Origin of the sequence: Pontibacter sp. 13R65, assembly GCF_047525655.1 — a bacterium.
In the GTDB taxonomy this organism is placed as follows: Bacteria; Bacteroidota; Bacteroidia; order Cytophagales; family Hymenobacteraceae; genus Pontibacter.
On sequence record NZ_JBLIQL010000031.1, the window covers coordinates 1 to 42,023 of the forward strand.

At 46.9% G+C, this 42,023-nt stretch carries 26 protein-coding genes; 20 read left to right on the plus strand and 6 right to left on the minus strand.

Features of this window, described 5'->3' with window-relative positions; translation table 11 throughout:
- Positions 1-601: 601 nt before the first annotated feature.
- The 3 genes from ACMA1I_RS21590 to ACMA1I_RS21600 form a co-directional block, all read right to left on the minus strand.
- On the minus strand, positions 602-1,930 hold the full coding sequence (locus ACMA1I_RS21590; RefSeq protein WP_337070564.1) for an ectonucleotide pyrophosphatase/phosphodiesterase: 1,329 nt from the start codon (positions 1,928-1,930) through the stop codon (positions 602-604).
- Positions 1,931-1,999: 69 nt separating this feature from the next.
- Positions 2,000-3,433: a hypothetical protein gene (locus ACMA1I_RS21595; protein ID WP_337070565.1), complete on the minus strand. Its 1,434-nt coding sequence runs from the start codon at positions 3,431-3,433 to the stop codon at positions 2,000-2,002.
- A gap of 11 nt (positions 3,434-3,444) precedes the next feature.
- A complete protein-coding gene (locus tag ACMA1I_RS21600) occupies positions 3,445-6,306 on the minus strand; it encodes a TonB-dependent receptor domain-containing protein (protein ID WP_337070566.1) in 2,862 nt (953 codons plus the stop codon).
- Positions 6,307-7,007: 701 nt separating this feature from the next.
- On the opposite strand from ACMA1I_RS21600, the gene ACMA1I_RS21605 reads away from it, so the two are divergent.
- Positions 7,008-7,967 (plus strand): NAD-dependent epimerase/dehydratase family protein, encoded by a 960-nt coding sequence (locus ACMA1I_RS21605; protein ID WP_337070567.1) that lies wholly within the window; start codon positions 7,008-7,010, stop codon positions 7,965-7,967.
- A 21-nt stretch (positions 7,968-7,988) separates the two neighbouring features.
- Here the strand turns inward: ACMA1I_RS21605 and ACMA1I_RS21610 are convergent, their stop codons facing one another.
- A complete protein-coding gene (locus ACMA1I_RS21610; RefSeq protein WP_337070568.1) occupies positions 7,989-8,450 on the minus strand; it encodes an Lrp/AsnC family transcriptional regulator in 462 nt (153 codons plus the stop codon).
- A gap of 495 nt (positions 8,451-8,945) precedes the next feature.
- On the opposite strand from ACMA1I_RS21610, the gene ACMA1I_RS21615 reads away from it, so the two are divergent.
- Complete coding sequence (locus tag ACMA1I_RS21615) at positions 8,946-9,440, plus strand: DinB family protein (RefSeq protein ID WP_337070569.1); 495 nt, start codon at positions 8,946-8,948, stop codon at positions 9,438-9,440.
- Between the two features lie 12 nt (positions 9,441-9,452).
- Positions 9,453-9,677 carry a hypothetical protein gene (locus ACMA1I_RS21620; RefSeq protein ID WP_337070570.1) on the plus strand — a complete coding sequence of 75 codons (225 nt, stop codon included), beginning with the start codon at positions 9,453-9,455 and terminating at the stop codon, positions 9,675-9,677.
- Here ACMA1I_RS21620 and ACMA1I_RS21625 read toward each other — a convergent pair.
- Positions 9,674-10,660 (minus strand): YafY family protein, encoded by a 987-nt coding sequence (locus ACMA1I_RS21625; RefSeq protein ID WP_337070571.1) that lies wholly within the window; start codon positions 10,658-10,660, stop codon positions 9,674-9,676. The genes ACMA1I_RS21620 and ACMA1I_RS21625 overlap by 4 nt on opposite strands.
- A 231-nt stretch (positions 10,661-10,891) precedes the next feature.
- Positions 10,892-11,977, minus strand: coding sequence for an FUSC family protein (locus tag ACMA1I_RS21630; protein ID WP_337070572.1), 1,086 nt, complete (start codon positions 11,975-11,977; stop codon positions 10,892-10,894).
- Positions 11,978-12,436: 459 nt separating this feature from the next.
- Between ACMA1I_RS21630 and ACMA1I_RS21635 the strand changes: the two genes are divergently transcribed.
- The 17 genes from ACMA1I_RS21635 to ACMA1I_RS21715 all read left to right on the plus strand — a co-directional run.
- Positions 12,437-14,104 carry a hypothetical protein gene (locus ACMA1I_RS21635; protein ID WP_337070573.1) on the plus strand — a complete coding sequence of 556 codons (1,668 nt, stop codon included), beginning with the start codon at positions 12,437-12,439 and terminating at the stop codon, positions 14,102-14,104.
- A 559-nt stretch (positions 14,105-14,663) separates the two neighbouring features.
- Positions 14,664-14,975, plus strand: a complete 312-nt coding sequence (locus ACMA1I_RS21640; protein ID WP_337070574.1) for a hypothetical protein — start codon at positions 14,664-14,666, stop codon at positions 14,973-14,975.
- 337 nt (positions 14,976-15,312) lie between these two features.
- Positions 15,313-16,569, plus strand: a complete 1,257-nt coding sequence (locus tag ACMA1I_RS21645; RefSeq protein WP_337070575.1) for a class I SAM-dependent methyltransferase — start codon at positions 15,313-15,315, stop codon at positions 16,567-16,569.
- A gap of 322 nt (positions 16,570-16,891) precedes the next feature.
- Complete coding sequence (locus tag ACMA1I_RS21650) at positions 16,892-17,275, plus strand: hypothetical protein (RefSeq protein WP_337070576.1); 384 nt, start codon at positions 16,892-16,894, stop codon at positions 17,273-17,275.
- Positions 17,276-17,622: 347 nt separating this feature from the next.
- On the plus strand, positions 17,623-17,838 hold the full coding sequence (locus ACMA1I_RS21655; protein WP_337070577.1) for a twin-arginine translocase TatA/TatE family subunit: 216 nt from the start codon (positions 17,623-17,625) through the stop codon (positions 17,836-17,838).
- 434 nt (positions 17,839-18,272) lie between these two features.
- Positions 18,273-19,424, plus strand: coding sequence for a glycoside hydrolase family 172 protein (locus ACMA1I_RS21660; RefSeq protein WP_337070578.1), 1,152 nt, complete (start codon positions 18,273-18,275; stop codon positions 19,422-19,424).
- Between the two features lie 278 nt (positions 19,425-19,702).
- The gene (locus tag ACMA1I_RS21665) at positions 19,703-20,611 is read left to right on the plus strand and encodes an NAD(P)/FAD-dependent oxidoreductase (protein WP_337070579.1); all 909 of its coding nucleotides are present in this window, start codon (positions 19,703-19,705) and stop codon (positions 20,609-20,611) included.
- Between the two features lie 384 nt (positions 20,612-20,995).
- Complete coding sequence (locus ACMA1I_RS21670) at positions 20,996-23,092, plus strand: hypothetical protein (RefSeq protein ID WP_337070580.1); 2,097 nt, start codon at positions 20,996-20,998, stop codon at positions 23,090-23,092.
- 479 nt (positions 23,093-23,571) lie between these two features.
- Positions 23,572-27,591: a two-component regulator propeller domain-containing protein gene (locus tag ACMA1I_RS21675; RefSeq protein WP_337070581.1), complete on the plus strand. Its 4,020-nt coding sequence runs from the start codon at positions 23,572-23,574 to the stop codon at positions 27,589-27,591.
- A 676-nt stretch (positions 27,592-28,267) separates the two neighbouring features.
- Positions 28,268-31,426 (plus strand): glycoside hydrolase family 2 TIM barrel-domain containing protein, encoded by a 3,159-nt coding sequence (locus tag ACMA1I_RS21680; RefSeq protein WP_337070582.1) that lies wholly within the window; start codon positions 28,268-28,270, stop codon positions 31,424-31,426.
- Between the two features lie 216 nt (positions 31,427-31,642).
- A complete protein-coding gene (locus ACMA1I_RS21685) occupies positions 31,643-32,998 on the plus strand; it encodes a BNR repeat-containing protein (RefSeq protein ID WP_337070583.1) in 1,356 nt (451 codons plus the stop codon).
- A gap of 279 nt (positions 32,999-33,277) precedes the next feature.
- On the plus strand, positions 33,278-34,831 hold the full coding sequence (locus ACMA1I_RS21690) for a glycoside hydrolase family 88 protein (protein WP_414703964.1): 1,554 nt from the start codon (positions 33,278-33,280) through the stop codon (positions 34,829-34,831).
- Positions 34,832-35,145: 314 nt separating this feature from the next.
- Complete coding sequence (locus ACMA1I_RS21695) at positions 35,146-37,344, plus strand: family 43 glycosylhydrolase (protein WP_337070586.1); 2,199 nt, start codon at positions 35,146-35,148, stop codon at positions 37,342-37,344.
- A gap of 52 nt (positions 37,345-37,396) precedes the next feature.
- Positions 37,397-38,665 (plus strand): DUF2264 domain-containing protein, encoded by a 1,269-nt coding sequence (locus ACMA1I_RS21700; protein WP_337070587.1) that lies wholly within the window; start codon positions 37,397-37,399, stop codon positions 38,663-38,665.
- Between the two features lie 153 nt (positions 38,666-38,818).
- On the plus strand, positions 38,819-39,697 hold the full coding sequence (locus tag ACMA1I_RS21705; protein WP_337070588.1) for a glycoside hydrolase family 16 protein: 879 nt from the start codon (positions 38,819-38,821) through the stop codon (positions 39,695-39,697).
- Positions 39,698-39,715: 18 nt separating this feature from the next.
- Positions 39,716-40,930: a DUF4861 domain-containing protein gene (locus ACMA1I_RS21710; RefSeq protein ID WP_337070589.1), complete on the plus strand. Its 1,215-nt coding sequence runs from the start codon at positions 39,716-39,718 to the stop codon at positions 40,928-40,930.
- Between the two features lie 431 nt (positions 40,931-41,361).
- A partial coding sequence (locus ACMA1I_RS21715; RefSeq protein WP_337070590.1) for a galactokinase occupies positions 41,362-42,023 on the plus strand: 662 nt, incomplete at its 3' end.

Below are 42,023 nucleotides of genomic sequence, written 5' to 3' on the forward strand. Positions count from 1 at the left end.
CGAACAGAGAAGTTAAGCCCCGCCGCGCCGATGGTACTGCCGTCACAGGTGGGAGAGTAGGTAGCCGCCAACCCCAACAACCAGCGGCCCCCGTTCCAATTGGACGGGGGCCGTCTGCGTTTTATGGGAGCCCTATCACCACAGCCACTGCCCGCTCCTAAGGCCACCCAGCTACAAAGTCGGTACCTTACAGTGGGCGGCACACCCACCAAGACCTGCCTGCCTGCCCTGCCGCCCCCACAGGCCCCGCTAGAAATCCATACCATCTCCTGATGAGCAGCTTCTTGTGCGGGGCCAGTACATATTAATAAATAGGAGACGAAAGGGGGTATAGTTTAGAGCATTTTAGGCATTCGATTGGTTTCTATCAAGTTATAAATGACAAGTAGCATGCGAACATAGGACATTACCACTAGCCTTTGCTAATGGACCTTGATTGCAAAATAAATCATGGTGACTGATTAGGAATTGTTATACAAAAACACTGGGAGTGTTAGCATTCACTTATACAACTTGTACAGACATAAAGAACCTCTTGTTTTAATGGTTATGTCACCACTAAAACAAGAGGTTTTAATCTTGGTCTTTGCTTAGCTATAAATTATCTTTCAACTTTAGGAACATCTGCAGACAATTTAAAATCAATGCCAAGCAATTCAGCTACAAACGGAGCAATATTCTCTAGGCCTGTTGGTGTAGTTTTTCCTTCTTCTATACCAGCCCCAGCAGCAACAAAACCAGTTTGAATTTCAGGGAAGTCGGGGAAAAAGCCATGTGCTCCACCTTTTGCCTGTTTACGCACAGGACCATCCAGGTCCCGCTTTAACGCTATTCCCTTAATAGCAGCCAAAGCAAGTACTGCATCGGGTGCTGCTCCAACTTTTTGGAGCTCTTCCTTTTCAATTATTCTGAAAAGTTTTCTGTCTTCTTCAGGCAGTTTGTTAAGTATTTCTTTTACCTGTTTTAGTGTCTTTTTGTCGTTCTTGTCTTTCAGGTGTAAAAATGCTGACCCAGTTGCTGTATGAAACATGGCCTTCCATTTTACTTCATTACCTACTTTTGTTATGAGGCCTTGTTGAGCTAACCATACGTTTGGCGACAAGCTGGTGTGGATATCTACGAAACCGTGATCACCTACAATCACAAATGCAGTGCTATCTTTTATTCCTGCTTTTTCTACAGCCTCTCTTATAGTACCTACTGCATGGTCGGCATTGGCAACTGCTCTGGGTACGTTCCTTCCTTGTCTTCCTTCGGCATGTTGGGCACCGTCCACACCTACCAGATGCACACTTATAAAGTTTGGCTTATAATTCCGGATCAAATATGCAGCCATTCTTCCTAGGTTTTCGTCCATACTATAGTATCGTAGGTTCAGATCGTTAGCTTCTAACTCTCCTGTTGCTCCTTTCATGGCCTGTTCAAAAAGTCCTTTGGGGGTAGCAGCTTCGCTTATAGGGCCTCTTCGGTCACCTGGAGTATCGAGCGAAAAGTTTTCAGGAATGTTATAATGTATAGGAGCGCCAACAGACACTGGCCAGGAAACAGAAGCAGTTTTCATACCTGCGTTGTTCACTTTATCCCATAGTGTCTCCGTTTGAATAAGTTCTTCTTTAGTAAACCATTGCCCGGTTGGACCCTGAGGTTCAAAAGGCGTATTATAATAAATACCATGCTGGGCAGGGAGAGCTCCTGTAATAATGGTTGTGTGCGAAGGGTAAGTTACAGTAGGAAAAATGCCTTTCACACCCTTCGAATGAATTCCTTCTTCCATTAACTGTTGCAGATTAGGAGCAGGCCAGGATTTATCTAAGTAAAAATCAGGACGCAACCCATCAATGCTAATGAGCACAACATATTTTGCTTTTTGAGCTGTAGCACTTCCAAAGCTAAGTAAAGCAGTTAAGAACAGCAGTATGGTCTTTTTCATAAGATCGGTTAAAGGAGTTACTGTGGCAGGTAATTATAGATTAACTGCCGCAGTATGTTAGTAATAGTGTTAATTTATAAAAGGAAAAATTTCAGGAGATTGCTTGTGCTGCACCAGTACCTGGTTCATATCGTACTTCATGGTAACCACCTTGGTCTGCTGATCATAGGTAAAATCATCCATACCACGGCCTAGAGGAATATAGGATGGAAGTTGAGCTTTTTGATGAGCTGCTGTTACATGAGAATTGTTTAAAGCTTCCGTTTCTGAAATCGGGAACTTTATACCGAGGTCTGTCATCCTTCTTCCTTCTGCAAAGAAGATTTCCTGACGCAAACGGTATAACAGGTATAGCGCTTCATCCTGATTGCTAATTCCGTCGATATCCTCAGTTGTTACCTTTGTGCCGGAAACAGGATAAGCTTTGATGTCGCCCAGGCTGCGATCCAGCACATAACCTTCTTTAGGTTCATTAGCAGGGTCGAACTTTACCAATACCTCAGTTAAAGGATAGTCCGTTCTGTTGCCTCCATTACGGGTTTCTTTGCTGTCGTTCAGCATAACCACAGGGCGTTGGCTTACCACTTCAGTTAATAAGCTATGGAGGCTTTGTTTTGCACCTGCCAAGTCACCGGATGCTATTGCCGCCTCTGCCAGAATCAGATAGGCTTCTTCCGCCTTTACTATAGCAATTGGTTTTTGATCGGCAGTAATGGTAGTTTGATGGAAGTACTTAGGATCCAGAAAATCTAAGCGGGGTAAAGGAGCAAACTCATTATAAGTAGAGGAAAAAAGGAATGTCTGCATGCTGTTTTGCATACCGTTTACACCGTCGTACTTTACCTGGTAGAGCAGGCGCTTATTTGCTAAAACCTCTTCAATATATTTTACTGCATTGGCTTTGTCTCCAAGGCTGTAGTATGCTCTGGCTTTAAGGAGGGTGTAGCTCTGCTTCATTTCCTGATCTGGATGATGTGCAATAGCTGCATTTAGTCCGGTAATAGCTTCATTTAAATGCTGCGTGGGAGTTAGTACAGGGCCTCCGGCAGTGCCAGGAAGTGCTACAAACAGCTCACCACTTAGTAGGTGCGCATATGCCTTTAAAAACAGCATTTCTGCCATGTCAGCATCTGTAGCGGATTTATCTGCAGGAATTACTCTATCCAGGCCATACTCCGCCATCTCGCGCAGTCGGTGAATTTCTTTTTGCAGGTTGTTTACATCTAAGTCGTAGCTTTCTATCTGAGGTATGTCAAATACCTTACTGCTAAGTGTCCGGTTATTAAAATAATTGTCTGATACGAGTTCTGTGCTAACTACTACCTGGTTCATGGTAGAAGCTAACTGCCGGCGAAGGCCGTTTAACCAGGTTTTGGAACTGTTAGATGTTTCTAAAAAGACTTCATCCGTCACATTTGGGTTGGTTACCTCTACCAGCTCACATCCGGCTAAAGCGATTCCTGCAAATAGGGCAATAGATACTATGGTTGTTGAAAATTTCATGAATAATCGGATTAGAAGTTAAGCCTTAAAGAAGTTAGGAACTGGCGTGGTGCAGAATAGGTAGCATAAGAGATGCCTCCTGTAGTAGCACCTCCCTGGCCTTGAGCACTACCACTAATAGTAGTCTCTGGATCGAAGCTGGAGGCTGCAAAATTGAGTGGGTTTACTACAGTGAAACCGATTGCCAGATTCTTCACGGCACCATGCCACAGCTGTGGCTTCAGGGTATAATTTAAACCAATTGTTCGCACTTTCAGGAAATCGGTCTTCTCTACAAACATGTTGGTAAAGTTCAACCAGTTTGTGCGCTTGTTTGCGTCTATTTCTGCCTGCGGAATGCCTTCGTTGCTGGCACCGTAGTTAAACCTGAACTGCCTGTCGAATGAGCTGGCGTAGGCGCCCTTCTGATAATCTGCGTTTGCGAAAAATGCGAGCTTTTTGTAACGGAGGTTAACACCCAAAATACCGAACAGATTCGGAATAGTAGTGCCTAAGTATTGCTGTGCCTCGGTTTCTTCCAATACTCCCTCCGCATTAAAGTAGCCGTAGTTTCCTCTCAGGAACCCAATTGGATAGCCTTCCTGCACTACTGTCTGGATCGTTCTGGCGCTGAAGCCGTTGATGTTAAACGGAGCCGCACCTCCCGAGCTCACTACCTTATTGTCTAATGTATTAAGCGAGGCTGTAGCGCTTAAAGTAAAATCACTCGTTTCAATTGGGATTACGGTAGCTTTAAACTCAAAGCCTTTGTTTCTGATTTCGCCTATGTTTCTAAGCTGATTAGACTCACCGGTAGAAGGGGCAGGTGGAACCATGAATAAAGCATCGCTGGTGGTAGAGTAGTAGTAGCCGCCTGATAAAATGATGCGGTTTCCTACAAAGCCCAAGTCTATTCCGGTCTCGAAGGTGGCTACTCTCTCTGGTTTTAAGTCTTTGTTACCTGGCTGACCAAAGCTTGCGGACTGCTCTCCTAGGAAACCTGTAAACGCTATGGTTCTGTCGTTAGCGAAGGGAGTAGGGAAATTGCCGGCAATGCCATAGTTACCACGCACTTTTGCAGAAGAAACTATGGAGGCAATATTGTCGAAGTATGGTTCAGCACTTGGTATGTAGGAGAACCCAATTTTAGGATAATATTGTGTGCCAATGTTTTTCCCGAAAGCTGAGTTGCCATCACCTCTCACTCCCAGGTCAAGAAACACCTTATCTTTAAAGCCGATGTTCTCCTGCACATAAATACCATAGTTTACTACGTCCAATATGAACTCATCGCTTGTTCTAACAGCGGCACCACTTATGGTAAGGGCGCCATCGCGTATGTTTTCTCCTCGGTAAGCCACCTGTTGATCTTCGTTCCGGAATAACTGTCCTCCGACTGTGGTTACAAAAGAAAATTGATTAACCTTAAATTCATGCTGCCCATTTAGCTCCAGCGTCAGACCAAAAAACCTTCGGTCGTAGTTCACAATGCTTCCCTGGTTATCTACTGGCTTTCCTCCTGTATGCGACAGGTACTGGTTTGTCTGTACCACTTTATCATTCTGCACACGATAATCGACACCACCCGTTGCCTTAAATACAAGGTTCTCTAACGGGTTATACCGGAATGTTTGCGATGTCTGAAAGCGGTTAACTGAAATTTTGTTATTCTGCAGTCGTTCGGCTTCAGCCACATAGCTTTTCATTTGCTCGAATTCTTCCGGAGACTGGGCATTTATGTCTGGATTAAATTGAGGTCCTGTTATGGCAGATGCACCACTTTCAGCAAACCATAATGCGGTGTATCCTCCCTGGTTACCATTGCGGTTACGCTTGTAGCTGTTGTTGATAAAGCTAAAGGAGCTCTCGTAGGTAAGTTTGTCGCCTAGGCCTGCCCGGAAGCCCGTGCGTAAATCGATGCGTTCGTTGCTGTTGTTATCCGATATCTGTACACCTGTGCTTTTAGTGTAGCCTCCGGAAAAGCTGTAGCCAAATCCTCCCTGGCCTCCACTTAAGCCTATATTGTGCTTCTGATAAAATCCATTCTGAAACAAAAGCTCTTTTGTACGATCGAAAAACAAGTAATCATTGGTAGATGTTTCTACACCCATCTGTGTATCTAGGGTTAACTCTGTTTTTTCTGACCCACCCTTTTTGGTAATAATCTGAATAACTCCGTTGGCGGCGTCAGAACCGTAAAGTGTAGTGGCAGCACCACCGTTAATAAACTCTATCCGTTCAATGTTATCCATCGGAATGTCGGCCATGGCACTGATAGCAGCTCCCTGAGAGCTTCCTCCCCCGATAGCCGCCCTAGTGTTGAGATTATCCATTCTTACACCATCTACATAAATAATAGGTGTAGAATTATTGAAAGCAGAGGTTACACCTCTTGATCGAACTATTGAGCTGGCTCCTGCCTGGCCTCCTGTTAGTTTTATCTGGGCATTTGGCAGTTTAGCCTGTAGTAGTTGATCGATACGGGAGGCTGGCACATCTTTGAGTTCTTTCTCTCCAATACTGACTACGTCTGTAGATAGCCGCCTTTTGCTGATATTCATACCTTGCCCTGTTACTACAACTTCATCTAGTCGCAGGCGGTCTTCTTCTAAAGCAATAAGTAGCGGCTTGGAGGTTGCATCCTGTGTAATAGGAAGTTCTTGCCCTGTGTACCCCAGGAAGCGTACGATTAAGGTAACCTCGGTCTTATTTTGAGGAAAACGAAGCGTAAAAGAACCATCTGCTGCTGTAGCAGTGCCTGTTGTAGTTCCTTTGATTGCTATACTTACTCCAGGTAAAGACTCTCCGGTTCGACGATCTTTTACATTGCCTGTAATGGGAGACTGAGCCAGAAGTACATGTGGAACAATAGCCATCTGGAGAAATGACCACATAAGTAATAAGTAAAACCTTCGCATTTGTGTTGATTTGTGTGTGGTTGTTAAGAATCCACAAAGCTAGGGTGGCAATATTTCCTTCTGTTTAAGTGAACATAACCAAAGGTTTAAAATTAAAGGCTATAAATATTAAGGATTTGATGCTCACAACCCGGTTAGGTTATAATAAGTTAACAAGCGGCCTGCAAACAATACATAGTCCAAAGAAATGACTTGTGTTTTACCTGTATTGCCGCAACTGCAGGCTTGTGTGCGGAAAGTGTTAGGGGCGAAAGCCAATACGAGGTGCCATTAATAGATATTAAAATAGTATTGGAGACGAAGTCTGTCGAGCAAATTAGTGTATCGAAAAGAGCCTTTTAGGGTGATTGACGAGTTTTGCTGACGTGTATGGTATCTATCGAGTCGTTTCACTCAATTGCTTGTTTCATACTTTTGGGATTGAGCTAAAAAGGCTGCTTTGTCAATAAAGATAAGGGGCAACTGTGCCCACAGTTACCCCTTATTCTCTTCAGTAAATCCGTTTGTCAGTCAAATCAGAAAAATTTTCTGTTTTCGATTTATAACATATATAAATCAATAGTATTTTCTTATACTTCTATCATAAACAGGAATTTTAGCTTGTTCCATTCCTGATATTAGATAAATTGCTTGTTATTGTACCTTTGCGTAGGAATATCGAAAGCTGTTATTTGCTTATGAAAAAGGAAACCATTTTGGTGATAGGGGCAAACGGGCAGGTAGGAACCGCCTTGTTACCAGAGCTGCAGGCTGTGTATGGCAACGACCATGTAATTGCTTCTGATTTGCATCTGCCGAAAGAGGAGAGGGAACTGTTTCTGCAGTTAGATGCCACACAAGCAACTGACATAGCATCGGTAGTGAAAAAATATAAGGTAACCCAGATTTACCACCTCGCAGCCGTGCTTTCGGCTAAAGCAGAGGCTAACCCGGTTTGGGCCTGGGAACTGAATATGAAGACAATGCTCAACGTGCTGGAGGTGGCCCGGGAGCAGGCATTGGCTAAAGTATTTATTCCTAGTTCGATTGCTGTTTTTGGGAAAGATGCCCCAAAAAACAACACTCCGCAGGATGTAAACCTTAACCCCTCAACGGTGTATGGTGTTAGCAAAGTAGCTGCCGAAAAGTGGTTTAGCTACTATCATGAGCGCTACCAGACAGATGTGCGATCGTTGCGGTATCCGGGAGTAATCAGTCACCAGTCTATGCCGGGAGGCGGTACAACCGATTACGCAGTTGATATTTTTCATAAAGCCATTGCCGGAGAGGCCTACACCTGTTTTTTAAGCCAGGATACCATGCTGCCGATGATCTATATTGAGGATGCTTTGCGGGCAACAATAGAACTCATGGAGGCACCTGCTGCACAAATTTCTGTGAGATCGGCTTACAACCTGGCTGGCCTTAGCTTTACGCCTGCTGCTTTGCTGGCCTCCATTAGAGAACATTACCCGGATTTTGTGTGCCACTTTAAACCCGATTTCCGGCAGGAGATTGCAAATTCCTGGCCCCGCTCTATAGACGATGCCGTTGCCAAAGCCGATTGGGGCTGGCAGCCGGCTTATGACCTGCCCCGCCTAACAGCCGACATGTTCCTGCATCTTGCGGCAAAATACCAGACAGCAGCCAAACAATAGGAGCACCGGCAAGGTGCTCCGCTATATCTGGTAAGAAAGGGTGCGCTTTATTTCTTTTAGTACAAAGGTGCTGTTGAGTACGCCAATATTGTCTATTTTAGAAAGCTTGTATCGAATAAAATTATGGTACTCTTCCAGGCTGGCCACGTTTATCTTCAGCAAGAAATCTACCTGTCCTGCCATATGATAACATTCCTGCACCTCCTCCAGCATTTGCACTTCCTGCTCAAATTTCTCTATAAAAGCTTCGTTGTGGTACCGCATAGAAACCTGGCAAATGGTGGTAATGGGTTTGTTCAGCAGGTCTTTGTTTAACACGGCCACATACTGCTTAATGTACCCCATTTTTTCCAGGCGCCTGATCCGCTCATATACTGGCGAAATAGTTAAGCCCAAGGCAGCAGCCAGCTCTTTGGTGGTAGCCTTTGCATTTTCCTGCAAGCGGCGCAACAACGATTTGTCTATTTCATCTAACTCTTCCATAAATCTGATATAAACTGAAGCAGCGGTAGGTGCTGCTTTCCTGTTTTATTCCTTCGAAACTGTAAAACTAAAGGAAAATTTACTGCCAAATAATGTTGACTAGAGGAAAATAGGTCTACAAAGGTTTGTCAGGAAAAAGTATCTGTGCCTACAATAGCTCAAATTACCTCCGGAAGGCCGTTTTCATTAGAAAAATTTGCTGGTAATGACTAAGTAGCGCTTGCCTTTCTGATCTATTAGTCTGCTGCTGCCTCCTGTCAAATTATGCTAATGAAAATGCCCTTCCGGAGGTGTTTTTGCCTGAGCGAAGGCATGGGTAGATCAGGACGTTTCTTCCTTCTTTATAGACCTCCTGTCGCTGCTCAGCCTGAGAACTTTCTACATTTAATGAAATCCGAAATTTTCTGAAAATATTCTACAACCTACTGACAGACAGTTGTCATGTGCTGCTTGTAGCTTTGTATCAGTTGTAAATCTCTAATCAAAATTTAAGTTATGAACACAACAATCGCAGAAAACCAGACACCCTCGGTTATTACTTCCTCTGACCTGCTAAACCACTGGCAAGGCCACCGCAGCCTGACTCGCAGGGCAATAGAAGCCTTTCCTGAAAAAGATTTTTTTGAATTCTCTGTGGGCGGCATGCGTCCGTTTGCGGCTATGGTAAAAGAGCTGCTGGCTATTGCCGCGCCCGGACTACGACAGATAGCTACCGGCAGCACAGAGGAGCTGAAAGAAGACCTTGACCAGCTAAACACCAAGGCCGCTGTACTGGCCGCATGGGACGAGACAACAGCTGAAATTAACCAGTACTGGGCACAGATCCCGGACGAAAAATTTAAAGAGAAGATCGTGACTTTTGGCCAATATGAAGGTACCGTCTGGTCTTCTATCTTTTACTTTATCGATAACGAAATCCACCACAGAGCGCAAGGGTATGTATTTTTGCGCGCCCTTGGTATAGAACCTCCATACTTCTGGGAAAGATAATTCAGGAACAGTATGAACAAAACAGTGCTAGTCTTTAAAACATCGGTTACGACAGGCAAGAAAGCCAGAAAAGTAAAACCGATATTAGATAAGCTGATGCACAGGAATGAAAAATGGAACTTCGACCTGGAGGATTGCGACCACATCCTCCGGGTCGAGGCCGTTTTACTGCAGCCTGCCGTCATTATAGAAAATGTAACCAAGGCAGGCTTTGCCTGTGTGGAGCTGGAGGATTAAGTAGACAGCAGCACCTCTTTTGCTGCCAAGTTACTGGTGGCTTTTTCCAAGAGCCTGCGCACGCGGTCTTTTAAACTTTCTGGCTCTATAATTTCGGCTGAGTCGGCAAACATCAGGTACCAACGCGCCAGGCCCTCATATTGGTCGCAGGTCATAAACGTCATTTCTACCTGGTCTCCTGTCGCTTTTTCCGATACAAAACCGAAGTATTTGCGCCCGTTTGCGATGTGCTTTACAATCTCTTTCTGCATCCGGATTACCACCTTGGTTTTAGGCGCTTTGTCTTCTTCTGTTTTTCGGTAATCTTCGAGGTTGCCGTGTTCTTTTGTGAATGGAGTATGCGTACGCTTTATGTGCAGCATTCTATCAATACGGAACTGGCGATAGTCTTTGCGCAGGTGGCAAAAGGCCATTACATACCAAAAATTATTTTCGTTAAACAACCCGATCGGCTCTATGGTGCGGCTGGTAGGCACCTCTGCTGTTGGCGACTGATACTGCAGGCTTACCTGCATTTTTTCGGCAATGGAGTCGAATAATACGTCCAGTGCATCGGGTGTATTTTTATTAAAGAGGTCTTGGTCGGAGTTCACCCATATTTGTGTTTCCAGAGCGGCAACCCGGTCTTTGGCGTTGCCTCTCAGCACAGACTTTACCTTGTACATAGCCGACTCATAATAGGCACCCAGCGTTTTATCGCTAAACTTTTGCATGAGCTTTTCGGCGGCAACAAAACTGCCGGCTTCTTCGCGGGTAAACATAACAGGAGGTAAACGATACCCTTCCAAAAGAGAGTAGCCAATGCCTGCCTCTCCTGTAATTGGTACGCCCGATGCTTCCAAAGAACGGATATCGCGGTAAATAGTGCGCAAACTTACATGGAATCGCTCTGCCAGGTCCTGCGCCTTAATAACCCGCCCAGACTGCAAATGAATAAGGATTGCTACAATACGGTCGAAACGGTTCAGGTTTTCACTACTCATAGCTCAGGTTTTCTACAGTATGCTTTATCAGAAAAATGGCGTGTTTTGCGTGCCTGCTTGCTACCAAAAGCAGGAGTGGTGGATGCCCTAAAAGTAAGTCTTTTTCCTGAGCTATGCATAACGGAATAGCCATAAGATGCTCAGCAAGAAATGAAGCTTAATAGCGTGATGTTGGTGAAACCAAATTATTCAAATGAAATTGCCCTTCCGGAGGCTAATTTTGATGTTTGACTATACGGCCTGTGCTTTGAGTGCTGCCTGAGCCTCAATGTCGGTTTCTGACACAATGCGTCCTAAATCAGTCAAAATGCTTCCAATGTCCCGCAGCACCACTCTGGGCGTACGGTTGTGCAGGCTTTGCAGGCAACGATCCTGCGCTTCCAGGGCCTCTCGGTTTGTTGCCTGCAGGTGCTCCAGATTTTCGGCAGAGGCATGTACAGCAGCCTGACCATAGGCCGCAATGCACGCTGCGGTTGCCTCCATGCTTACTTTTAGTTGCTCCACATAAGGTTCTTCTAAGGGCGGGTGCTGGTTTAGCTGCAAATCGGCAAGGCTCCTGCGTATACCCCTGATCTGAATGGTAATGCTTGCGAGCTGCACAATGCTCTCGGCCAGTTGGCTGAGCCGTTCGCGTTTATGGGTGAGCAAGGGGTTGTATTTGAGGCTTTGTTCGGCCAGATCCAGCACCTTTCTACACGCTTTAGCCTCCTTTATCAGGGCATCTACTTCGGAGCGTCCTGTTTTAATTTTGTCGCCAAACCTGCCCAGCAAGGCCGTTAGGCTGCTGAGGGTGTCGGCAGAGAGTTTGCTATAGGAGAGAATACTTTTTTCGACATCAGGCACCGCATTCTGCGGTACGATAAGGGCGTTGATGAGTACCGCAATGGCTGAGCCCAGTACTGTTTCAAATATTCTTTCGTAGGCATAGCCCGCCTTGGCCTGCCCAAATGCCAGCACTAACAACGAACTAATAGCAACCTGCGAGATGATCTGCGGGTTCATGCGGAAGGCTTTGGAAATAGCCATGCCGATAAGAATAATAAAGAAAATAGAGAAGGCGCTTATCTTAAACCAATGCCCGAGCAGCATACTCAGGAGCACGCCCCCTATAATGCCAACAATGCGCTGGGTTGCCTTGTCTACGGAGTCGGCAACAGTTACCTGCACCGTAATAATGGCAGCAACAGCGGCAAAGTAAGGGTACTCGGAGTGCAGGAGGTTGGTTGCCACAAACCAAGACAGAGCAGCTGCAAAGGCAGTCTTAAAGATCTGAAGCGTTAGCCCGAGTTTTCCGAGTATGTCGATGAACCTGTTCACAGCCTACTCTTACTTCTCCTGCCGCATTAGGTTAACTTTTGCCGGACAATTTTGGTATGCAGCCATCCGGCAAAACCAGAAACGGACTGCAGGAGCAACAATTCATGCTTGATTTTAAGAAAGGCGCCAAAAAGAATGCCTAAGGCAAGTAGAAGCCTCTATAAGCTCCGGAAGGCCGTTTTTACTAGAATAATTTCCACTGGCGCTTGTATGGTGTACAGGCAGCAAGCGCTACAACCTTGGGCATCGTGCCCGATATATTGTATATTGGCAACTGAAACCAGAAACGAGGAAAGCAGGTTCTTACAGCGCCTTCGCCTTTTCCTGCGTATGCTGAGCAGGCGAAGGCGCTGTAATAGTTTTACCACGAGTGCCTCTTGTAGTTTCTTTGGTGTGCATTTGGGGGCCGGCTTTTCAACGGCTCCTGGGCTTACATATAATCAAACACTTTACCACAGCATGAAATCCCTCTATTTAGTTATAAGTCTCTTTATTTGTCTGTTTTGCTTCCGCAGCGCCAGTTTTGCCCAGGAGTGGCAGTGGTCCGTTTCGATAGATAGTGTCACCTCCGCCGAAACAAACAGCCACCCACGCGCATTTTTGTGGATACCGCCCACATGCAAGCGTGTGCGGGCCGTGGTAATAGGGCAGCATAACATGCTCGAAGAAGGCATACTCGAGCACCCGATTTTCCGGAAGGAGTTGGCTGACCTGGGAATTGCTGAGATATGGGTGAGCCCAGGCTTCGACTTTGTGTTCGATTTCGATAAAGGAAAGGCCGGCGATCATTTTGATGTAATGATGAAGGCGCTGGCAAAAGTATCGGGTTATCAGGAGCTGGCCTTTGCGCCGGTAGTGCCCATAGGCCACGCTGCCGCTGCCAGTTTCCCCTGGAACTTTGGCGCCTGGAACCCCGACCGTACCCTGGCCATGCTCTCTATAAAAGGCGATGCGCCGCTTACAAGCTCAACAGGTAGTGGCAGCCCCAACCCCAAATGGGAAGACCGCAGCATAGAAGGTGTGCCCGGGCTTCTGGTACTAGGGGAGTATGAGTGGCAGGAGGCGAGAATGGCGCCTGCACTGGCTTACCGCGAAAAACACCCTGCTGCGCCTCTGTCTTTGCTGGCCGATGCAGGCCGCGGGCACTTCGACTACTCCGACGAACTGGTGTCTTACCTGGCCCTGTTTATCCGGAAGGCTGCCAAACAACGCTTGCCTTCGGGAGCACCTGTTGATGCACCTTTTCCGCTAAAGCCGGTAGACCCGGTACAGGGCTGGCTTGCTGATCGATGGCGCCAGGATACTACCTTGGCCATTCCTGCAGCACCATATGCCAGCTATACAGGTAAGCCTGAAGATGCCTTCTGGTACTTCGATAAGGAAATGGCAGCGGCTACAGAAAACCATTACGCCCGGATGCGGGGCAAAAAGCCTCAGCTGCTGGGGTTTGTACAGAACGAAAAGGTGGTGCCGCAAAGCAAATCGAATGCGGAGGTACAGCTAAAGTTTATTCCCTTAGAAGATGGGCAGAGTTTTAGAGCGGAGGCAACGTTTCTGGAAGCTGTACCGGCAGGAAACAAGGACGCAGCAAAATGGACGAACCTCCCGGCAGGTTCTCCGCTGGGGCATGCCGAAGGCGCTATTACGATATCCAGGATAACCGGGCCCGTGGAGCAGGTGGGGCAGGACACGTTCCGGATCAGGTTTAACCGCATGGGCCTGAACAATTCTAAGCGTTCCAATGAGGTATGGCTTTTGGCTAGCCACCCCGGCGACTCTACTTACAAAAGTGCCGTGCAGCAAGCCAATTTTAAAATTCCTCTGCAGCACAAAGATGGTGCTAGTCAGAAAATTACCTTCCCGGAAATCACCAACTGGAGAGTGAACAAAATAAAAAATGCCTCTTTTCTACTGAACGCTAGCTCCAGTGCCAAAGTACCCGTGCAATTTTATGTGCGCGAAGGACCAGCCGTAGTAGTAGGCAATGAGCTCCGGTTCACTAAAATTCCGAAGAGCAGCAGGTTCCCGATAAAAGTAACGGTGGTAGCCTGGCAGTACGGTAGCAGCGTGGAGCCAAAGCTGCAGTCAGCAGAGCCCGTGGAGCAGGTTTTCTATATTGTGAAATAGAAGTTATTTGCAAATCGGAGGCTAGGAGCAGGCAAGGTGAAATTATTCTGAATTCAGGTGTCATCCATTGGTTCCTGGGGCTATTCTGTGTGTCTGCTGCCCGCTCACCAATAGCTCCCTTCTCATCATTGCCGTTCTTTTTTACCAAATACCGTCATCGGTAGCCGAAGGTATAGCCCTCCGCAGTCGAGAGCCTATACCTCCAGCTCCTACTACAAAACTATAAAAGAAACTTCCCTTACTTTTTTACCAACCTGACCTTTTGAGGAATCTGCCAGGAAGGTTACTGCTTAACAGATGTGATTTCTGCCTCCCTGCTAGCTATTAAATTAACTGGCAGAGATTTTTTAATGTTATTTTAATGTTTATAATCCTTCTGATAAACAATGCCTTGTGTGTGTTCTGGATTTGAAAAGTTTTAATTAATATTATTATATTCTAATGCTCTAATAACGTTTTTAATGCGCCCGCGTAAAAACAGCATCTTCAATCTACTTTCGATTTCTACTTTTTATAGCTTCCTTCTTTTTTGAGATTCATGGTGCCTGCTAACAAGTTAATGGTAAAAATAATGGTGGTGTTTACAACGCTGCTGTTCTTTTTGGCTATCATCTTGAGTTACTACTACAGGTATGGTTCTACAAAACAAACCGACGAGAATCTGGAGACCGAACTGGTGCTGGAGAAAAAATTGGAGGAGGAGAAGAGGGAAAGTAATACAGAATTCCTGTTTCAGGCGCTCTTAAAGCATTCTGTTTTTGGCGTACTGCAAAAAGTAAGCTGGCATGTACTGTTGCCATCTTCTCAATATCAATCTTATCCTAAACTTTACCTGCTGTTTCAGCAGCTCAAAGTGCATTTTAGTTCATAAGCTTTGTTTCTGGTAGCCATTTCACGTGACTTATGTCACGCGCGGAAGAGAATTGTGCTTTCCAGTTGGCTTGCCTGTTTCTGCTTACCAAATCAGTGGTCAAGCAGGGGCGGTTACGGCCAGCTAATCAGGTTGTGTAGTTTGCTTTCAGGCGCATCAGGTAATAATATAAACTTATCCTACTACATATTATCCTACCAGCTTTACTCTGTTTATCTGCACCTGCTGCTGTGGTAGCGGCACAGGTTTATGCAAGGGCTATATAGGTATACTGCTACACCGCCTCCTGCGGTAAACAGACAAATTCCTTATAACATAACAATAGAATATCAAAAAGATGAACTGCAGATTCTGTAAAAAACCTCTTCATAATAAATTTGTAGACTTAGTTAACTGTCCTCCATCCAACTCTTTTCTTACTGAAAAAGAGCTTAACGAGCCAGAAGTTTATTACCCGCTTACAACCTACGTGTGCGACAACTGCCACCTGGTGCAAATAGAAGAATACAAAAAAGCCAAAGATATATTTAACAATGAGTACGTGTATTTTTCGTCGTACTCTAAAAGTTGGGTGGAGCATGCCAGGCGTTATGTGTCGGCCATGATGGAGCGTTTTAAATTCAATGAAGACTCGTTTGTAATCGAAATTGCCTCGAACGACGGCTACCTGCTGCAGCACTTTAAAGAGCAAGGGGTGCCGGTACTGGGCATTGAGCCTACACACAATACCGCTGAAGTTGCCATTTTAAAGGGAATACCCACGCTTACAGAATATTTTGGAGCTGCCACAGCACAGCAATTGGCCGATAACAAACGAAAAGGCGATTTGCTGATCGGGAACAATGTACTGGCCCATGTACCCGACATCAACGATTTTGTGGAAGGCCTGAAAGTAGCATTGAACCAGAATGGTGTTATAACAATGGAATTTCCGCATTTGCTGCGTCTTGTAGAAGATTGCCAGTTCGATACTATTTACCACGAGCATTTCTCTTACCTGTCGTTTACTACGGTGCAGAAAATTTTTGGGGCACACGGCCTGGAGCTGTTCGATGTAGAAGAAGTATCGACACATGGCGGTTCGCTCAGGATTTTTGCTAAACACCAGACTGATGAGAGCAAAGCTATATCGCCTCGGGTAGCGGCTATGCTGCAGAAAGAGGAGCAGGCAGGTGTTACAACCACCGCCTATTACGAAAACTTCCAGGAGAGGGTAGACCAAATAAAATACGATTTCCTCGACTTTTTGCTGGAGCAGAAAAGAGCAGGTAAAAAAGTAATAGGGTACGGCGCAGCTGCCAAAGGCAATACTTTATTGAATTATGCCGGCATTAAAGGCTGCGACCTTTTGCAGTTTGTGGTAGATGCGGCTCCATCTAAACAAAATAAGTTTTTGCCGGGCAGCCATATACCGGTTTATGACGAAGCCAAAATTGCCGAGTTTCAGCCAGACTATATCATTATTTTACCCTGGAACCTTAAAAACGAAGTAATGGAGCAGCTGAAATATGTGCAGGAATGGGGTTGCCAGTTTGTAACCTGCGTACCCGGCATTAAAGTGTACGATGCTAGGTTAGCGGAAGCAACGTTCTAGCCATTTAGCGCTACCAAAGTCTATAGGGCCGCAACCCAAAAATGCCTCCGGAGGGCCAGTTTTATTAGCAGAATTACTTTCGCTCTTAGCAGCAAAGGTATATTCTGCTAATAAAACCGGCCTTCCGGAGCTGTTTTAGCTTGTTTGGGTCTCAGTAACTCAGCAGGGTATAGTTAGCCGGGGTACGCTTTTGCAAGATGCTGCATTCGGTAGAACAACTGGCTACTTGTTGATATGCTGCAAAAGGCACTCCAGGTAAGATTATTTTTCTGGTTATTTACTTTAACTTAAAAATAGCAGTACATTTGGTAGTACGTACATCATGATAAAAACTAGAACTATATCCGGTTGTTACAGGCGTGTTTTTCTGTCTGTAATGTTGCTTTGGGGCTTCCTGCTCTACGGGCAGCAAACCGCTGGATACAGTACTGAACTTTTAGACGCTCCGGAACCAGCTACCAGCCAGGTAAGCGAGAACAGCAGTGCATTACAAGTGCCAAGCTTGCTTATAAATGAGCTGCACGTGCCGCAGGATGCCTTGGCCGCTAATTTCCTGTTCGATTTGCATCATGAGGAGGCGGTGCCGGTTTTCCATTCATTTTCAGCTCCCTCCGATGAGGACTTACCTCCCGGACGAGCCAGGTGCTATGGTGCAGGGTTGCTCGCCCGGCTCTTTCCTATTACCATTCAACCCAACGCCCCCTAGGCTCTTTTCCCCGTTCACCTGACTCCGGGTATGGTAGGGATTAGCTAACATGCTACCTGCTGTGGTAATGTGCCTGAAGGGCTTCCCATTTTTTTGCTGCTTTAACTCCTGATCCTGCTACTTGCTTGGCACCGAACAGTTTGCAGCCTGTGCCCCGGAAAACATTTTTTCGTCCAGCTTATGGTTAATGGCATTGCTCATGAGCATACTATCTCTTCTTCTTTTTCTGTTCCTGCTCACCCTGCTCGTGTTTTACTTCAGGTGGGCCGATAGGCGCAGGTAAGTGTATCGTGCCTGAATGGGCAGGGTAATTCAACAAGCTAAACAACATTTAAAACAATATTTTTATGATAACGACAACAATATTCGCTTTTATTGGGGGCATAGGTGGAACCGAACTTGCCTTGATCATGATCGCTATTCTGCTGCTCTTCGGAGCTAAACGCATTCCGGAACTTGCCAGAGGCTTAGGCCGCGGAATCCGTGAGTTCAAAGACGCTACACAGGAAATTAAAAGCGAGATAGAACACTCTGTAAAGGATACCGACACAAATAAAAAGTAACAAGTATCAGTAAATAACAAGTGGTAAGCTCTTGTTTGTAACTGCTATTCCTGTAAGGCTTTCTGGAGGAAATCAAAACCTTCAGAAAGCCTTCTTTATTTTGGGAGCCTGATGATGCCAGTGCAATGTGGTGTTGCAGAGCGTTAATTTTATAAACCAATGGTTGTTAGTATTCCCCGTAAAAATTAACTTTAAGTATACTTCCTGCTGTTGGACCACATGCTGCAGAGGGCACTACCTTATTTTTCAGATCCTTTGGTTACATAAAACTATAAGAGCGGGTAAAATAGCTGGTGCTACGCGAGGTTTGAGAATAGAAATACAGTATAGCATTTATGTGGTTTTATTTGATGTGGACTGCCTATTAGGTTGTATGCCTTTTGGTATAGAAAGGAACTTCTGAAGAATATTTACTACTTAACCTATTGGAAAAAATGACGCGAAAGATTTTTACTCTCCTCTTCTGCTGCTTTCTCAGTTTTGCCTCCTGGGCACAAAAAGCGGGTAATTTCAATGGCCTGGAAATGAATATGGGAAACCTGTTCCGTCTGTCTGATGCCGAAACACGGTCTATCAGTCCGGAGAACATTACAGGCGAGAAGGGCAAGGGAGGCATGACCCCGCTGGAGGAAGGGGTGCACGGGCACCAGGCGCGCGAGTTGGGCCTGGGCTGGAAGGTAAACCCATTTGTCTGGATCGAGGGTGGCCAAACCATTACCCTGGCAGAGATAGAGGGGCCGGGAGCCATACAGCACATCTGGATGACGCCCACCGGCAACTGGCGTTACTCCATTATGCGTTTTTACTGGGACGATGAGAAGGAGCCATCAGTGGAGGTGCCCGTTGGCGATTTTTTTGGCATGGGCTGGGGCGAGTATGCTCCCCTCAACTCGATGCCAGTACAAGTAAACCCCGGGAGCGCCTTTAACTGCTACTGGGTAATGCCGTTCCGTCGCAAGTGCCGCATTACCATGGAGAACATCAGCTCCGAGCGCATGAACCTCTTTTACCAGGTGGATTATACCCTGACTCAGGTTCCCGACGATGCCGCTTATTTTCATGCACAGTTCCGTAGGAGTAACCCAACCGAAGGCTCTCTATACACCCTGATAGATGGTATTAAAGGCAAAGGCCACTATGTGGGCACGTACATGGCCTGGCAGGTAAACAACAAAGGCTGGTGGGGCGAAGGTGAGATTAAGTTTTACATGGATGGCGATAAGAAGTTCCCGACTATTAACGGCACCGGTGCCGAAGACTATTTTCTGGGTTCTTATAACTTTGAGAATAAGAAGACAAAGCAATACGAAGAATATTCTACAGCACATGCAGGCCTGCACCAGGTTATCAGGCCGGATGGCTTGTACGAATCGCAGCAGCGCTTTGGCATGTACCGCTGGCACATCATGGACCCGATCCGGTTTAACAAAGATTTGCGCGTAACCATTCAGGATTTGGGCTGGCGAAGCGAGCACCGCTACTTGCCACAGAAGTCCGACATAAGCTCGGTGGTGTACTGGTACCAAACCGAGCCACACGCCAAATTCCCTAAACTGCCATCTAAAAACGATCTGGAGGTAAACTAACATTTCAAGACATGGCTATCCAAGGCCTTCTGTGAGCAATTTTAGCTCCGGAAGGCCTTTTTCATTAGAAGAATTGGAGTTTGTAATTGGAGAGGAACTGAATCAGAATGGAGGAGGAAAGTAGCTAAATTTTATTAATTGCAACTATGTTGCAATTAATAAAATTTAGCTACTTTTACTGAGTAAGAAACAGATTCTACTGCTGTAACTGGCACTAGTGCAGCATAACAGAAAAGCTCTGCAGTATTTTTCATGTAACCATCATAAAACAAAATCAAATGAAAGACCATAACAACTACGAGGTAATTATTATTGGCGGAAGTTATGCAGGACTAGCCGCTGCCATGGCATTGGGGCGATCGCTCAGGAGAGTGCTGGTGATAGATGGTGGAAAGCCCTGCAACAGGCAGACACCTCACTCTCATAATTTCTTAACGCAGGATGGGGAAACACCCCAACGAATAGCCGAAAAGGCAAAAGCACAGGTGCTACAGTATGATACTATTCAGTTCTACGATGGGCTTGCTGCAAAGGGAGCGGAAACAGAACATGGCTTTGAGATTACAACACAGGCGGGAGATCTTTTTCAGGCAAAAAAGCTGCTTTTTGCCACTGGGTTAACAGATCAGATGCCACCCATAGAAGGCTTTGCTGCATGCTGGGGTATTTCTGTTCTGCATTGCCCTTACTGCCACGGCTACGAAGTAAGAAACCAGCCAATCGGCTTGATTGGTAACGGCGACATGGGCTTCGAGTTTTGCCGGTTAATCAGTAACTGGTCGAAACAGCTTACGCTCTTTACCAATGGGCCGGCTACCTTAACACAGGAGCAAAGGCAAAAGCTCGCTTCTTACCAGATAGAGGTTATTGAGAAGGAAATAGGCTCCTTTGATCAAGAAAACGGACAACTGCAGCAGGTAGTGTTTCACGATGGTACAAGAAAAGAAGTAGCAGCTGTTTTTGCAAGACCTGCCTTTGCCCAGCATTGCAACATTCCGCAACAAATGGGCTGCGAGCTAACAGAGCAAGGACTCCTGCTCGTGGATGGCTTTGGCAGAACTACCGTTCCTGGAGTTTTTGCGGCAGGCGACAACGCCACCATGTTCAGATCGGTTGCCAATGCCGTAGCAGAAGGTACTAAAGCGGGCGCCTTTATAAACAAAGAGCTTATAGAAGAGGCCTTTTAAGGAGCCGGTATAGAGGTAACTATAATGCTTTGGTATAAGATAACTATGTTTTACTCTAGACAATTACTTTAGTGAAAATGGCCTTCCGGAGGCAATTCAAGCACTTATAGGATGAGGCCTTGATGTTGAGATTCAATGTCAAGGCCTTTTGTTTCGCCTCCGGAAATGATATAAGGCCACATAATAAGCCAGTGCTATCTATGACACCTGAAAGCAGTATATCAACAAAAAGTTTAGTATCTTAACCCTGGGCTGATGGCAGCTGAAAAAGCCTCCGGAAGGCCATTTTTATTAAAAGAATTTGGCTGATAAAAGCAGTATGCTTAAGCTGACAAACTGACTCTAAACACGTACAACATCCTACTTCAGTAGCCATAATCATGTATGATGAACACACAGATCTTAGAAGAAATGCTAATTACCGCCGTGCGGCAGGTTAAGTACAGAAAAGTTGGGCTGGTGCTCTTCTTGCTTAGTATTTCAGCAACAAACTTACTGGCACAAAGCCTGGAGCAAGAGTTCACCGATAACCTAACCTATAAGCTGCTGCTGAAGCAACCCGGCAATCCGGCGCAGGCATACGACCTGAAACCGGTGAAAGGGCAGGAGCAACTGCAGGCCGGAAATAAGCTGACCGTGAGCGTAAGCCAGAACATAAAACAGGAAGCAGATCATGTGGCTTTAACCATCACTGTAGAAGCACTGCAAGACTCCTACTTCAGTCTGCAGGGTAAGTTTAAGACTCCCGGCATCAACTATGATACTTCCCATCTGTACCTACCAGGCTTCTGGTACCGCAAAAACCTCAGATCCCCCGACAAAGCCCCATCGGCCAGAGTCAGCAAAAACTGGATCGTGCGCGAAGACAGACTCAGCTCTCCTTTAGTTGGAATCTATGATCAGGAGCAAAAGCAGAGTTACTCACTGGCCCGTGTGGATAAACTGGAGCGGGAAGCGCTGGCACCTATCAGTCATGGCGAAGTAGTGCTGAGTGGGCATTCCGACCTGGGAGCTGTTGGTTTTGGCGAAGAAAACGGAGGAGCCTACCTTTCGTTTGCGTACCCGTACCAGGAGGCTCCCCACAGCTACTACCGCAAACTCACCCTTGGCGATCCGGTAACATCGTTTCTGCACCTGAAGCGTGGCGAAAAAGTAACGCTGAACTACCAGCTCATGAAGTTTGCCGCCGCCGATTATGCCGACTACATGAAGCAGATCTGGACCCGCTCCTACGATATGTATCAGCCCAAACCCGTTACAGACAACAAGCTGACAGACGAAGAAATAAAACGCATTCTGACCAAATTTTACACTCAATCTTATGTAGAGGCGGGCAACCTGAAAGGCTTTTCCGGCATTCACCTGCAGACACACCTTTGCGAAAAGCTGAAGATTCTGGAAGTCGGGTTTATCGGACGGGTGTTGCTAAATGCCTTTAATGCGCTGGAGTTTGCAGAGCAGCATAAGGATGCTGAACTTCGCCAGTTAGCCCTGAACGTGATGGACAGCTATGAGCAGCACGGCTTCTCCGAAACCGGCTTTTTCAGGGAAGTGGTGGATATGGAGAACAACACCGAAGAAACAACTTATTCCATCCGTAGGCAGTCAGAAGGAATATATGCGGCCCTGCTTTACCTCGACTATGAAAAACGAAATGGCCGGAAGCACCCGCAATGGGAGAAGAACATAAAACGGCTCTTGGCCAACATCCTGAAGCTGCAACAAAAAGACGGACACTACCCACGCAAGTTCAAAGGCGACCTGCAACTCGTAGACCCCACCGGCGGCAGCTCTCCCTCTGCTGTATTGCCACTCGTGATGGCCTATAAATACTTCGGCGATACCAAATACCTAAACTCAGCGCGCAAAGTAATCGATTACCAGGAAAAGGAAATCATCTCCAAATCAGACTATTTCTCCTCCACCCTGGATGCCGACTGCGAAGACAAAGAGGCCTCGCTTTATGCTGCCACGGCTCTGTATTATATGGCCATGGTAACAAAAGGTAAAGAGCAGGAGCGGTACAAAAAGCTGGCGCAGCAGGTGGCTTATTTTACCCTCTCCTGGTACTATACCTGGGATGTCCCTTTTGCGCCCGGCCAGATGCTCGGCGATGTCGGGCTCAAAAGCCGGGGCTGGGGCAACGTGTCGGTAGAGAACAACCACATCGATGTGTTTATTTTTGAGTTCGATGAAGTACTGAAATGGCTGGCGCAGGAAACCGGAGAAAAGCGCTTTGCTGCTTTTGCCGATGTTATTCGTTCCTCCATGCGGGAGCAGTTGCTGCCTTACCCGGGGCATATGGCGGATATTGCCAAAGAGGGCTACTACCCAGAGGTGGTGCAGCACACGCAGTGGGACTACGGCCATTTCGGCAAAGGTTTCTACAACCTGCACTTCGCACCAGGCTGGACGGTAGCCTCCATTTGGGAACTGCTCACCGATAACCGCGCCAAAGATTACCTGACACGCAAGCGCTAAGCAGCTGCACCCCGGCAGCCAAACCTTGGTGCATCAGCTTCTTCTGCTAAGTCTTTACTGCTCAATCATAAATGCTCAGCAGAAGAGGGGGTAGGTAGGAGAAGTTAAAAGCTAAACAGTTGAATTATTCTAATGAAAATGCCCTTCCGGAGGGAAATTCTACTTAACGAAGGCTCTGGATTCCTGATTTAACTGCTGAACCTGTTAATTAAGCTTTTACTAATAGAGCAGAAAGTGAAAACCTAAACTGTTGATGCTCTTTGTTAAGTAGCCTGTAGCCATGTTTACAGGAGTTTGTACCTGCTTGCTGGAAAATTTCAAGTATATTTGAAAACGATCGTTAGTGCGTTTAGATGCAGGGTATCTGCTTGTGTGTTATGAGATAGTCGCTGCTTTTTCATTTTTTTGTTTTCATGCGAGTACATTTTTTATTATTGTTCTTTCTCCTGGTATTTGTTTCAAAAGGTTTTTCACAGGCCATGCAATACGTAGGTATAGAGCATGGCTTATCGAACAACTGGGTTAATACCATTTACAAAGATAAGTATGGTTTTATCTGGATGGGCACAGACGATGGCCTGAACCAATACGATGGTTATGGTTTTAAGGTGTTCCGTAAGCAGTTAAACGACTCTACCTCCATTGTGCATAACCAGGTAAGCAGAATAGCCGAAGATAGTGAGGGCATCTTTTGGGTAGGTACAAGGAGAGGGGCCTGCACCTTCGATAATTTTAGCTCTACCTTTAAGTCTGCCTACTACCTGCCACGCCAGGAGCAGCTAAAAAAGAAAATAACCTCCGATATACTAGACATTAACAGCAGCAAGCAGGGTACAGTGCTTTTGTCTTCCATAGGATTAGGCTTGTTGCTTTACGATCGGCAGACTGATGTGTTTAGGCAGGTTCCGCTAAAGACACCGTCAGGCTTAAAATTCCCAACCACAACCTCTGCCATAGCATCCGATGAACAGGGCAATACCTGGGTGATGGTAGAGGGGCAAGGGCTGTGTTCCTTTAACGCAGAAAGCAGGCAATTAACCTTGTTAACTGACAAGATTAAAAATGCCAACATTATAAAGATAGATGCAGAGCGGCAGCTCTGGCTGGGAACGAACAACGGATTGTATAAGTATAATACCACCTCCCACAGCTATCAGTTTTATGGGCAAGCCCCAGGTCGGCTATCGGCGAAGCGCGTGCTGGACCTGAATTTCGAAAGCCCGGAAAGGTTATGGATTGCCACCGATGGCGGCGGTATTAATATGCTGCACCTCCCCACCGACCAGGTAACCTATATGCAGGCTGATCCTCAGAAAAAAGTACTGACAAGCAATGCTGTTTCCTCGCTTTACAGAGATGGAGAAGGAATGTTTTGGATTGGAACACTCAGAGGCGGCATAAACATCCTGGATAAGCAAAAAAACAAATTCCGGACCATTGCGCATAGCTTCTACAATGCCAATAGCCTGGTGCACGACTTTGTTTTCTCGTTTGCCGAAGAAAAAGATGGTACCATCTGGATAGGCACTGATGGCGGAGGAATTTCTGTATGGGACAGAGACAAGAACACCTTCCGCAACTTTGTGCACCAGGCAAACGACCCTGCTTCGTTGAGTGCCAATAACATTACGTCTATTCTCCTCGATCATGAAAACAATATATGGGCTTCGACTTATGGAGGTGGTATAAATAAATACAACCGTGCTACCAGAACATTTAGGCGCTACACCTGCGGAAACGATAATTTGGTCTGGAAGCTCTTTCAGGATAGCCAGCATACGCTGTGGGCAGGCACCTTGCAGAATGGAGCCTTATATCGCTATAACCCGGCATCAGACCGGTTCGAAGTTTATGATAAAACCTTAACAGATGTGCTTACCATTGCCGAAGATCGCGAAGGCACGCTCTGGTTAGGCACTTATAACCAGCTTATTAAAGTCGATAAAGCCAGAAAAGCTCATAAAGCTTATAGCATACACTACCCTGTGCGCGACATCTTGGAAGACCGAAACGGTGGCTTCTGGATAGGCACACAAGGTCGCGGATTGCTGCAGTTCGATCGGGTGAACAAGCACTTTTTGGGCTTTGATGAGTCACAGGGCTTGGCCAATAACACCGTGCTGAACCTGGAAGAAGACAAAAACGGCAATTTCTGGATCAGTACTTACCATGGCGTAACATGGTATAACCCGAACACAAAGAAGTATAAGAACTTTTATGAATCGGATGGACTGCAAAGCAACCAGTTTAACTACAATGCATCGCTCCACCTAAGCACCGGGGAGCTGCTGTTAGGCGGCATCAAAGGGTTTAATATCTTTCATCCGGATAGCATTAAATCACATCACACCTTCCCTAATCTTGTTACCACCAGCATCAGGGTACTTAACCAACCCATTTCTGCTACCCAAGATGCTGAACTAAAAGGAACCAGCCTGTATTACATGGAGCACATTCAGCTGCCCTACGATAAGGCCTATATCTCTGTTGATTTTGTGGCACTTGAGTTCAGGGCACCAGATAAAATTTCGTATGCCTACATGCTGGAAGGTTGGGACAAAACCTGGAATTATATAGATAACCTGCACACAGCAAATTACTCCAATCTGCGAGAAGGCAATTATACGTTAAGAATAAAAGCCAGCAACGCAGAAGGTGTCTGGAACGAGAAGGAGCGTGTTATTACCCTTACGGTGCTGCCGCCCTGGTACAGAAGCTGGTGGGCGTACACGCTCTATGCTTCTGTTGTTGCCGGATTCTTGTATGCATACAGCAGGTACAAGGCAAAGCAAACGCAATTAAAATACGAACTCGACATTGCCCGCATTAAAGCCGAAAAGGAGACAGAACTGAACGAAAAGAAACTGTCTTTTTTTACCAATGTATCGCATGAGTTCCGCACGCCTCTAACGCTTATTATAAGCCCGTTAAAAGAACTGGCTGATAATAAGCGCGACCATATCGGGTATCAGGACCTGGCCGTGGTATACCGGAATGCTCGCCGCTTGCTGGGGCTGGTAGACCAGCTGTTGCTTTTCCGGAAAGCCGACAGCGAAGAAAACTGCCTTCATGTTGCCAGGTTGTCGATGTACACTGTTTGTGAGGAAGTGTATTTAAGTTTTATACACCAGGCTAAAACCAAAAACATAAAGTACAGCTTTAGTTGCGAAAATAAGGCTGTTGAAATCTTTGGCGATCGCGAAAAAATAGAAATTCTGCTGTTTAACCTGGTATCTAATGCCTTTAAGTTTACGCCTGCTGGCGGCGAAATTGAGCTGCGGCTCGTGGAGCTGGGCAAGAAGGTTGAAATAACCGTGCAAGATAGCGGTTGTGGCATTCCGCCCGAAACAGGTGAGAAGTTGTTCAGCAAGTTTCATCAGGTATACGGTACCGGCAAGGCAACAACAGGTGGCTTTGGTATAGGCTTGTATCTGGTTAAAAAGTTTGTAGAGAGCCACCAGGGCGAAATAACTTATTCAAGCGAACCAGGCAAAGGAACAAAATTCTGTGTATGGCTTCCCACTGTGCCCGATCAGGTGCCTGCCGACGTTGTGGGAGCAGAGCCCTCTGCCAGCTCCGCTTTACTGGAAGAACTGAAGGTAGCGGCGCAGCCCGAAGAGGAGCAGGTGCTTGTAGAGGAGGTCCGGCAGGAACCAGCACTGGAAAACCTGATTTCTGGAAAACATTCTATGTTGCTTATAGAAGATAACACTGAAATAAGGCAGTATATCCGACAGATCTTCAGTTCTGCTTTTACCGTGTATGAAGCTGAAAACGGAGAAGCAGGATTAGCGCTGGCGCAGGAGTACCTCCCTGATATCATCATTAGCGATATTATGATGGAGGTGATGGATGGTCTGGAACTGTGTAGGAAGATCAAGGACAATGCTTCACTGAATCATATTCCCATCATTCTGCTCACGGCCAGTTCCTCGTCAGATTTCAGGCTGAAAGGAATAGAAGGTGGAGCGGTAGATTACATAACCAAGCCTTTTGAAAAAAGCTTGCTTATAGCCCGTGTGGAGAGCGTGCTCAAAAGCCGCGACAACCTGCAGCGTTTCTTCTACAACAAAGTAACTCTTAAACCGACCAGGCATAAAATATCGTCAGAGTACAGCGAGTTTTTCGATGCCTGTGTGGAGACTATTGAGAGGCACATAGATAATTCGGATTTTAACGTGAAAATGTTTGCCCGGGAAATGGGCATGAGCCACTCTAACCTCTATAAGCGGGTCAAAGATATTTCAGGCCGGTCTGTGAACGATTTTATCCGGTTTATTCGCCTGCGCAAGGTGGCAAAGGTGCTGATAGACACAGATTGTAAAGTAAACGAAGCGGCGTTTCAGGCGGGGTTCAACGACATTAAATATTTTCGGGAGCAGTTTTACAAGCTCTTTGGCATGAACCCGTCTGAGTACATAAAAAAATACAGGAAGCCTTTTCATAAAAATTATACCCTGAACGAGCAGGTGCTGAAAGATGAGGCAAATGCAATGTAGTATAGCTGGAGCCAGGGAGTGAGTTCTCCACCAAAAAACAACATTTTCTCTTTATAAAATAGGAAGTCGACGTTACTTACCGACTGGCTTTTTTGTATTCCAGGTAGAGCATTTATCTAATTGCTGCAACTTGTAAAATGGTTTTTGTAAAACAAAATTTGCTGCTGAATAAACCCAGATCAATGCATCGTTTGGCTAAAACAGGCTCTGAAATTTGATAGCAGGCAAGCTTATCCACCTATATTGTTAAGTACAAAGCAAGAGTTTTCTGAAAACTCTAAAAGCAGGAAGTTTGAGGCAAAAAGGCCAGTAAAAGGCCATAAATGTTAAATTGCCCCCCATAAACAAAGGTTTCTCCCCCCTACGAATTAGCAGAATTAGCTGAATTTTGACAAAAGTTTATTCCCGGGGAAAGTATGCACTAATAACGAATGTAAGTTTTGTGAGCAGGTTCGTTAACGCCTCTGGAGTAAGAAGAAAAACAAGCGTAGTCAACACTGCAAAATAAAACAAAACCATACTGTAGCATATTTGCCATTTCGGTGCTTTAGAAGCAAGGCAGTAATTATTCTAATGAAATTGTCCTTCCGGAGCCATTTTCAGGCAAGAAGGTATTTGGCTCTGAAGGTCTTTAATTAATTTAGTTTTACATCAACACTTATAATAGTAGCGTTTTATGGTCAAACGTAATTTATTCTTCCTATGCTGCCTCTTCTTTTCGCAGGTGCTGGCAGCACAGCAGTCTGGCAACGAGTGGGAAAACCCCAGGGTATATGAGCGGAACAAAGAAAAACCGCATGTGCATTTTATGCTATACAGCAATGCCGAAGACGCCCGCAAAAATGATTTCAGCCAGTCGCCACTTCACCAGTCGCTGAACGGGAACTGGAAATTTTCTATCGTGAAAACGGTGGCGGAGCGGCCTAAAGATTTCTTCAAGCCCGGTTTCGACGACAGCAAATGGACGACCATTAAGGTACCGGCAAACTGGGAAATTGAAGGACACGACATTCCAATTTACACCAACGTTAAATACCCTTTCCCGGCTAAGCCACCTTACATAGATCAGACCTATAACCCGGTGGGCACTTACCGCCGCAGTTTTACGGTGCCTGCTGCCTGGAACGGTCAGGAAATCATGCTGAATTTTGGTTCTATTTCAGGATATGCCCTGGTATATGTGAATGGCAAGGAAGTTGGCATGACAAAGGCTGCTAAAACACCTGCCGAATTTAATGTCACTAAGTTCCTGAAGCCAGGCGAAAACCAACTGGCCGTGCAGGTAATTCGCTGGCACGATGGCAGCTACCTCGAAGACCAGGATTTCTGGCGTTTGAGTGGTATAGAGCGTGATGTATACTTGCAGGCGCTGCCGAAACTTACCCTCTGGGATTATTTTATAAAAGCCGACCTCGACAACAGCTACAAGAACGGTGTGTTCAGCACAAAAGTTGAACTGCGCAAGTTCGAAGGCAAGGCGTCCGACAAAGCCACGGTAAGTGTAGAACTCTTTGATAAAAACAACGCCAAAGTGTTTTCGCAGGAGAAAAGTCTTACCGCCAAAGGCAACGCTAACCTGAAACTGGATTTTAACGGCACCTTAGATAATGTGCTGCCCTGGAGCGCGGAGCACCCTAACCTCTACGACTGTATAATTACTTTAAAAGATGCTACTGGCAAAACCGTAGGAGTAACCGGCCATAAAGTTGGTTTTAGAAAAGTGGAGCTGAAGAACGCCCAGATGCTGGTAAACGGAGTGCCTGTGCTGATGAAGGGGGTAAACCGCCACGAGCACGACGATGTAACCGGGCACGTTCCTAACAGGGCTTCTATGTTGAAAGACATTGAACTCATGAAGCTGAACAACATCAACGCTGTGCGCACCAGCCATTACCCTAACGACCCGCTCTGGTACAAGCTATGTGATGAGTATGGCCTGTATTTAGTAGACGAGGCGAACATAGAAACACACGGCATGGGTGCTGAGTGGCAAGGTAAATTCGACAAAAGCAAACACCCTGCGTACCTGCCGGAGTGGGCTCCTGCGCACACAGACCGTATCGTGCGTATGCTGGAGCGCGACAAGAACCACGCTTCTATTATTATGTGGAGCATGGGCAATGAGTGTGGCAACGGCCCTGTTTTTTACGATGCCTATAAGTGGATTAAAAACCGCGACAACTCTCGCCTGGTTATGTTTGAGCAGGCAGGGGAGAACGAAAATACCGACATAGTTGGCCCCATGTATCCGGGTATCGACAGCATGATAAAGTATGCCAAAGCAACAGACAAATATCGCCCGTATATTATGTGCGAATATGCACACGCCATGGGCAACAGCGTAGGCAACTTTCAGGAGTACTGGGACATCATTAACAGCAGCAAGCACATGCAAGGTGGCTTTATCTGGGATTGGGTAGACCAGGGGCTGAAAACCAAAGACAAAAACGGCAATGTTTTCTGGGCATACGGAGGCGACCTCGGTGGCGATAAATTGTACCACGACGAGAACTTTAATGCCAATGGGGTAGTGTCGGCAAACCGCACGCCGCACCCTGGGTTGCATGAGGTTAAAAAAGTATACTCCAATATCCAGATCAGTTCAAAAGATCCGCTGAAAGGTGTAATTACTGTAGAGAATCAGTTCGGCTTTACCAACCTCAACCAGTACAGCTTTAAGTGGCAACTGATCAAGAATGGCGCTTTACAGAAAGAGGGCGATTTTGCTGTAGAACTTGCTCAGCAGCAACAGAAGGAGGTAACACTGCCGTTGCCAGCTCTTAGCGCGCAAAACGGCGAAGAGTATTTCCTGAACGTGTTTGCTTACACAAAGTCAAAGAGTGCGTTTGTGCCGGCAGGCCACGAAGTAGCGCGCCACCAGTTTAGCCTCAGCAACAACGCCTATTTTACTAAAGCAGGCGATGCAGCTGGTAAACTTAAAATCAAAACCAAAGGCAACACCCTAAGCTTTACAGCAGGAGAGGTAGCCGGAGAGTTCGACTTGAAAACAGGTCAGTTAGTTTCTTTCGGGCAAAACGGCCAGAAAGCTATTGTCAAATTTCCGGAGCCTTATTTCTGGCGTGCCCCTACTGATAACGACTTTGGCAATCATATGCCTGAAAAGCTCAGCGTATGGCGCGAGGCTCACAAAAACATGAAGCTGGTAAACGTGCAGGCAGGCAAGAAGCAGGCGCAAGGGCAACCTATAAAAGTAACGTATGAACTAACAGACCAGAAAATACCGTACACCATAGATTACCTGATCCGGAACGATGGAGCCGTGCAGGTAACTGCTGCTATTGATATGACCGGGAAAGACATGCCGGAACTGCCACGGTTCGGTATGCGCCTGGAGTTGCCAAAAGAGTATGATAACCTACAGTATTATGGCCGCGGCCCTTGGGAGAACTACTCCGATCGTAATTCTGCATCGCTTGTAGGGCTTTACAGCGACAAGGTGGAGAACCAGTTTCATGAGCTGTACATCAGGCCGCAGGAGAGTGGCAATAAAACCGATGTGCGTTGGGTAGAGCTTACCAACGGTTCCGGAAGCGGTATTTCCGTTGAAGGCTTGCAACCACTCAACTTCACGGCCATTAACTACACAGCCGAAGAGATAGACCCAGGTACTAAAAAGCAGAACAGGCACCCTGTGGATCTGAAAAAGCACGATAACGTTAGCTTGCACATAGACCTGAAGCAACGTGGTCTGGGTGGCGATGATAGCTGGGGTCGTTTGCCGCACGATCCTTACAGGCTCCTCGACAAGCAATACAGCTACAGCTACGTTCTTAAACCAATAACCAAAGCCACTTCCAAACTGTCCCAGAAGTAAGAGTAATGGCTGCTAAATTCACTCCGTTGTTGACTTCTTGGTCAGCAACGGAGTGAATGTTTATGATAAAAAAAGCCTTCCGGAGGATATTTAAGCATAGAAGGGCGTAGAGTTGAAGAAAGATTAGTAATTTATCAGAACAAACGTTAGGTTGTAAGTGCAATTAAAACGAGCCAGCAACCAGTATGCAAACTGCTGTAGTACACGAGCATCTTCATGAGAAATAAAAAAAAGAGCTTACACTTATTAAGTGCTGCTATAGGAGCCTTGCTTTTAGGCATGGCATCCTGTCAATCGTTCCGTTCCGGCGACGGCTCACAGGCTGCTGCCCCCACTACTACAGAGGTAGCCGATGGCTGGGCAAACAACTCTGTTAATGCCGTGGTGTTCCGAAAAAATTCGCTTGTGACGCACCAAGGCTCCCAGTACACTGCTTGGTATGATGCCGACCGCCATGTGGTGCTGGCCAAACGAAAAAGCGGCGCACAGCAGTGGGATATACAAAAAACTGACTTTACAGGAAATGCAGCCGATGCACACAACTCTATCAGCATAATGGTAGATGGCGATGGTTATCTGCACCTCTCCTGGGACCACCACAACAACAAACTGAACTATGCCCGCAGCGTGAGCCCCGGCTCCCTGCAAATGACAAGCAAAATGCCCATGACAGGCCAAAGCGAAGGCACTGTGTCTTACCCCGAGTTCTACCGGCTGCAAAACGGCAACCTAATGTTCTTTTACCGCGATGGCGGTTCCGGGCGCGGGAACATGGTCATTAACGCCTACGACACTAAAACGCAGCAATGGACCCAACTACACGCTAACCTGATCAGTGGCGAAGGCAAGCGCAATGCCTACTGGCAGGCTTATATCGACAGGCAAGGCACCATCCATGTGTCGTGGGTGTGGCGCGAAAGCCCTGATATAGCCAGTAACCATGACCTGAGCTATGCCCGCTCTACGGATGGGGGCAAAACTTGGGAAAAATCTACCGGTGAAAAATACGCCATTCCAATCATAGAAGCGACAGGTGAAAGAGTCAGGGCCATACCACAGAACAGCGAGCTTATAAACCAGACATCTATGGGAGCCGACGAAAACGGCAACCCGTTTATAGCCACTTACTGGCGCGAAGCAGACTCTGATATTCCGCAGTACCACCTGGTGTACCACAACGGCACCGCTTGGCAATCCTTGCCGCTCGATTTCCGGAAAACACCTTTCAGCCTTAGTGGCGTTGGCACCAAACGCATTCCAATTGCAAGGCCGCAGGTGCTGGTGAAAAATGCCGGCGACAAAACTGCCGTGCTCATGCTTTTCCGCGATGAGGAGCGTGGCAACAAAGCTTCGGCTGTGGTGATAGGGAAACTAGCCGATGCCAAATGGACCATAATGGACCTTACGCAGGAGTCGCTGGGGTCTTGGGAGCCTACCTACGACACCGAGTTGTGGAAAGATAAAGGCGTGCTGAATCTGTTTGTGCAAAAAGTGGAGCAGGTCGATGGCGAAGGCCGCGCCGATGTGCCACCCCAGCCTATTCAGGTGGTAGAATGGAAACCTGCTTTCTAGATGCTAAAACTTAGATACTAAAGTTTAGATAAAAGACTTTCTTTGGTTATGAGTTAATCTATTAATCTCTTCTCATGCAACTGAAATTTCTAAATTAATTATTGAGCCATTAAACCAATAGCACATTAACTCTGATTATTCAAATGAAAATCGCCTTCCAGAGGCTTTTTGCAGCCTTGGAGACATAGGGTAATATGGAGTGCCTCTCTGCCGGAAGTTATTAAGAAAACCATCCGGAGGTGAAAAATGACGATAAACCTGCATAGCAATAAAATGAACATGAAGAAAAATCTGATTTCCTGTTTTGCCACCTTCGTGATGTGGTGCGGAGTTTTTGCAAATGCTGCCACTGCTCAGTCAGCACCTTCCATTCCTGGTTCAACAGCAGAAGTGGAGGCCGTTATTAAAAAAGCCAACCATTACTGGCAGTCAGAGAACCCGAACCACGGCCGTTCCTTCTGGGACAATGCCGCCTACCACACCGGCAACATGGAAGCTTATAAAGTAACTGGCATAGAAGATTATAAGAACTATTCCGAAGCTTGGGCAGAACACAATCAATGGAAAGGTGCCAAATCAGACGATAAAGCAAACTGGAAGTATTCGTACGGGGAATCGGATGAATATGTGCTGTTTGGCGATTACCAGATTGCCTTCCAGACTTACATCGACTTGTATAACCTGGACGAGGTAAAAGATCCGAAAAAGATTGCCCGCGCCCGCGAGGTAATGGAATACCAGATGAGCACCCCCAACAACGACTATTGGTGGTGGGCTGATGGGCTTTACATGGTAATGCCCGTGATGACAAAACTCTACCGAGTTACCGGTAACAAGCAGTACCTCGAGAAACTGCACGAGTACCTGAGCTATGCCAACTCCATTATGTATGATGAAGAAGAAAAGCTCTATTACCGCGATGCTAAATACGTGTACCCAAAGCACAAAAGCGCAAACGGTAAAAAAGACTTCTGGGCACGCGGCGACGGGTGGGTATTTGCTGGCCTTGCCAAAGTGCTGCAGGACCTGCCAACAGATGATCCGCACCGCCACGAGTACATCGAAAAATACAAAGGCATGGCGCAGGCCATTAAAAATTCGCAGCAGCCCGAAGGCTANGGGTGGGTATTTGCTGGCCTTGCCAAAGTGCTGCAGGACCTGCCAACAGATGATCCGCACCGCCACGAGTACATCGAAAAATACAAAGGCATGGCGCAGGCCATTAAAAATTCGCAGCAGCCCGAAGGCTACTGGACCCGCAGCATGCTCGACCCGCAGCACGCGCCCGGCCCTGAGTCTAGCGGCACCTCTTTCTTTACCTATGGCTTGCTGTGGGGCATCAACAACGGGTTTTTGAGCAGAGAAGAATACCTGCCAGCGGCCCTAAAAGGCTACCAGTTCCTTACACAAGTAGCGCTGCAAGACAATGGCAGAGTTGGCTACGTGCAGCCCATCGGCGAGAGAGCTATTCCGGGGCAGGTAGTAGATGCCAACTCAACGGCAAACTTTGGAGTTGGCGCCTTTTTACTGGCCACTTCCGAAATGCATCGTCTGGTAGAAAAGGAGCAGGCAAGCGCAAACGAAAGCGAACTAGCCCAAAGCATTGCGGTGTATCCGAATGTTGCCAATGGCGAGGTAAGGGTGCAACTGCCTGCCGGCCTCACTAGCAAAAGTGTGGTAATAAAAGACGAAGCCGGAAAGCAGGTAGCCAAGGCGAAAGGCAAGTTCACGGGCGAAAAAGTGCTGAAGGTGGAAGAACTGAAAAAAGCAGCTTACTCCTTGGAGTTAAAGACGAACAAAGGCACCACCACAAAAACGATGCTGGTGCATTAGGGCACCGTCGTGAGGCCTAAAGCATACAAATCAGTCATTTAAAGCTTGCCTTGCTGGTGCTTAATAGTTCTTTCGGCAAGTTCAGAATAGCTGAAGAAACTGTCTGGCATAATCCTGTAAAGTTTACCTTGATGCTGCAAATTAGGCTTCTATGGTATGGGAGAAGGCGCCTTAGCCATAGCATGCTTAAGTGGCAAAGGGTTAAGCGTAATTATTCAAATAAAAATGCCCTTCCGGAGGGTTCTGGCGATGTTAAGGCCTTAGGCTACCTCAGGAATTTAGAGACGTTAACACAACTAATGCAAACTATTTACATGAAAAAAGTAAACTTATTCGCTTCTGCGGCACTTTGTGTTGTGCTAGCCGCCTGTTCGCAGCGTGTTGGTACAGCCACTACTCAAAAAGCTGAGAGCACTGTGTCAGAAGCAGCTAAGCAGAATTACAGTGCCTACCTCTTTACGTATTTTACCGGCAATAATAAGAGCGAAGAAGCCATTCGGTTTGCCATCAGCACCGATGGCTATAACTACCGGGCCCTAAACGACAACAAACCCGTTATCAACTCTGCCGACATCAGCTCGACTGGTGGCGTGCGCGACCCGCATATATTGCGTGGAGCCGACGGAAAAACATTTTACATGGTCGTAACCGACATGGTATCGGCTAACGGCTGGACCTCCAACAGGGCTATGGTACTGCTCAAGTCAACCGACCTCCTCAACTGGACCTCCAGTATCGTGAACATCCAGGAAAGATTTCCGGGTAACGAAGACCTGCTGCGGGTGTGGGCACCGCAAACCATTTATGATCCGGCGGTAGGCAAGTACATGCTTTACTGGTCTATGAAGCATGGCGATGCTGCGGACATCATTTACTACGCCTATGCCAACGCCGATTTTACTGATCTGGAGACAGAGCCGAAGCAGCTTTTCTATAATCCGGCTGGTGGTGCCAGCATAGACGGCGACATTATTTTTAAAGACGGACTTTACCACCTGTTCTTCAAAACCGAAGATGCTGGTTCGGGCCTCAAAGTCGCCGTTTCCGATAAACTGACAGAAGGCTATGTACTCCGAGATAAATTTGTGCAGCAAACCAAAGACCCGGTAGAAGGTTCGGGTGTGTTTAAGCTCAACAACGGCGAAGGCTACATTCTGATGTACGATGTGTATACCAAAGGAAAATACCAGTTCACCAAAACGCAGGACCTGGAAAATTTTGAGGTAATAGATCAGGCCATCTCCATGAACTTTCATCCGCGCCATGGCACTGTGTTGCCTATTACAGCCGCAGAAGCAGAAGCTTTAGTGCAGAAATGGGGTTCCGCAGACGATGCCCTGCAGATGCCGCAGGCAAAAGGCATTAAAAAAATAAACGTTGCCTACGATTCGGCCGCCAAAGCCCTGAATCTGCCTGTAAAATCAGGTACTAATCTAGCTGCTTTTGATCCGGAATTTACCGCCTTGCCTGGTGTGAGCATTTCTCCTAAAGGTGCGCAGAATTTTGCGGCCGGACCTGTAACCTATACCGTGCAGCTGAAAGGGAGAGAGCCGCAGACATACACCGTAACTGCAAAGCAAGCTAATAACGCGGTGCTGGATGGCTACTACGCCGACCCGGACATTATTTATGCTGAAAAAACCGGAAAATTCTACATCTACCCCACCAGCGATGGCTTTACAGGCTGGTCCGGCAATTATTTTAAAACCTTCTCTTCCGATAACTTGGTCGATTGGAAAGACGAAGGCGTTATACTGGATTTGCCAAAAGATGTGAGCTGGGCCGACAGAAATGCCTGGGCGCCCTGCATTATCGAGAAAAAAGTAAACGGTGCCTATAAGTACTTCTACTATTTCACGGCAGCTCAGAAAATAGGAGTGGCAGTAGCCGACCACCCGACAGGCCCGTTTGTAGACTCCGGCAAACCTCTGCTCGATAAATTTCCGGAGGGTGTTACGCGCGGCCAGCAAATAGACCCGGATGTGTTCACTGATCCTAAAACAGGCAAAAGCTATCTGTACTGGGGCAATGGATACATGGCTGGAGCCGAGCTAAACGACGATATGGTATCGCTTAAGCCAGGCACCACCAAAGTGATGACCCCAGTTAAATCGTACAACGAGGGCACACACGTATTCTTCCGAAATGGCAAGTACTACTTTATGTGGTCGGAGAACGATACCCGCGACGAAAATTACCAGGTGCGCTACGGAACAGCCACTTCTCCTCTTGGTAAAATTACGCTGCCGCAGAACAACCTGGTGATTGTAAAAGACAAAGAAGCAGGTATCTATGGCACCGGCCACCACTCCGTTATACAAATACCAGGCAAAGACGAGTGGTATATTGTATACCACCGGTTCAACTACCCCAAAGGCATTACCATGGGAGAATCAGCAGGCTATAACCGCGAGGTTTGCATCGATAAAATGGAGTTTAATCCCGATGGCAGCATTAAGCAGGCTACGCCCACGCATGCCGGCATTAAACCGGTTAGCTTAAATAACCAGTAGGCCAAAGCAGGCAAATCTGTAACCAACTTCTTCCAATTCTTGAACAGAAAAAATGACAAACCGGAAAGTCTCTGCCGCTCCAAAACAAAGTATGTTTCTTTTGCTGTTTTTTATCCTGCTCTGCCTGAGCAGCACAGGGTATGGACAAAGGAAAAAGAACACACCTGCAACAAACGACCGGCAACTCTGGCTCAACCACCTCGATAAAGTAGCCAGACCCGTGCTGGCTAACCTGGCAGAAGACAAGCTGAAGGAAACGATGCCGGTGGTGCTATCTGACAGAATCGACAACAAAGCCTCGCGTACCAAGGTGGCGTACCTCGAAGCTTTTGGACGGATAATGAGTGGCATCGGGCCCTGGCTAAACCTGGAAGGCGGATCTGCAGATGAAGTAACTTTGCGCAACCAGTACCGGCAGTGGGCATTAAAAGCCGTTGCCAATTCGGTAAACCCGGCCGCCAAAGATTATATGCAATGGGAGGGAGGGCAGCCACTCGTAGATGCCTCGTTTCTGGCGTTAGGCCTCGTGCGCTGCGCTTGGTTATGGGACAACCTGGAGCCAAAAGTGCAGGAGCAGGTAATTACAGCCTTTAGAACCACGCGCGGTACCGTACCGGTTTATTCTAACTGGATTCTGTTTTCGGGTATGATCGAAGCTTTTTTCTGCAAATACGGAGTAGAGTACGATGCCGTGCGGGTAGAGTACGGGGTGCGGGAGTTTTCGCAGCATTGGTACGTGGGCGATGGCATGTACTCTGATGGCATGCAGTTCGCCCTCGATTACTACAACAGCTATGTTATTCAGCCTTACCTGGCCTCTATTTTAGAAGTTGTAAACAGCAAAAACAAACGGTACCAATCTTATGCGCCTACCTTTGATAAAATTACCAAACGCTACGCCGAAATCCAGGAAAGACTCATAAATGCCGATGGTTCTTTTCCGGTATTGGGCCGCTCCATTGCCTACAGAGCAGGGGCCTTTCATCACCTATCTGATATGGCCCTGCGCCAGCAACTGCCGGAGAGTTTAAATCCCGAGCAGGTAAGAGGCGCTTTAACGGCTGTAATCCGGAAAACGCTGGAAGCACCTGGCACTTATACCAAAGATGGCTGGCTGAATATTGGCCTCTACGGGCAGCAACCGGACCTGGCAGAGTTTTATATTACTACCGGCAGCCTCTATCTCTGTGCCACGGCCTTTCTGCCACTTGGTTTACCCGAAACCGATGCTTTCTGGTCGAAACCCGCTGCCCCCTGGACAGCGGCTAAAGTTTGGAACGGTCAAGGTGCCCCTGCCGACCATGCACTGGAAATACGATGATAGACCATGGTGGCTCTTAAGTTAAAAACAGCTCTGGAAGGCCATTTTCATTTAAATAATTTAAATGATTTAATAGCTAAATGGTTGATTTAGGAATTTTAACTGCTTGAATAAGCGAATGAAAAGTCAACTCTCAACTAAACTAAAAGCCTTGTGTGTAGAGCTCTGAAAAGAAAGAATAGCTGGATTGTTTTGCTGCTAACCGTATATGTAATGGCCTGCAGCAGAACATACATTTCTGATTCTAAAGGCAATGTTCTGGATGGTTATACACTGGTTTGGAACGATGAGTTTGAGCAGGAGGGGAAGCCGGATAGCTCGTTATGGTCTTACGAACACGGCCTGGTACGCAACAACGAACTGCAGTGGTACCAACCAGAGAATGTAAACATCCGCGATGGACTGCTGGTAATTGAGGGAAAGCGGGAGAAAAAAGAAAATGAGTTTTACGACAGCAGCAGTTCCGACTGGCGGAAAAACACCCCCTACGCCCACTACACCTCCGCCAGCATTAACACCCGTAACAAAAAAGCTTTCCGGTATGGCATAGTAGAAGTAAGAGCGAGAATAGATACAACCATGGGCATGTGGCCCGCCATCTGGACATTAGGCGAAGCAAAAGGCTGGCCAGCCAACGGCGAAATCGATATAATGGAGTTTTACCGGGTGCAGAACCAGCCGACCATTCTGGCCAATGCCGCCTGGGCACATCCGCAACAACGGGCTGCCTGGGACGAACAAAAGGTGCCGCTCTCTCATTTTCTGGAAAAAGATGCCCGCTGGCCGGAGAAGTTTCATGTCTGGAAAATGGACTGGACAGAGAATTACATCCGGCTTTACCTGGATGATGAGCTGCTGAATGAAGTGGACCTTAGCCAAACCCAGAACCCCGATGGCTTTAATCCCTTTCATCAGCCCCACTACATCCTGCTCAACCTGGCCATCGGTTCTAACGGCGGAGACCCTGCCGCAAGTGATTTTCCGAGAGAATACGAAGTAGATTATGTGAGGGTATATCAGAAAATTAAGTAACAGAGAAATTAGCTATACATGTATTCAAAAAAAGTAAGTTGGGCGACAGTCTGGGGAGCCATGTTCTTTTTCTCCGCTTCCTTAAGCTCCTGTCAGCAAAATCTCCTCAGCCAAGAATTTACTGTTTCTAATAAGCTGGCCGTGGCGCGGAAATCAGAAACAGTAAGTATTCCGCTAAATAAGGTGAGCAAGCTGGCGCAGAAATATGGTGCAGAAAACCTGCTGGTAAAGAACACCGGCACAGATGTGGTACTGGTAAGCCAGGCGCTGGATAACAACGGCGATGGAACCATAGATGAAATTCTGTTTCAGACCGACATGCAGCCTAACGGCAGGAAAACCTTTACCATTGTAGCGGTAGAAAATGCAGCTGCCCAGCGCCCTGAAAGTAAGATAAGCACCTACTCCCGTTTTGTACCCGAGCGCACCGACGATTATACCTGGGAGAACGATCGGGTGGCATTCCGAACTTATGGGCCCGTAGCGCAACAGCTAGTGGAGCGCAACGAGCCAAACGGCACCTTAACCAGCGGCATAGATGCCTGGCTGAAGCGTGTGGATTACCCGATCATTAACAAGTGGTACCAAAACAACAGCGAACGGCCGGGCGCATATCACGAAGATACCGGCGAAGGATATGATCCTTATCATGTTGGTCCGAGCCGTGGAGTAGGTGGCATTGGTGTATGGGAAGACGGAAAGCTGTACGTGTCTAAAAACTTTGTCTCTTACAAAACGATTGCCGAAGGTCCCATTCGCACGGTGTTCGAGCTAACCTATGCGCCCTGGCAGGCAAATGGCCGCACTATTACCGAAACCAAGCGCATTAGCCTCGACCTGGGGAGTAACCTGAGCCGTTTTGAAGTAAACTTAAAAAGTGACCAACCGCTGCCAAACGCCACAGTAGGCCTTACACTACACGATAAAAAGGGAGAAGTAAACGCCAACAAAGAACAAGGATGGTTTCGTTATTGGGAACCCATGGATGACTCTGAACTAGGTGTGGGCATAGTAGTCGCTCCGGCTATAGTGCAGGAATATAAAGACCACCGGGTGCCGGAAAAAGACCAAAGCCATGTGTATGTGCTGACTACTCCAGAGAAAGACCAAATAATATACTACGCTGGTTTTGGCTGGAAAAAGAGTGGACAATTTAACTCCGCAGCAGACTGGGATGCTTATCTGGCTGATTTCGGTAAATGCCTGGCATCGCCACTGGAAGTAGCGTTTTAATTGCTCACCTTGCATACGGCTGCTTTACTTGCAGCTGTTTAAATATTGTTGCCTTGGTCTCCTGAATTTAATATGAAATACAGAAGACCAGGGCAATATTGTTTAAGGAAATTATGCACCGTTAGCTGATTCCCCCCTTTGTTTTGTGGTTTATCCCCCCCTGTAACTTCCGCTGTCTTTCTAGTTTTGAATATGTTTGTTGGCAATAGGCAAATGAATTGAATTTCATTATAACGCACATTAGTTAGCAAAAGTCGATCCTGCTTATTGTAGAGCAGGCTATGCTGGAAGTGCTAATGCAGGTGTCTGTAGGCGAAAGATCCATTTATCAGTCAAAACCCACTTGTATTTAAAAAGGCCGCTTCGTTACCTGAAAATTGGCTGCAACAATAGCATAAAGAACTTCTGCAATCAGTACAAACTTCAACTGCATGCTACACGATATCATCTTAAAATTTAAGGAGCTTTTTGAAAAGGAACCGGTGGTTGTTCGCTCTCCTGGCCGTGTTAACCTGATAGGCGAACACACCGATTACAACGAGGGTTTTGTGCTTCCGGCTGCCATAGATAAGGAAATTTACTTTGCCATTGCACCTAACAGGCTTAACGCTTGCCGTGTGCACTCATTCGACCTGAACGAGAGCGATACTTTTTCTTTGTATCAGGTACACCCAGCAGAACTTATGTGGTCTAACTACCTGCGTGGGGTGGTGGCACAGTTCCAGAAGGCCGGCCACGAGATCAAAGGCTTTGACCTGGTGTTTGGCGGCAACATTCCGATAGGGGCAGGCTTGTCTTCTTCGGCGGCGGTAGAGTGCGGTCTGGCCTTTGCCCTGAACCAGATGTACCAGCTAGGGGTGGAGAAGTTCGACCTCGTGAAGATGGCGCAGAAGGCCGAGCACGAGTACGCGGGGGTGATGTGCGGCATCATGGACCAGTTCGCCAGCATGTTCGGCAAGCGCGGGCATGTGGTCAAGCTCGACTGCCGCTCCCTGGCCTACGAGTACTACCCCTCCGACCTCGACGACTACCGCATCGTGCTGCTCGACACCCAGGTCAAGCACTCGCTGGCCTCCTCGGAGTACAACACCCG

Excerpts from the sequence above, each read along its gene's own strand:
- ACMA1I_RS21590 (WP_337070564.1), bottom strand. The coding sequence starts at position 1,930 with ATGAAAAAGACCATACTGCTGTTCTTAACTGCTTTACTTAGCTTTGGA.
- ACMA1I_RS21595 (WP_337070565.1), bottom strand. The coding sequence starts at position 3,433 with ATGAAATTTTCAACAACCATAGTATCTATTGCCCTATTTGCAGGAATC.
- ACMA1I_RS21600 (WP_337070566.1), bottom strand. The coding sequence starts at position 6,306 with ATGTGGTCATTTCTCCAGATGGCTATTGTTCCACATGTACTTCTGGCT.
- ACMA1I_RS21605 (WP_337070567.1), top strand. The coding sequence starts at position 7,008 with ATGAAAAAGGAAACCATTTTGGTGATAGGGGCAAACGGGCAGGTAGGA.
- ACMA1I_RS21610 (WP_337070568.1), bottom strand. The coding sequence starts at position 8,450 with ATGGAAGAGTTAGATGAAATAGACAAATCGTTGTTGCGCCGCTTGCAG.
- ACMA1I_RS21615 (WP_337070569.1), top strand. The coding sequence starts at position 8,946 with ATGAACACAACAATCGCAGAAAACCAGACACCCTCGGTTATTACTTCC.
- ACMA1I_RS21620 (WP_337070570.1), top strand. The coding sequence starts at position 9,453 with ATGAACAAAACAGTGCTAGTCTTTAAAACATCGGTTACGACAGGCAAG.
- ACMA1I_RS21625 (WP_337070571.1), bottom strand. The coding sequence starts at position 10,660 with ATGAGTAGTGAAAACCTGAACCGTTTCGACCGTATTGTAGCAATCCTT.
- ACMA1I_RS21635 (WP_337070573.1), top strand. The coding sequence starts at position 12,437 with ATGAAATCCCTCTATTTAGTTATAAGTCTCTTTATTTGTCTGTTTTGC.
- ACMA1I_RS21640 (WP_337070574.1), top strand. The coding sequence starts at position 14,664 with ATGGTAAAAATAATGGTGGTGTTTACAACGCTGCTGTTCTTTTTGGCT.
- ACMA1I_RS21645 (WP_337070575.1), top strand. The coding sequence starts at position 15,313 with ATGAACTGCAGATTCTGTAAAAAACCTCTTCATAATAAATTTGTAGAC.
- ACMA1I_RS21650 (WP_337070576.1), top strand. The coding sequence starts at position 16,892 with ATGATAAAAACTAGAACTATATCCGGTTGTTACAGGCGTGTTTTTCTG.
- ACMA1I_RS21655 (WP_337070577.1), top strand. The coding sequence starts at position 17,623 with ATGATAACGACAACAATATTCGCTTTTATTGGGGGCATAGGTGGAACC.
- ACMA1I_RS21660 (WP_337070578.1), top strand. The coding sequence starts at position 18,273 with ATGACGCGAAAGATTTTTACTCTCCTCTTCTGCTGCTTTCTCAGTTTT.
- ACMA1I_RS21665 (WP_337070579.1), top strand. The coding sequence starts at position 19,703 with ATGAAAGACCATAACAACTACGAGGTAATTATTATTGGCGGAAGTTAT.
- ACMA1I_RS21670 (WP_337070580.1), top strand. The coding sequence starts at position 20,996 with ATGATGAACACACAGATCTTAGAAGAAATGCTAATTACCGCCGTGCGG.
- ACMA1I_RS21675 (WP_337070581.1), top strand. The coding sequence starts at position 23,572 with ATGCAATACGTAGGTATAGAGCATGGCTTATCGAACAACTGGGTTAAT.
- ACMA1I_RS21680 (WP_337070582.1), top strand. The coding sequence starts at position 28,268 with ATGGTCAAACGTAATTTATTCTTCCTATGCTGCCTCTTCTTTTCGCAG.
- ACMA1I_RS21685 (WP_337070583.1), top strand. The coding sequence starts at position 31,643 with ATGAGAAATAAAAAAAAGAGCTTACACTTATTAAGTGCTGCTATAGGA.
- ACMA1I_RS21695 (WP_337070586.1), top strand. The coding sequence starts at position 35,146 with ATGAAAAAAGTAAACTTATTCGCTTCTGCGGCACTTTGTGTTGTGCTA.
- ACMA1I_RS21700 (WP_337070587.1), top strand. The coding sequence starts at position 37,397 with ATGACAAACCGGAAAGTCTCTGCCGCTCCAAAACAAAGTATGTTTCTT.
- ACMA1I_RS21710 (WP_337070589.1), top strand. The coding sequence starts at position 39,716 with ATGTATTCAAAAAAAGTAAGTTGGGCGACAGTCTGGGGAGCCATGTTC.